The organism is Longimycelium tulufanense (genome assembly GCF_014645795.1).
In the GTDB taxonomy this organism is placed as follows: Bacteria; Actinomycetota; Actinomycetes; order Mycobacteriales; family Pseudonocardiaceae; genus Longimycelium; species Longimycelium tulufanense.
On the sequence record NZ_BMMK01000043.1, the window covers coordinates 1 to 42994 of the forward strand.

A 42994-nucleotide genomic window follows, 5' to 3' on the forward strand; every position below is an offset into this window, starting at 1 on the left:
CTTTCTGACCTTGGCCGCCGCCCTCACCTGCTACAAGAGACTCACCAAGTGAGACACGCTCTTAGCGGTCGATGCTTGTCCAGAAGTCGCACTTGTGCTCGGCACCGAAGTCGACCTGCTTCATCCCGTCAGTTCCCGGTGCCAGCGACTGGACTTCCGGGAACCGTGGCCACGCGGGAAGGCCGGCCCCATTCGGATCGCCCGTGGCGGCGAATTGGCTCCCGCGGGACCCACCGGGAGTCCTGTGGGGAGCGGGTGGGCGCTGTCCATCGACTCAGGACCAGGGGTGGAGGTTCGGGGCGGCGGGGACGCTGAAGCCGCGGGTCATCGCGGCACCCCAGTCGCGCCAGGGCGGGCACGGTGGTGGTGGCCGGCCGTCGAGAAACCGGTTCACCTCCTCTCGAATCGCGTCCGATTTCGGCAACTCCGTGTGCGCGACACGCAGCGGGCACGCGTTGTGCTCGACGGGCAGCCGCCACCCGGACGGCTGCAGCGGCAGGTCCGCCGCCGCATGCAGGGCGATCGCCCGCACACCGGGCGGCAGCGGGCGAGCGAAGATCGCCGGCGGTGTGCCGGGATCCCCCAGCGTCGCCCGGGTGGCGGGAGCGTCCGGCTCGACCAGGGCGCCGAAGTGGTTGGCAGCCCACATGAACACCCGAAGCAGATCCCCGGCCACCTTGCCCGGGGCGTTTTCCCCCGGTGGCGGGTAGCCCTGGATGCTCTCTTGGAACGGCCCGTTGAGGATCAGCACGTCGACCTCGGGCGCCATGCCGTCCGCCACCGCCATCCACACCACCCAGGCCGAATGGGAGTGCGCCATCACCCGCAGCGGCCGCGGAAGTCCACGAACCTGCTCGGCGAAGACCGCCGCCTGCTCCTCCATCGGCCGCCGCGTGTGGTGGGCCTCGAACGGCGCCCCGGTCCGGATCGGACACTTCGCGAACCCGCGCGGCTGCCCGTCCCCCGGGCCCTTGTACGAGTAGTAGTACATCTGCTCGCAGGTCAGCCCGAAGTGCTCCGGCCGTGTGTGGAAGACGGCACCGTGGCCAGACGATGAGCTGATCCCCGACATGACCATCAGCGAACCCTCCCGCGCCGAAGGCGGGGGAGGGGGCTCGTGCTGACGGGTAGCCACGAACGCGCTACCCGCGGCCAGGAACGCAACCCCCGCCACGGCGAGACGAAGAAGCGCCCCGGATCGCGGTGGCCGGCTCAACAGCCAGATGGTCACCCCGGTAGCCAGTGCCGAGATCGGCACCAAAATCACCGTGGAGCCCGGCCAGACGTCGGTGGCCACACCGAGCAACACGACCACAGCGCCGTACGGCAGCAGGATCCCCACACGGAGGCCCCCTCGCCAGGTCCGCGTCAACGCTGTACGCATCCGCGTGCTGCCCTGCCAAGGGACCGGACCGGCGAGTAGAACGAGTATCGCTACCGAGGCCACCACTATCCAGAACGGCCGGGCGTACAGCACCGCGAACGCGATGTAGTCGACCTCGGCGGCGATCAACATCGGCAGCAGCAGAACGCCGTAGAACGACGCGGCCAACCGCACCCTTCGCCAGCTGAGCCCACCGAGCATCACAGCCATCACCAGCACCCGCAGCGTGAGCACAAGCGCCAGAAACAGCACGAAGGCCGGCACGGAAGTCGCCCGCGTCAGCAGCACCCGCAGGTCCGCGAACAGGTCCAGCGGTGGCAGCGCAACCAGGTGCGGCAGCCCGGGCCACCGCGGCAGGACGTTCGCCCACGCGAGCACGGTGACCACGACGGCAATGGCGGCCAGCGGCAGCAGCTGACGCACGGCGACGCCCTGGGCCGGCTCAGCGGAAGGCGGCCTCAGCCGGTGCCTGCCCACACACCACTCCTTCCCGACTCCGAAACCGGCAACGGGCCGCTCACCCACTCAGGGGTATCCGGGCGCGCAACGAGTACACGCGACCCGCGTGGCAACCCGTCTCTGCCGTACCCGATCGCCATCCCCGCGCCCAGCCTGTGAAGCCCCTACGTCGTCGAGCATGTGGTCACGGGTGGTTCTCGCGCCAGAACAGCTCCAGCTGGATCCCATCCGGGTCCCGCAGGCACAGCACGGCGCCGTAGGAGCGATCCACGACCGGCCAGTGTCGCACCCCCTGCCCGGCCAGGAACGCCTGCCACGCGTCCAACGCCTCCCGTGTGCCGGCCCGGAAAGCCAGGTGGTCCCCGCCGGTGCGCACCGGGTCGAACTCCTCACTCCGGTTGGCGTCGTGTGCCTGGAGACAGCGCACCCTCCCCGCGGCTCGGTGCAGCATGACCACCTCGGACCAGCCCGCACCGGGCGGCCGCTCGAAGGTGTCGAACCCGGGCACGTCGCGATACCAGCGTTCACTCCTCGCAAGGTCGCGCACACTCAGCGAGACGTGGGAGATCCCCAGGTGCGCCGGCATGGCGCGAGTATTCCGCCCCCAGGAGCTGGAATGCGGTCCCTGCCACGATCTTCCCCTGAACAGGGCGTCCCACCAGGTTCCCCTTGTCCAGGAACCTGTGCTGCAGGTATGGGGGCGGTGGTCGTGGCCGCGCGGGCCGGTTGCCGATGCGGCGATCGCGGTTCTGGCCAGCGTGTTCGTGGTCACGGCGGCGCTTCTCCAGATGCGCGCCACCGGCACCTCGTGGCGGACGCACCAGCTCTGCTGGCTCCCGATCGCCGTCGCGTCGGGTGCGTTGTATCTCCGGCGTCGAGGCCGCGCGGCAGACCATGGAGTCCGTCGCCGTCCTGCTGGACAAACAGCTGCTCGCGCACCTCGCGGGCGCCTCCGCGTTCACGGGCCTGATGCTGTCCGCCCTGACCCCCTGGGGTTACTTCCGCTACTGGTGGGTGTTCGCCAGGTTCGCCCCCACGTTGTCCAGCTCTATCTCGGAATCTTTCTGCTCGATCCGAGAGTTCCGCTCCGTGGTGGGCTCGCCGGGTTGCTGATGGCGTCGGCGATCGCCTTCCGAGCTTGGCTGTCCATCGCGAAACCATGGAAACGCATCCCCTGGGCGAACCGCGGCGAAAAACCGGGAAAGCTGCCGAGCGGGTCGAACCCATGTTTGCCTTCTGCTTTGGTGGTGCCGATGATCGACTATGCGTTCGGTGCCGTCGTGTCCGGTGTGCTCTCCCCGATGTTGTCGCTGGTGACCGCGGTCACATATCCGTTCGTGTGGGTACGACGACTGTGCGCCACCACCGCGAAGGACGCCCGAACTCCCGCTCGGGCGGGCTAACGGGACTGCCGGTACGGTTTCCCGCCGGGCCCGCTACCTTCCCGCGCATGCGCGTGTGTGCCTGTTTTGCGTGTTATGGTCGATCGTTATGGGGCAACGCGTTGACTCCCCCGAGATCGGCTGAATAGGGTCCGTTGTCGGATGATTCGCGTCGAATCTTCCACTGCCGCCGCACGTATTTGTCCGTTTCGAGTGCCATCGCTGGTGGCTCGCGGGGGAGATCAATCGTGTTCGTGCGGAAGTTTGCGCGCCTCATCGTGGGCGCTCTGGTCATGATGCTCGCCATGGTGGGGGCGCAGGTTGCCGCCGCCAATGCCGCCCCGGAGGTCCCGGCGGACGACACCGTCGCGGCCCGCACCCTCTACTACGACGCAAGCCGCGCCGCCGAGTTCGTCGACGTCGTGCACAGGGCCGCGGAGATCTGGAACAACAGCGTCCGCAACGTCCAGCTGCAGCGCGCGCAACCGGGCCGTCCCGTCAACATCGTCGTCTACGCCGACAACGGCTGGCCGCGTGCCCAACCGACCAGCCTCGGCAACGGCCGGATCTGGATGGGCCGGCAGGCGGTGAACCAGGGGCACGACCCGACCCGGATCGCCGCCCACGAGCTGGGCCACATCCTGGGCCTGCCGGACAACCGCACCGGCCGCTGCTCCGACCTGATGTCCGGATCCAGCGCGCCGGCCTCCTGCAAGAACGCCCAGCCGAGCCCGCAGGAGCGGGCCCAGGTCGAGCGGAACTTCAGCCGCGGTGCCGTGGCACCCGCGATGGCCGCCCGGTACGCCGAGGACCGCGACTACACCGCGCTGGCGAACACCGCCCACGCGGCCTGAGCACATCGAGTGGAAGCCTCGACGGCCGGTACGCCGTCGAGGCTTCCACTTGTCACGTCAGGAATTCTCGGCCGCGGCCTTCAACCGCGCCACGGTCCGTCGGATCCCTTCCTGCAGCATCTCCCTACGTCGCTGCAGGACCTCAGGAGCGCGTTCCGGCCCGGCCTTCTCGAGCGTGGCCCGCAACGGCGGCGGCACCGACCGCATGCGGTGCCGCTGGGTGAGACGGCTGGAAGCTCCGTTCGACTCGATCTCGAAGGACCAGGTCAGGATCTCCCGGTCCGCAGGACTGGCCAGCACCACCCAGGTGAACCGGTGCGGGTGTTCGGCCGACACCACCTCGCACTCGGTGGTCCAGGTTTGCTCCCCCACCTTGTTGTGGCCGTGGAAGCGGGAGCCCACGCGTCCCGGCTCCCCGCTGATCCACTCCCCGCCGGTGCACTCCGGGCTCCACTCGCCCATGCGCGTAACGTCGCTGACGAGTGTGTAGAGCCGCTCGGCAGGCGCAAGGACCTCGGCCGACGCGCTCAGTTCCCAGCTCGTCGAGAACAGCGTCGAGAGGTTGGTTTCCCCAGTCATACCGGCGATCCTGCCAGACCGCAGCGACAAGGTCGGGTCACCGAACAGCGTCGTGCGGATCACGGGCGGCAGAGAAGGGAATGCGCGGCACACCGCAAACCCACCCCGGACGCTGCGCTACCGCGGTGAAGGACGGGGTGCCTCGCGGCGCCGAATCGAGCCAGTTGCCAGGAGTTGAGGGCGATGCAGGGCACCATGTGTTGCGCTGGATGGATGAGATCCATCCAGCCCCGCATGGACCCGGTCCGGGGCACCCGTTTCGCTGGTTCGCGGGGCTGGATCAGCTGACGGCCTGGGAGGCGGATCGGCCGGCTGGGCTGCGGCTTGACGGAGTGGGCCGATGACCGGATTGACACCGTGTCTATATCACTCGGTCGAGCTGTTTCCGGCCAGACGGGTTAATGCTGGACCGCCGGACCGGCGATGGCATCTCTGGCGGCTCACGCCCCGTCATCGCACACCGGCGGTGCGTGTCCGGCAAGGAGGGAACGTGCTTCGACTGCCCAGGTTGCCGAGACCAAGCCTGTCCGCGGGCGCCGCGCTCTCCGTGGCGCTGGGCTTGGTCGTCGGGCTCGCCATCGGTCAGCGGGCCTGGCGGGACAACTCCGACCAACTTGAGGGCCTGCCCCCGCCGTCGGCCGGGCCGAGCGTCGCCGACGCCGACGGCCCGCCGATGGACTATCCACCGGTTCCGCGGCCCGGGGAGCCCCGCAGGTCCCCCTCGACCATCGGTGTGACCCCGACGCCCGGCCGGTCCGCCGCAACCGACGAGGACACGGCCGCCCGCGGGTCCGGGCACGTCGACCCGGTCGAGCACCGGACCCCGCAGGACCGGGCCGGCAGCCGTTCGCCGTCGGGGTCGGCCGTGCCCACGGCCCCGTCGCGGCCGTCGACGAGCAAGCCGGCACCGAGCCCGTCCTCGAGTGCCGACCCCTCGGCCAGCAAGAAGACCTGACACCGGCTGGCCGGGCGGTAGGCCGGCGGAGCGGTCCCACACGGCCGCCGGCACAGCCGTGCGGCAAGTGGGCGCCGCGCGCCCAACAAGCGCGAGCCCGCGCCACGAGGCGCCGAAGAGCGCCCCGGAGTTCCTCCGGCGACTCTCGGCCGTCAGCGCGGGTCACCCGAGGCGGCCGTCACCCGGCCGCCAGCTCGACCAGCGTGACGTCCGGTGGCGCCCCGACCCGCACCGGCGGCCCCCAGAAGCCCACACCCCGCGTCACGTACAACCAGGTGTCGTCGATCCGCCCCAGTCCGGCGACCACGGGTTGCTGCAACGGCACCGCCAGGTTGAACGGCACCATCTGCCCGCCGTGGGTGTGCCCGGACAACTGGAGGTCCACGCCGTGCCGGACCGCCTCGGCGACCTGGACGGGCTGGTGCGCGAGCAGGACGACGGGACGGTCGTCCGGCCGCCCGCCGAGCGCCAGGTCGAAGTCCGGGCCGTCGTTGACGCTGCGCCCGACCAGGTCGTTGACGCCGGCCAGGTCGATCACGCCGGAGCCGTGCCGGATCTCGGTGCGCTCGTTGCGCAGCGGGTGCACGCCGAGCCGCTCCAACTCCCGCAGCCACGGCTCCGCCCCGGAGAAATAGTCGTGGTTGCCGGTGACGAAGAATGACCCGTGCCGGCTGGCCAGGTCCTGCAGCGGCGCGGCCGCGGGGCCCAGGTTCTCCACCGATCCGTCGACCAGGTCGCCGACGACCGCGACCAGGTCCGGCTCCAGGTCGTTGATCACCCGCACCACGCGCTCGGTGTGCGCTCGCCCCAGCAGAGGACTGAGATGCAGGTCGCTGACCACCGCGATCCGCATCCCCGCCGCTCCGGGGTCGAGCCGTCGCAGCGGCACCGTCACCCGCTCGACACGGGGTGTGCCGAGTGCGGATCGCATGCCGAAACCGACGATCCCGGCGGCGGCGAGCCCGGCCACGGCCGCGGTGGACCGGGCCAGAAACAGCCTCCGACTGGCCTCGCCCGCATCGGGACCGGGCTTCTCGGGCTCGGCGACGGGCCGCTCCGGTTCGGTTGGCTCGAACCCACCGATTGTTCCGGGCCCGCCCGTGCTCACCGGCACCGGCACCGCGGCCGGTTCGCTCGCCATGCTCCGCGACCGGATCCTGCGAAGGAGGAGCCACCGGGGCAGTTCCAGTACCACAAGAATGAGCAGCAGGTAGAAGACGACTGCCAGCCACAGGTAGCCGGGCCACGCCACGAAGCGGCCCACATCGGGCGGCAACCTACGGGTGAGCGCTGCCGCAGCAATGAGTAACACCCACAACACCACGAGTGCGCCAGTGCCGACCCGTCGCCAGCGTCCCGGGGCCATGGTATCGCGGATCAGCCGTTTCCAGAGGTACCAGTGGATTCCGCCGCTGACCAGAGCGACGACGGCGAGAAAAACCAATGACGGGAGCACAGGTACAGTCAACAGGCTTTCCCTGACCTGCCGCACGTCGAGGTTTTGGCGGTAGACCTCGGCCCGTTGCCAGCCCCGGGATGAGCTGCCAACGTCCGAGCCGGATCCTGCTGTGCAACCTGCCACCCGGCCACGCGCGTCACCCGACCGGCAGAATGGATCGAATCCTGTTCGGGTTCTCGGCCAGGTAGTGCCGGCCGCCGTCGCGGCCGTGCCGCGCGCCGATCCGTTTGCCGGGGCCCGCGAGCACGCCGGAGAGGAGTGGCGAGTGACCAGGACTGACCAGGTGCGTTGGGTGCGTGACGACCTCGGCGGTGGCCTGTCGGATCTGTGGCGGATCGACGATGTGTTGTGGGAGGGAAGGACCGAGTTCCAGCACGTCCTGGTGGCCCGAACCGGGCAGGGGACAACCCTGTTCTGCGACGGCAATCCGCAGAGCACGGAACTGGGGCAGCTCGCCTTCCACGAGGCGCTGTCCGTCCCCGCCCTGTTGTTGGCCCGCAACGCCCGCTCGGCGCTGATCGTCGGTTCCAGTGAGGGCGTGATTCCGCAGATCGCCGTGTCTGCCGGCATCGGCCGTGTCGACCATGTTGATATCGACCGCGAGTGCGTCGAGGTGTGTGCCGAACATCTGCCCTTCGGGTTCACGCCGGATGAGCTTGCGGCTGCGGAGAAGCGCGATGGGGCGGTTCGGTTGCACTATGCGGACGGACTTGCCTTCGTCCAGCAGGCCGGTGCCGAGGGCACCCGCTACGACGTGGTCGTACTCGACCTTCCGGAGGAACACGAGGACAACGAGCGGCAGCACAACCGGCTCTACAGCGCGGACTTCCTGGCCGACTGTCGCGGAGTACTCACCGAGGGCGGTGTGCTGGCCGTGCAGATCTGCCGCCCCGCGCTCACCGGCGGCGGACTGGACCTGGTCCGGCCGCTCGCCGCGGTGTGGGAGAGGTTCGACAAGGTCTTCGACACCACGGTGTACTTCCGGCACGACGAGCAACCGTGGGGTGTGATTCTTTTCGGTGTTCGGGATGCCTTGGCCGACCCGGTTTCCCTGATGATCGAACGGCTGCCGCGGCTGGCATATCGGCCGGGGACCCTCGACGCCGACACTCTACGCAAGTGCGCGGTGCCACCGCTGGCGTTTCGCCGGTCCCGTGCGGTAACGCAGTCGGCCCGCTGAGTGACTCAGCGGTCGTCGTCATCGTGCGGGTAGTCCCTCGCCTTCGTCACCTCGACGTCGAACAGGTGCGGATTCCCGGACAGCACCGCAACCATGGCCGCGCGGGTGGAGACCCCGAGCTTGGCGAAGATTCGCCGCAGATGCGTGGACACCGTGTAGAGGCTGATGTCCAGCACCGCCGCGATGGTTCGGTTCGTGTGACCGAGCCCGACGAGCCGGGCGATCTCCAGTTCCCGCGGGCTGAGCAGGGCGGCCAGCCGCTCCGGTGCCGGCTCCGGACGCAGCAGCAGGCATCGCACGCCCAACTCGATGCTGTCGAGCATGGGACGTTCCCGGTCGCTCCGCACCCCACCCAGCTCCACCACGCGGCGCACCAAGGCACGGATCAGGTGCCGAACCATGTCGTCGTCGGCGATGTCCGCCGGACGGTTGCGGCTACATGGTGGGCCGGGCGAGTTTGTCCCGGTGACGGGACGCGTGACATTTGCCGCACCGGCCAGGTGTGCCGGATGACGAGCCATCGACGCGACCGGGGTGACCACCGGCCTACCGGGTGCGGTGTCCCCGTCGTCGGCCGGTGACATCCGGGCTGTTGCTCGATCCGCCATTCCGGCCCCCAGACGCGTGTCCCTACCGATCCCCGAAGCCGGGCCGAGGGTCACCGCCCGGCAGGGAGAACGGAGAGGACGACGACACCGTAGACCAGCTCCGCTACAAGGAAAGAGAAAAATTGGGTGTAGCGCATCGCCAATCTGTGTGACAGGGGTGGCCGTGACAGGTTGCTGCCGGTCTTCCCGGTTACGGAACGCACCTAATGGTTTCCCGGCCACTCGGCCACTCCGGTGTCAGTGGCCCTTCAGGAACACCTCCGAAGCGAGATGTCGCTGAACCACGGTCGGCGCCAACCCTCGCCTATTCACCGGGACGCGACTTGTCCACAGTTCCCGACCGCAACGTTGACCTGCGGATTTCCTGATCACTACGCTCGACCTGGCTCGCGAGACCCAGGGCGGGCGGCCGGGGCGTGCCCACCCACCGGCGCAGAGAGCGAGCGTCATCGCCCGGGCTCAGTCCGGCCGAGCTGGCGGGAACGGCTGCCCGGCAACAGGGCGGACGCCAGAGCTGCCGGGACAAGCCAGCCGTTTGTCGTCGGACGAGCACGATCCCGATTACTCGCACACCTTCCCGTCGTGATCACGGTCGAAGTACCAGTCGTACTCGGGATTGACGCCTTTGTAGTAGGGGCCGTAGCCGTTCGCCTTCGCTTCCTTACAGGTGCGGAACCGCGGATCCAACGCCCGTTCGGCGGCTGTTGGCGCTGGTTTCCGTTGTTCGGCCTCCGGCGTCGGGGGTGCGGGCGGTGGCGGCGGGGGAGGAGCGGGTGGTGGGGATTCGGGTTTCGTGATGGTGGTTGTCGTTGTGGTGGTCCCGGTGGTGGTCCCCGGGGCCACGGTCGTCGTGGTGGTGGATTCGACGTTGGGTCCGGCGGGGGCGGAGCCGTTCCCGCAGCCAGCAATGAGCATCAACAGAGCCAGACCCGTCATGACACGGCCGCCGATGGCGGCGCGGGTTCTTCGACTGGACAAGGCGATGAGGTTCCCTTCCACGACCGGGTTCGGAAACATCCGGTTGAGCGATGGGCAAGATCACACCGCAGTGTAGGCGCGCCCGGGCCACCAACCACCGCCCTGTCAAGGAAGTGGGGACATGGTCGGTGGGACGCACCCCCTGCTGCGGTTGGCAGTGTGGTCCAGTCAGGGAAGTACCGCCTGCGGTGGGAGCTGGAGGGCGGGAATGGGCACCCGGAGCCGCTCGGCCTCGCGGACCGCACCACTGGCCAACTCCACCGCGCGCCCGATGAGCTGCGAGTGGTCGCGCGATTCCGCGTGCTCGAGCGCGATGGCGATGTGCATGTCGGCGTCCTCGGGGTGGCCGTGCATCGCGGCCAGGACGGCGCGCAGGATCGTCCGGTCCGCCGGGGCGGCGCGGTCGACCGGCACCGGGCCGTTCTCGTCGGCCAGGTGGAGCTTCGCGGTGGCCGGATCCCCGTGCGCACTGACGATCCCGTTGAGCAGCCGGCCGGCGTACCGGACCAGGACGGCCAGCAGCAGGCACATGTCCTCCCGCGGGATGTGCCCGTCGGAGTCCCGCAGCCGCAGCAGGGCGCCCACCGCGGCGTCGAGATCGCCGCGCCGGGCCGCGGCCACCATGGCGGCGGCCACCCCCAGCACGGAACGACGGTGTGCCCTGTCGTGGTCCACAGCCGATGCATACCCCTTCGTCAGTGGGTTCATCGTGACAACGCGCCGCGTCTTACTGAGCCGGGTTACCTCAATCGGGTGCTGCTGGGGTTGGTGTGGTCTCAGCGTGGCCGTGTGGTGTCGGGCCATCCCGCTAGCGTCGCCGCGTCGATTGAGGACTCGAACCATTGATCAAGAGAGGCTGTCGTGGCGGATGTGACGAGCAGGTATCCGGTCGGTGCCCCGTGCTGGTTCGACATGACCGTGCCCAACCGGGCAACGGCCGTCGAGTTCTACGGCGCGGTGCTGAGCTGGGACGTCGACACCACCGAACACTACGGATTCTGCCGGGTTCGTGGGCGGGACGTGGCCGCCGTCGCCGAACCCTTCGAGGGGGAAGCACCACCGGCGCAGTCGAACTGGGTGGTCTACCTGGCGACCGACGACTGCGCCGGCACGTTACGGAAGGTCGAGGAGCACGGTGGGCGGGTGATACGGGAGCAACTGGCCGACAACTGGGGCACGATGGCGATCGTCGAGGACCCCACGGGCGGGATCTTCTCGCTGTGGCAGGCAGGTGAACACCTGGGTTCCGGGGCGTTCAACGAGCCGGGGGCACCCTGCTGGAACGAGATCGCGACCCGGGACGTCGCACGCGCCGTCGACTTCTTCACCAAGGTCTTCGGTTACGAGGCCGAGGCACTCCCCGACGGACCGTTCGACTACACGGTCCTCAAGGCCAACGGCGAGCCCGTTGCGGGTGTCTACGGTGGCCAGGGCCGGGTCAGCTCCGGTCACGGGGCCTGGCTCACCTACTTCGCCACGAACGACACCGATGCCGCCTCCCACACCGCGGTGGGGAACGGCGGCCGGGTGCTCGGGGAGCCGGAAGACACCCCGTTCGGACGGCTCGCCATCCTCGCCGACCCGTTCGGTGCGCACTTCGCCGTGATCAAGCTGCCTACCGGCCAGGCGTAACGGCGGAGCGTGGCGGCTCCGGCCCAAGCGGCGAACGGCCCGTCACCCCGGGGAAGCGGTGTCCCGTGGTTGGCCGGGAAACCGCTTGGCGCGCCCAGAGTTCGTCCGTCACCGCCCGAAACCAGTCCGGGCGGTGACGGACGACGTGCCTCCGGCGGCAATTGCCCCCGGTGCGGTCGTTACCAGCGAACCGGGATCTCGCGGAAGCCGATCGCCACGCCGTAGGTGGTCTGCCGCAGGTCCTCGACCGGGATCGCGAGCTCGAGCTTGGGGAAGCGGCGGAGAAGACCGTCGATCGCCGCCCGCAGGGTGTGCCGGGCGAGGGCGTCGGCGAGGCACCGATGCGGGCCGTGGCCGAACGCCAGATGCGGGTTGTGCGTCCGGCGCACGTCGAAAGTCTCCGGTTCGGGGAAGTGCTGCGGGCACATGCTCGCCGCGTGCGTGGACACCAGGACCAGGCTCCCGGCCGGGATCCGGACCCCACCCACCTCGGTGTCGACCTTGGCGAACCGCATCGGGCTCCCCACCGAGGTTACCGGCGGGTAGAACCGCAGGATCTCCTCCACCGCGGTCGGGACCAGCGTGGGCTCCTCCCGGAGAACCGCGAGCTGCTCGGGGTTCCGGAGCAGCGCGACGGCGCCGAAACCCAGCTGCACGCTGGTCGTCCCGTGCCCGGCGCCCAGCACCCGTGCGGCCAGGTCGAGCACGGTGTCGGTGTCCACACCCGACCCGCCGCGGCCGGCCGTGAGCTCGGTGAGCAGGTCAGGACCCGGCTCGGCCAGCTTGCGCTGCAGCTCCTGGCGCAGGTCGCGCAGCATCTCCTGCCACACCCGGACCCCGCGTTCCAAGAAGCCGCGGACGAAGCACCGGGTGGCCTCCTCGGTGGCCGCGGCGAACCGGTCCGCGGCCGCCGGTGCAAGGCCCAGCAACGCGCAGCTCACCCGCACCGGCAGCGGGTGGGCCAGGTGCTCGCACAGGTCAACGGGCAGTGGCTGGTCGGCCACCCGGTCCAGGAGCTGGTCGACGATCCGCTCCAGGGTGGGGGTGAGCACGGCCACCCGGTCGGCGGCGAAGGCCGGCACGAACAACGCCCGCAGCCGGGCGTGCTCGGGACCGTCGAGCACGCTCAGGCCACCGGCCGCGGCGAAGATCGGCGGCAGGCCCAGCGCGCCGAGGTCCACTCGCGCAGCGGGGAGACACCGAACCGCGGGTCGGACAGCACCTGCCGGACCTCGGCGTACCCGGTGACCAGCCAGGCCGTGCGTTGCCCCATCGGCACCTCGACGACCGGCTGCTGGTCGGCCAGCCAGGCCAGCGTCGGCACCGGGTCCATCCCGTACGGGCGCGCCGTCAACAACGTCCGCGCATCCTGCTCGATCATCCCGCGCCCCCGTCCCGCCCCTGTCGCGTCTGGCCCTCACCAGGAGACCGGCAGCTCCCGCACGCTCATCCCGATCAACCCACCGTGCCAGCGGAGATCGTCCAGCCCGACCGCCGGGCGCAGTCCGGGCAGCCGGCCGGCGAGGGCACGGTACGCCTCCTGGAGGTCCACCCGGGAGTGGTGCGCGCCGAGGCAGTGGTGCGGGCCGTGGCCGAAGCCGAGATGGGGACGGGCGTCGCGGGTCACGTCGAACCGTTCCGGGTCGGTGAAGACCGCGGGATCGCGGCCGGCCGCGGCGATCGGGGCGAGCACGGCCTCGCCGGCGGCGATCCGCACCCCGGACAGCTCCACCTCCCTGGTGGCCAACCGGAGCAGGCCGTTGTCGCTCGGCGGCGCGTACCGCAGGACCTCCTCCACCACCCCGGCCACGACGGCGTCCGGGTCGGCCGTGAGCAGCGCCCACTGGTCGGGGTGGCGCAGCAGCGCGAGCATGCCGCGCACCAGGCTGTTGACCGTCGTGTCGTGCCCGTTGAGCAGGAGCCCGAAGCTCAGGGTGAGCAGCTCGCCCTCGCTCAGCAGGTCGTCGACATCCCGCGCGGCGATCATCTGGTCCAGCAGGTCGTGCGGGCGCTCGGGCCGCTCCGCACGCCGAGCCGCGACAAGGTCGGCGATGTAGCTTCGCGCGGCGGCCAACGCGGCGCCGACCTCCTGCGGTGGATAGGCGCCGATCGAGACGATCTTCCGGGCCCAGTCGCGGAAGAGCTCCCGGTCAGCCGGCGGCACGCCGAGTAGTTCGCAGATTCCCCGGAGCGGCAACGGGATCGCGATCGCCTCCACCAGGTCGGCCGGCGACCCACCGGCCACCATGGCATCGACGAGTTCCTCGGCGATCGCACGGGACCGCGGCCGCCAAGCCTCGGCGGCGCGCACGCCGAACACGCCACGCACGATGCGGCGGAGCCGCGTGTGGTCCGGCGGATCCAGGTTGAGCAGCCCGGTGGGATCGTCGGAGATGTCCGGGCCCGGCGCCATGCGGGGTGTGCCCGGGACGGTGAGTGCCCTGCGGCTGAATACCGGGTCGGCGTACACGCGGACCGCGTCCGCGTGCCGGAGCACCAGCCAGGCGGTGTCCCCGCTGGGGAGGCGGACCCGGGACACCGGGGAGCTGGCGCGCAGTTCCGCGTACCGCGGGGTCACGTCACCGTGCTTTCCGGGCGGGAACGGGAACCTCGGTGGGTCCGGCTCGTCAGGCGGCTCGCTCATGGGTTTCCTCGTCTCGGCCGGGCTTCCCGGTCGCCTGCCGACGCGCACGGAGCACAGCGATCAGGTAGATCACGTCATACACGAGGATCGTGACGAAGAGGAAGGGCAACAGAACCGAGTCCTCGTACGAGGGTTTCGGTGGATGAAGCGCGAAAGCCAAGGAGGCCATTCCCGTGCCCATCATCTTGCACAGCGCGATGGACGCCGACTGGCCGCGCAGCGAGCCGCGCGCGTGGAGCATCATGAGGAACGCGCCGGACATCAGAAGGTTCTGGCCAAAGGCCGCACGTGCGCCGAAAGGGTCGTCGAACTCGTCGCTGACGAGCATCACGGTCGCGCAAGCGGTCGCTAGGCCGAGTGCGAACATTCCGTAGAAGACCGAAGCCCGCAGGCGCGGGAACTCCCGCCGTCCGTAGGTCAGTGCCTGCACGACGATCACGACGTCGAAGGTGAACCAGAGCAGGTTGCTGGCGAAGTTCAACTTGTTCAGTCCCGGGTCGTCGTGCGCCGGCGGCCGAACGAAGGTGTAGACGAACTCCCAGGAGATGTTGGCCCACAAGGCGACGAGGGGGATGCCGTAGGTGCGGTCACGGTGTCCCTGCCGGATCGCCAGCAGGTACGTGGCGGTCCAGAACAGGCCGCCCAGGGTCTGCAGCGTGGCGTACACCGTCACCCCCGCCCCGGAAACCGGGCGGGCTCATGTTCCGGGTCACCGCCGCGCACCGCACGTACCGCCTCCCTCGCCAGCGCGAGCAGGAACGCGATGGTCTGGGTGGTGGTCCGCCCCCGCTGGCCCAGGGCGGGAACCTCGTTGGGCTCGCACACCGCGTCAATGAGGCATGGCCGGCCGTGCCCGCGGGCAACCCGCAGGGCCGCGCGCAACTCCGGTTCGGTGGTCACCCGCCACGCCGGGATGCCGAACGCGCGGGCAGCCTCGGCGAGGTCCCCGTTGTACAGCGCGGAGGCGTGCTCCGGCCAGCCCATGATCTCCTGCTCGAACCTGATCGCACCCAGCTTCCCGTTGTTGAACACCACGACGATGACGGTGTGGTCCAGCTCCGCGAGGGTGGCCAGCTCACTCATCGTGATGGCCAGACCCCCGTCCCCCACCGCGGCGATGACCGGGCGATCGTCGGCGATCGGTGCGAGTGCTGCCGCGGCTGGAACGGCAAATCCCATGGTGGCGAAGGAACTGGTCCAGACGAAGGTTTGGTCACCATGGAAGTACCGGTAGATCCAGAAGGTCACCAGGCCGACGTCGACTGTGACGACCGGTGAGCGGCCGCCTACCTCATCCACAATGGACATTGCGATCGCCGATGGTTGCAGCGCGGCCGTCCTCCGGTACGGAAGCGTGGTTGTGCGACGTAACCAGGCCAGATGCTCTGCGCGTCGCTCCCGGACGAACGCCTGTCGCGCACTCGGCAACGAGGACCTACGGTTTCGGAGTCGATCGAGAAGGTGCTTCAGGGTCGCCCGGACGCTGCCGTGCACCGGGAGTAACGGGCGGTCTGTGGCGCTGAACCGGAGCGGATCGTGGTCCACCTGGATCAGCAGGAACCTTCCGGGCAGGTCGAACGCGGAGGAACCCCGGGCTGAGACACCCAGCGCGAGTAGCACGTCGCAGCCACGCAATGTGCTGTCCGCCGAGCGATGTCCGGAAGAGCCGATCCCGCCGGCGACGTGGGGGTGGTTGTCGGAAACCACGCCGCGGCCCGGCATGGTCGTCACGATCGGTGCGCCCAGCAGGGTGGCCAGCTTCGCGACGTCCTCGCCCACCCCGGTCGCCCCGCGACCGACGAGGATGGCGGGGCGACGCGCGCGGGACAGCACCGCACAGACACGGTCGATCGCGGCGGTGGAAGGCAGGACCTCCGCACGGGGCGTCGATCCAGGCCAGCTGGGGCAGCTTGTGCTCTCCTCGTCCAGCAGGTCCGGCGCGACCTCGAGATAGGCCACGCCACCGCCGTCCACGACGGTCCTGACGGCCGCGACCGCGTCCTCCCAGGATTCGGGTGCTTCGGTCAACCTCGCGCAGTGGGCGATTCCACCGAGCAGTGCGGCACCGTCGACATGGTCACCGCGATTGACACCGAGTAGGAGCAGAGGCGCATTGTCGTAGGCGGCGTCGAAGACACCGTTGACCTGGAGCAACAGATCGGCAGGGCCTACCGCGACGGCAAGAGCCGGTTCCCGTGCGAACTTGCCCACGGCCGACGCCATGAGAGCGGCGGACTCCCCATGTCCCGTTTCACACACCCGAAAGCCCGCAGTGTCGAGGTTTCCCAGTAGGAACCGGGCGTCGGTGAAACGGCCGTATGCCCTGCTGATCCCGGCCTTGGCGAGGAACATCGCCAAGGCATGAGCGACCGTGTGCTGCTCCGACCGTTGGACCTCGCTTCGTTGGTGCTCCTCCGGACTCCTGGTGACGACCACACTCGGGCCACGGACCCGCTGCGCGATGCACAACAGATCCGGCAGGTCATCGAGGTTCGCGGCGTTACGCACGTCGACACCGCCCGCGCCGGCCATCCGAGCGATGTCGAGGTGGCCTCCGTCGTCGAGACAGACCAGTAGCAGCGGCATCCGATATCGCTGCGCGGTGAGGAGTTCAGGGATGAAGTCCGGAACGAGGCGGGCGGTGGTGATCCCGACGACGGTCCGGGTCGGTTGGGCGAATGCCGCCCCGATCGCCGCAGGCAAGGCGTACCCCGAAACATCGAGGCCGGAGGAGATCACGGTCCGGCCCTGCGAGGCGAGGACGAAGAGGGTGGGATCAGCATGGAGTTCGGGCTCGACCGCGAGAATCGTGTCCCTCGGCAGCACCCGTTCCATGGCCCACAGCACCGCTGCCGGCACCTGCCTCGGCGTCGGAGCGGGTGGCTCGCTGACGGGGCCGTGCGTGCGGGCGGGCGCCGTCACGGTGGGAGACCGCGGGTACCGGCTGGTCGGTGCTGGTGCGGCCAGGATGGTGGAGGGACAGGCCAGATGGGATGGGGCACGCCCCACCAAGGCCGCGTTCACCGCACGTCGGACCAGGACACGCTGCGCCGGGGAGGTGATGAGCCGGTTGTCCGGGCAGGAGTCGGCGAAGAGCCGGACGCTGTCGATCTCCTGGAACGCCTGGCGGCCCACCTGTTCGAGGGGCACCTGTCCGGAGATCGCCAACAAAGGAACCTGGTCGACAAGCGCGTCGTAGGTGCCGAGTAGCAGGTGGGCCGCGCCTGGCCCGGCCGTGCCGAGGCATACACCGAGCCGACCGGACGCCTTGGCATAGGCGGACGCCATCAACGCGCCGGCGCCCTCGTGCCGCACGGCGACGAACCGCACGCGTTCGTGCTTCCGTAACGCATCAACCAGCGGGTTCACCGACTCCGCCGGCATACCGAACACGACGTCGGTGCCGACCTGGTCGAGCTCGTCCACCACGTCGTCGGCGAACCGCCGTCGGCCCAGCAGCTCTGCGTAGACGTGCTTGTTCACCTGCATGCCGCCTCCCCCGGACACTCGGCGACGTGCAGCACCGCGATCCCGCCGGTCAGTGCATGCCGGCGGTAGGCACGGAAACCGGAGTCGACCAACAAGGACCGAACTGCGTTCGCCCCCCGATAGCCGAGGATCTCGACACGGAGGTGCCTGTAGGCGTCGAACCTCCGGGCCCGGCCCAGCGCCGCCATGATCGTGAGTAACCCCTTGTAGAAACGCCGGAGGAACGGTTGTTCCGGGACGGCCAGCTCCAGCACGGCAAGCTGCCCACCGGGCCGGAGGACCCTCCGGATCTCCGCGGCCACCAGGGACCGATCGGCCATGTCGTCGATGGCGAACGCGACGCACACGGCGTCGAAGGACTGGCCCGCCAGTGGGAGTGCCGCGGCATCCGCCCGCAGCAACCGCACTCTGCCGGCCAGACCCAGCCGGTGGATACGCCGCCGCCCGACGGCCAACATCGCGGAGTTGAGATCGCATCCGACGACACGCATGTCGGTTCGGCGCCGGGCCAACGACACGGCGAGGCTGCCGGTCCCGGTCGCCAGGTCGAGTACGCAGGCACCGGGCGGAAGTCGTAGCGCATGGGCGGTGAAGGCACGCCATCGGCGATCCTGACCGAGGCTGAGCAGCGAGTTGAGCGTGTCGTAGTAGCGGGCGACCCGGTCGAAGAGTCGCTGCGGTGTGCGTGGCCGTTCCGGCAGCTCGGCATCCACCGCGCGTCGCGAGTCCATGTTCGTCATGTCGCTGGTCACCAGGATGATCGCGGAGAGCAGGACGGCTGCAGCGCTGGTGATGGTGGGGAAGGTCAGGACCAGCACCGTGGCCAGGAAGGCGCTCGACAGCACCATGTCCACGCGCAGGACCTCGTTGCCGTGCGGACCATCGCCGGCGCGCACGAGCCGGACACACTGCACGAGCACGACCGGAACCCAGAGCATGGCCAGCAGCGAGCGCATCGGGACGGCGCCGGTGAGCGCCAGGAGCGGGTAGCAGAGGTAGGACGCCACGGTCGCGGCGGACGCGGCCAGCGCCGCACTCCCCCAGGAAGGGAAGAACGTGGCCGAGGTCCGCAGACCCGCCTCGCGGTCGCCGTAGTAGTCCGGCACGTTCTTGAACAATCCTTTCGCGACGAACCACGCGAGCAGGAACAGCAGGACTGACCAGATTTGGGCGTCCGGCCAGCGCGGCCCGGGTGGAACCGCGAACCAGCCGATCAGGAATGGGCCGACCACCGCTTGGGCGAAGACGTAGAGGCCGAGTACCGGACGGGCCTTCATCCGCAGCGGCCGGAAGGAGTATTGGTGCAGTCCGATCAGGCCGATCACCACGAAGAGAAAGAAATCGATTCCGTAACATAGCGCGGAGCCCGCCATGAGCACGTTCAACGCGACGAGCACGCCGCGCAGCGTCGGCAGGCCCAGTCGGTAGAGGAGGAAAACCCGACCGGGCAGGTTGCGGCTGTCCTCCGCCACATCGGTGTAAACATTGTGCAGGTTGCCGGAAAAACCGACCAGGAAGGCCAGTACCGCGCCCCACACGGTGCCCGGGGTCAGCTCGCCACCGACCTGGCCGAGGGCCAGGGTGTAGGCGAGCAGGCCCGGGATACAGGTCCGGGGGCGGCCCAGCATGACCAGGACGCGCGCGGCCTCGCCCAGTGCTGGCCGCACCCGGCGGGCGTGCAGCAGCTCGGCCTGGCGGGCCGGGGACAGTGCCGTGAACGCCGCGAGGGTGAGCTGGTCGGCGGCCAGCTCGTCGTGAGCGGTCACCGGGCCCGCAACCCGGCCGGCGGCGGGGGGACGACCCGCGTTGGCCGGCGGTTGCCCCCGGGCGGGTACTGCTCGCCCGGCCTGGTGCGTGCGGCGCCCAACAATTCCGCCGAATGGTCCATGGCTCCCCCTCCAGATTTCCTGGAATTTCGACGACGCCAACCGGGCGAGCTGCGTCGTCACCCGGGGGTAAAAACGAGGGCGGGCGGCAGGGATTCTTACGTCAAGATCCTCGAAACGGGTGAGTGCGACGGCAATCCTCCATTGGGATGTGAGTCCGATCACATTGAGGGGCGGCCGGGTGAAACGTAATATCGCCCCTCGCTCGGTGGGTAATATGCAGGGGGCGGTGAATACGCCGGATGGCGCAGGATCATGGCGCGGGTCAGGGTAACAATGGTGTGTTCACGCCGGAGTTCGAGGCGAACCCGCATCCGATATATGCGGTGCTGCGGGACAAAGACGCGGTCCACGCCATCGGGCTACCTTCGGGAAAACATGCCTGGCTGGTGACGCGGTACGCGGACGCGCGAAAGGCCCTGGCCGACCCGCGACTTTCCACCGACGTGCGGCGGTTCGGCCACCTGGACGCCTTCGCGCTCGTGCCCGCCGACCTCCGCCGTGCGATGACCAGCCACATGCTCAACGCGGACCCGCCGCACCACGCCCGGCTGCGGCGCCTGGTGGCCGACGTCTTCACCCCGCGGCGGATCGAGGCGATGCGCCCGCTGGTCGAGCGCCTCGCGGCCGACCTGCTGGAGGGCATCGACCCCGATCGGGCGGACCTCGTGCGCGACTTCGCGGCACCCCTGCCCGCCGGGGTGCTGTGCGAGCTGCTCGGCATTCCGGCCGCCGACCAGGACCGGTTCCGGGAGTGGTCCACCGTCATCGTGGCCGGCCGGCTCGCCGCCGACCGGTTCCCCGCGGCCGCAACGGCCATGTACCACTACCTGCGCCAGCTGCTGGCCGCCAAACGGCGGCAGCCCGCCGACGACCTGTTGTCCGAGCTGGTCGCCGCGCGGGTCGAGAACGACCGGCTGAGCGAGGACGAGCTGTCCTCCATGGTCTTCCTCTTCCTCGTCGCCGGCCAGGAGACGGCCGCCAACCTCATCGGTACCGCCCTCTACCTGTTCCTGCGGCATCCCGACCAGCTCGCGCTGCTCCGCCAGCGACCCGAGTTGCTGCCCGAGGCCATCGAGGAGGTGCTGCGCTACGAGAGCCCGGTGGAGATGGCCACCCACCGGTTCGTCGCCGCCGACCTCGAACTGGGTGGGCAGGCCATTCCGGCCGGCGACGTCGTCCTCGTCGCGCTCAACTCGGCCAACCGCGACGGCGACCGGTTCGACGACGCCGACCGACTGGACCTCGCCCGGCGGGACAACCCCCACCTGGCCTTCGGCCACGGCGTGCACTTCTGCCTCGGGGCCCAGCTGGCCCGGCTGGAGGCGCGGGTCGCGCTCGCGGCTGCGCTCGACCGGTTCGCCGAGCTCAGGCTGGCCGTTGCCGACGCCGAACTGGTGTGGCGACCGGGCGTGCTGCGGGGGCTGGTCGCGTTACCGGTCCGGCTGTGCCCCCGCGACCTGGTCGACTGAGCGCAGCCTTACCACCTGCAGCGCTCCTGACCTGCGATTAGTGTGTCGGGAACGGGGTGCTTCCGGGTGATCCAGGTCATTGCCGGCAGCTTGGTTACCGGTGAGTAATATGGCGTAGTCTCGCCCAGCAGAACGTTCCCGGACAGGAGGCCGCGAGCATGGGTGCCCTTCAGGTCGCACTGGGGCTGACCGGCGTCGCCCTGAGCGTCGTCGCCTGGGGCCTGTTCTTCTCAGGCGTGGTCCGCATGGTCCGGATCATCCGGCTGGGCCAGCCCGACCCCACGCGCAACGGACCGTTCCTCCCGCGCATGGCGACCCTGATCAAGGAGTTCGCGGCGCACACCAGGATGAACAAGTGGCGGCACGTCGGGCCGTGGCACTGGTTCGTGATGTGGGGCTTCATCATCGGCTCGGCGGTGCTGTTCGAGGCCTACGGCGAGATCTTCGTGCCCTCGTTCCACTGGCCCATCATCGGCGGCTGGTCGGTGTGGGCCTTCGTCGCCGAGGTACTCGGCGTCGGCACGGTGGTCGGCGGCACCGCGTTGATCATCGTCCGCCAGCTCAACCACCCGCGGCGGTCCGACCGCCAGTCCCGGTTCGCCGGCTCGAGCTTCTGGCAGGCGTACTTCGTCGAGGCCGTCGTCGTCATCGAGGGCCTGGGCATCCTGGGCGTCAAGGCGTTCAAGGTCGCCAGCGGCCTGGAGACCATGCCGTTGTGGGCGAATTTCGTGACCAACCCCGTCGGCCACATGCTCCCCTCGAGCACCAACTGGGTGTCGGTCATGGCGTTCATCAAGCTGGTGTCCGGCATGGTGTGGCTCATCGTGGTCAGCCGCGTGCTGACCATGGGCGTGGCCTGGCACCGGTTCAGCGCGTTCTTCAACATCTACTTCAAGCGTGAGAACGACGGCGACGTCGCCCTGGGCGCGGTCAAGCCGATGATGAGCGGTGGCAAGCCGCTGGACTTCGAGGAAGCCGACCCCGACAAGGACGTCTTCGGTGCCGGCAAGGTCGAGGACTTCTCCTGGAAGGGCTGGCTGGACTTCACCACCTGCACCGAGTGCGGCCGCTGCCAGTCGCAGTGCCCGGCGTGGAACACCGGTAAGCCGCTGTCGCCGAAGCTGCTCATCACCTCGCTGCGGGACCACGGCTACGCCAAGGCGCCCTACCTGCTGGCCGGTGGCCGCAAGGACATGGCCGGCGACGAGGTCGGCATCACCGGCGAGGGCGCCGAGGCGCGGCTGGCCAAGATCGACGCGCTGGCGCTGGCCGAGGCGGAACGGCCGCTGGTGGGCGGGCCGGACGAGCTGGGCGTCATCGATCCCGAGGTGTTGTGGTCCTGCACCACCTGCGGCGCCTGTGTGGAGCAGTGCCCGGTGGACATCGAGCACGTCGACCACATTGTCGACATGCGGCGCTACCAGGTCCTCATCGAGTCGGACTTCCCGACCGAGCTGGGCGGGATGTTCAAGAACCTGGAGAACAAGGGCAACCCGTGGGGCCAGAACGCCCGCGACCGGCTGGCCTGGACCGAGGGCCTGCCGTTCGAGGTGCCGGTGTTCGACGGCGAACTGGCCGACGACGTCGAGTACCTGTTCTGGGTCGGCTGCGCCGGTGCCTTCGAGGACCGCGCCAAGAAGACCACCCGCGCGGTGGCCGAGCTGCTGCACATCGCCGACGTCGAATACGTGGTTCTGGGCCCGGAGGAGACCTGCACCGGCGACCCGGCGCGGCGGGCCGGCAACGAGTTCCTCTTCCAGATGCTGGCGCAGCAGAACGTCGAGGTGCTCAACTCGGTGTTCGAGGGCCGGGAGCGCGCCAAGCGCAAGATCGTCGTCACCTGCCCGCACTGCTTCAACACCCTGTCCAACGAGTACCCGCAACTGGGCGGCGAGTTCGACGTCGTCCACCACACCCAGCTGCTCAACCGGCTGGTGCGGGAGCGGCGGCTGGTGCCGGTGTCGTCGACGGCCGAGGACGTCACCTACCACGACCCCTGCTACCTGGGCCGGCACAACAAGGTCTACTCGCCGCCACGCGAGCTGGTCGGCGCGACCGGTGCCCAGCTGCGGGAGATGCCGCGGCACGCCGACCGGGCGCTGTGCTGTGGCGCCGGCGGCGCCCGGATGTGGATGGAGGAGCGCGTCGGCAAGCGGATCAACCTGGAGCGGGTCGACGAGGCCCTGGGCACCGCGCCCACCAAGATCGCGACCGGCTGCCCGTTCTGCCGCGTGATGATGACCGACGGCGTGACCGCACGACAGAACGAGGGCGTGGCGCCGGGCGGCACCGAGGTCCTCGACGTTGCCCAGCTGCTGCTGACCGCGGTCAAGCGTGGCCAGGACGGCCAGGTGACCACGACCGACGCCGCATCCGGGGACGGTACCGGCGACGAGCCCGGTGACGGAGCGGGCAAGGTCGCCCAACCAGCCACCAGCGAGTAAGCAGATTCGGGCTGAAGGGGCCCGGTCGTGCGCCCGCACGACCGGGCCCCTTCGTCATCTTCGATGCCGTGCAGTGGGAATCTCGCCGTGGCCGTGGCCGTTGTGGCTGTCAGGATTCCGGATCGGGACCGGGGTGGACGCGCGCTGCCAACAGGCACCCGGGTACGACCACACGAGCGAGGGGTGCGAGACGGATGGCCTTTGTCCAGCTGATCGACTACCGCACGACCGAGCCGGACGAGGTTTCCCGCCTTCTGGACGAGTGGATCGCGGCAAGCAAGGGGAAGCGCACCGCAAGCCGGACCACGGTGTGCCGCGACCGCGACGACGCCACCAGGTACATCGAGATCCTGGTCTTCCCTTCCTACGAGGAAGCCATGGCGAACTCGAACCTGCCGGAAACCAACAACATTCACGATAGGTTCGTCGAGCTGTGTACCGAGCCCCCGACGTTCGTCAACCTGGACGTCCTGCGCGAAGAGTGGCTCTGACCGGCCCGCGTGTCGACCGGGTCCGATTTGCGGCGACCGGGACGGATGAGATCCCGTCGCGGTAAGGAGAAACGCCCCAGCAGGTAGGCTCGGGGAAACCAGTTGTGTTTCGCTGTGCTGCCCCCAGGTGGACGGCACGTGCCCGGGCTGGCGCCGGGGACTTCGGGGAGGACCGCGTGACCCATTCGGACAAAGAGGACAACCCGCCTGGCGGGGCCGCCGACGGGTCGATGTGGGGACTCCGGGCCGCCCGGTTGTTCGACGGTGTGACGCTCCGTCCGGGCCGCCCGCTGGTGGTGATCCGTGCCGGACGGATCGTCGATGTCGACTTGTCGGGCATCCGTCCGTCCGCGGACCTGCACGTGGTCGACCTCGGCGACGTGACCCTGTTGCCGGGCTTGGTGGACTCGCACGTCCACCTGGCATTCGACCCCCACGGTCACCCGTTCGAGCAGCTTCGGCAGGAGGACGACGCCACGGTGCTCGACCGGATGCGTACGCATGCGCGGCAGGCGTTGCGGGCCGGGATCACGACTGTCCGAGACCTGGGCGACCGCAACTACCTCGGGCTGAGCCTGCGCGCGGAGTACGAGTCCGGCGCTGATGTTGGTCCCGAGCTTCTCCTGGCCGGGCCGCCGATCACCCGTACCGGCGGGCACTGTTGGTTCCTCGGCGGTGAGGCCGACGGGGTCGACGGGGTCCGTGCGGCGGTGGCCGAACGGGTCGCCCGCGGCATGGACGCGATCAAGGTGATGGCCACCGGCGGTGTCCTCACCCCGGGGTGGTCACCGTTCGAGTCGCAGTACGGCCTGGCAGAACTGCGGGCGGTGGTGGAGACCGCCCACGAGGCGGGCAGGCCGGTGTGCGCGCACGCACACAGCGGCGGCGGTATCGCCGATGCGGTGGCAGCCGGGGTTGATGTCATCGAACACGGTTTCTTCCTTCGCCTGCACGACGGGCAGGGTGACGCGGAGCCCGACTGGAGGACGGTAGCGGCCATGGTCGAGGCTGGCGTGCTGGTCAGTACGACAACCGCGCGCCGCCCCGAGGAGAAGATGCCTGCGCTCGTCGCCAAGGTGCGCGACAACTTCGGCAAGATGCAGCGAGAGGGCCTGCGCCTGGTGTGCTCGTCGGATGCCGGGGTCGGTCCGCTCAAGACCCACGACTGCCTCCCGTACGGCGTCATCGACTTCGGCGCGCTGCTCGGCTTCGCCCATGCCGAGGCGATTGCCGCAGCCACCAGCGTGGCCGCCCAGGCGTGCGGTGTGGCCGACCGCAAGGGCAGGGTTGCTCCTGGCTATGACGCTGATGTCCTTGCGGTAGCCGGGAATCCGCTCGAGCGTCTCGAGGCGTTGCTCGAGGTGCGCGCAGTGTTCCGGGCGGGTCGGCGCGTCCGCTAGCCCGCGTGCGCCGAACAGTCTCGGTGTGTCCGCGGTCGGTAGACCTCACGATCCCAGAACGGGGACTGGCGGTCGCTCGGCGTTGATGGCCTCGGCACACCGCAAGACGATCGGGGAACGCCACTCCTTGGCCACCGCACGCAGCCAGCGAAGTTCGCTGTCGGCGTCGGATCCCCCGTGGCGGGCGAGGTCGAGCGGCTCTGTCGCGATGCGCGGGTTCCCGACCTGCTTCGCGTGTATGGCCACCTGAAGCCAGCAGGCGGTCCTCGCGGATTCCGCCCCGTCGCCGTTGAGCCCCGCGCCGGTGACCGCCGCGTCGATGCGTTCGAGATCAGCGGGCGTAACCCAGTCGCGCAACACCAACAAGCCATCCCTGATCTCGATGAGCCGCCGGTGAAGACGCAGCTGCCCGTTCCGTACCGCGAGCACGTCGAGGAACCACCCTCGAGGCTTCTGCAGCGCGACGTGGGGCACGGCGTGACACAGGTTGCGCCACAACGGATAGAGCTTCGTGCAGTGCCACCAGCTCACCGCGCCCTGGGCAAGAGGCTCGATGGCGGCGACGGAACACCCCAACGCCACGAGCACGAAGTACGTCGACGACAGCAGCAGGCCGAGCCTGATCAGCTCGGGCGTCGTGGAGAACACCGCTGCGACACGGGTTCCGGAGTAGACCACGATCACGGTGGTGGCCAGGGCCAGCAGGAGCACGGCCGTGCGGACCAGCCAGGAACGCACCCGGGGAAGTTCCCGCCAGAACAGCACGGTAGCCCACACGTTGACCACGAACATGTAGGACAGGTACGTCAGCCAGTAGACGGTCAGCGCGTTGAAAGTCCCCACCGGGGGGAGAAAACGGTCGCGTGCTGGAACATCGTGCATGACCGTGAACGCGAACGACACGGACATCACGACCGCTGTCGCCAGGGCGTAGCCCATACGGAGACGTTGCCATGGTGCCGGGCCGGTGTCGGTCCCCTGCCAGACGCGGACCGCGAACGCGAGCAACGCGGTGACGAGGCTGACCGCGAGCAGGCCCGAGACCAGGCTGGACAGCGGGATCCCGGTCAACCGGTTGAGGGCACGACTCAAACCGCTCTGCAACATGGTGACGCCAAGTCCGAGCGTGAGCAGGGTGAACCAGACCGGGCGCTGACGGGGCGACCGCAACGCCGAGATGCGCACGACGACGACCGTCCAGCACAGGACGAGCAGGCCGAGCCGGATGACCTGCTCAATCATCGACTACCCCGAGCACGGAGCCGAGCCACCGGTCGTGCTCGTCGCTGGGCAGGCCGCGCAACTTCGTCACCTGCTCCAGGATGAGGCTGGCCACCATCTCCGCTTCCTTCTCCTGCCGGGTGGTGTAGCTGGTGCGACGCAGGATGTGCTGGGCCAGCCTGGTGTCCACCTGATCGTCGGGTGGCGAGGTGAGCTGCTCCGGAAGCGCCGGGACGGTGTGGTCGCACAACATGTGCCCGATCTCGTGCAGGATGATGTGGTCCCGGTGGAACGCGCTCGTGCGTTCCTCGTAGAAGATGTGATCGGCCCGCTCGGTGGCGATCCACATCCCGCACGGCCATTCCTCGTTGGCCTCGGCCGGCAGGGGATGGAGGTAGAGCGGGCGTCGGCGTTGTTCGGCGATGACGTCGCAGAGCGCCCGCACCGAGAACGGGCGGGGGAGCGGGATCTCCCGCACGATCGCCCGGCAGTGTCTACGTAGTCGGCGCTGATCCATGTCCTGCGGTTCCCGTGGAAGCCGAAGTGGGCACCGGTAGAAGTCGGTGACGGGCTTCCGCGTGGTCCATGTCGGCCTCATCAATGGGTCACATTCCCGGTTCCGTGCGCTCGAGCAGGGAGTGTAGTGACCGCTTGCCGGAGTCACCAGGACCGCGGGTCGTCACCCGGACCGACCAGCGGTACGGCCGATTTGTCGGATTGCGGCGCGGGCCAGGGCGTTGACCTGCCGAATATTGGGGAGCGGGTGCCGTGCGCGGTCGATTGAAAATGTCTTTTGCGACACTCGTGACCTTGCTCTCAATGGAGCACAATACTGGCCTATTGGGACGTTTGTTCCGGTCATGGAACGCCACTGCCGTGCGGGCGGTGGCGGCTGCCACCCCGGCCGGGGGCGTTCTCGTCGAGGAGACGGTGTCGAGCCGGCCGCCGGGCCGTTCGTTCAGGGCAGGGTGGCCAGGGGCCAACGCTCCCCGGTCGCGCTGTTGATGAGCGCGGCTCGGGTGACCTGGACGGTGAGCGGGAGCACGTCGTAGACCAGTGCGGCGACGTCCGCGAGCTGGGTGAGCTGGGCGCGGGGGGCAAGCGCGCAGTGCGGGAGCCAGCGCCCGATCTCGTAGTGCTGGTGGACCAGGGCTCCGGTCGCGCGGACCGCCTCCACCACCGCCTGCTGGCGGACCACGAGATCGGCCGGGCCGGCGGGCACCAGAGAAATCCGTCCGCGCCGGAACGCCCCGACCGCGTCGAAGGCCAGTTCGAACGGGCCCCGGTCCGGCAGGGCCGCAACGGCGGCGCGCACCTTGTCGAGGTCCCAGTCGATCAACACCACGTAGGACATGTGTGGGTGGTGCAGGCCGTGGGTGTGGGAACGCAGGGTGGGCACGCCGCGTGCCTCGAGCCTGTCCCACAGCGCCCGCAGGGCACGCTCGCTTCGCCGGTCGAACAGCAGGCAGACCGCGAGGGCCATGCATCGACCGTAGCGTCTCCGCCCGGCGTAAACGGGACGAACCCGAACGTTCCGCCCACATCGGCGAATATCAGGCGGCACTGGTTAACACGCGAATTGCTCCGGCGGCAACCCTACGAACTTCGGATTTTCTCCCGGTCGCGTGACCGATGCGGCAGGTAATTCCTTTCCACCAGCCTGGTCACGGAGTGACAGACCGAGCCGGAGGTGCATGTGACAAGGGTGGGAACGAGGTCGGTGACCCGAGCCGCGGCGACAGTCGTCGCGGCGGTGGTTCCGCTGGCCGGAACGGTCCTGTTCGCCCCCGCCGCCACGGCGAGCCCAGCGCCGACAGGAACGTTTTCCTGGGAGTCCTGCGCGAAGGTGGCCAAGGACTGGGCATTGTTCACCAACGGTGACACCAAGGCCGAATGCGCGATGCTGAGCGTTCCGCTGGACTACTCCCAGCCCGATGGCCGAAAGATCGAGATCGCGGTGAGCAGGCTGAAGACCGCCAACCCGGCGAAGCGCCGGGGCGCGATCGTGGTGAACCCCGGCGGCCCCGGGGGTAGCGGTATCGGGTTGCCGATGGCAGTTGCCCAGAGCGAGCTCAAGGATGTGGCCGACGAGTACGACATCGTGGGATTCGACCCGCGCGGCGTCGGCTACAGCGACAAGCTCACCTGCCGCAGGCAGCCCGGGGACTACGAGGAGGCACCCTCGTCGTTCACCGAGAAACAGAAGGCGAAGTTCTACTCGGACCAGCAGGCCCGCTACTTCAAGCGCTGCGCGGAGACGGACCTCGACTTCACCCGGCAGCTCACGACCGCGTCCATCGCCCGGGACGTGGACAGTATCCGGGCCGCGCTGGGGGAGAAGAAGATCAGCTACTTCGGAATCTCCTGGGGAACCGCGCTCGGCGCCACCTACCGCAGCCTGTTCGGTGCGAACCTGGACCGGATGCTGCTCGACTCGGTGATGCCGGCGAAGTTCGACCTGGAGGCTATCGACGAGGACACCGAGGCCGCCTCCGAGAACCGGTTCAACGACTTCGCCTCCTGGATCGCCCGCTACGACAGCGTCTATCACTTCGGGCGCACCCAGCCCGCGGTGCGCAAGGCACTGTTCGAGCTGCGGGACCAACTCGCCAGCACGCCGCGGTCGATCGGCTCGGGCCAGTCGAGGATCACCATCGACGGTGACACGGTCACCAGGCTCCTGCTCGCTCCACGCTCCTACTGGGCCAACTGGGCCAAGGACCTCGTCACCATCCGGGACGGTGGAATTCCGGGCTTCGCCCGCAGCGTCGAGGCCCGGGCCGCCGAGGCGGTCGCCAAGGCCGGCAGGGACCCCAAGTTCGGTTTCGACGAGCAGTTCGAGATGTTCAGCGAGTTCCAGAACCGTGCCGTGATCTGCAACGAGTCGACCAGCAGTCGCGACTTCGAGGTCATCTGGAAGAAGAAGCAGGACCGGAAACGCCGTTACCCGGCCGCCGGTGGCAGCTCGTCCTTTGCCGGTTACTGCCCGGGTTGGCCGCTGCCCGCCCAGCCCTGGCAACTGAAGCAGGACAACAGCTCGCTGCAGCTCGTCGGCCACACCTACGAGTCGGTCACGCCGCTGCCCTGGGCGTTGTCAATGCAGCGCACGGTGGGTGGTTCGCTGTTGACGATCGAGGACGACGTGCACGGCTCGCTGATGGACCTTCCGTGCGCCGCCAAGGGAGTGACCTACTTCCGGGAGGGCACCACGTTCAGCGACTCCTGCGCCGGCGAGCCGATCCCGACGCCGGACACGACCCGCAAGCCCGGCGCCGCCGAGCGCGTCACCGGTAACCCCCTTCCCGCAGAGGCGGCGATCCGGCCCTACCAGCCCGCCGGACTCCCCGCCTTCCGCATCTGACCACCTGCCGGGCCGGCTCCCGACCATCCCTTCGGTCAGGAGCCGGCCCGAACCGGTGAGAGCACGTTCCGGCACAATGCAGGAGCGGTCGGGCACGCGATCGAAAGGGGCGTAGTGACCAGCTCGGTCTCGGCCATCCTGCGCGACATGCGAGAACGGGCTGCGCGCCTCCCGGGCGGCATCGTCAGCTGGAGCTTGCTGGATCTCGCTCGGTGGGCGATCGGCGTGGGGGAGGGCAAAGACGAGTTTCGGCAGCGATGGATCAGAGACAACCAGGCGGCCATCACGGCGGCGGCTCAAGGGCACGGCCTGCCGGCTGACCTCCTCGCCGGAATCGCCTTCAAAGAGGTCGGAAACAAGCCGAAGTTCCTGGACGACGTCGCCGACTGGCTGCGTCGGATCCTGCCGGAACTGATGCGCCCCGGACCCCTGCGTGGGGGACCGGACCGGACATCGTTCGGTCCGATGGCCATCCAGGTGCGTCGGGCGGCTGTGACGCTTGGTTACGAACCGGCGCACCTGTCAGTACGCCAGCGTAAGGAGATCATCGCGGCGCTGAAGGATCCGAGGCAGAGCATCTTCGTCGCTGCTCGGCACCTCGCCGAGTTGAAGCAGTCCACGGACTTCGCGCACACGGAGCCCGACCACATGACCGTCGAGCAACGGCGCGAGCTGGCGGCCCGCTACAACGGTGGGCCGTACTGGCAACGCTGGAAGGCGCAGCGGTACGCGGACGACTTCCCGGGCATCCTGCCCATAGCTCGGGAAGCACTCAGGGCACGCCGAACCGACCTGCCCTGAGCTGAGCAATGGCTGGGACCGGTGCCGGCCACCGCGGCGGGTGAGTGTGTTACCGGTCCTCGGTCCTTCCCACCATCTCGGCTTGCGTGGGCACGCCGGTCTGTCGGTTCGGTTCATCAGTAAAAAGCGCGGAATCTCCCTCGGGTCGGACCTGGAATCGGACCTGCTCGATGCGTCCCAGGACGGGAAAGTACATGACGAAGCCGATGAGCAGCACGGCGGAGGCGAGCAGGAAGGCTCCGGAGAAGGTTCCGGTCAGGTCGACGACGAACCCGGTGAGAACCACGGCGACGAGGCTGACCGCGGTGTTGAAGAAGTTCATCAGCCCGCTGACCAGCCCCACGGTTCCTGCCGGGGCGACAATGCCCGGAAGGCTCCACGCCACGGGTGCGGCAACACTGAGACCGGTGATCGCCACGGTCATCCAGACAACCGCGGCCATGGGGTCGTCGGAGACGTTGATCAGCGCTACCGCGAGCCCGAGGAGAAGACCCGCCCCCAATGTCACGCGACGGACCGCGCTGGGATCGCGACCGGAGCGGATGAGTCGATCCACCAGCCAGCCCCCGATGGCGAAGTCGGCGATCGTGGCGGCGATCCACGGGATCGTGGCGTAGAGCCCGCTCCGCAGCGGCGACACGTGATACCGGGTCTCCAGATAGGCTGGCACCCACGCCACCAGCAGGTTGATGACATATCCGTAGCAGGCGAACCCAAGTACGAGGGCCCACACCTTCCGCGAGCGGAGAGCCGTCCGTGCCGATACCCGACGTCCAACCGCAGCGGAGCGGGAGGGCTGCGCACCCCCTTGCCTGATGTAGGTCAGCTCGGCAGCGGACAACCGAGGGTGCTCGCCCGGCTCCCGGTAAAGCACCCACCAGGCAATCGCGAACAGCAGGCTGAGCACCGCGGAGAAGACGAACGCCGCGCGCCAGCCCCACAGCGACGTGACTGCGGCAAGGGTCGGTAGGGCGAGAACGTTGGACAACTTCGTCGCCGCCTCGAAAAGTGCGGTGGCACGTCCTCGTTCCTGTAACGGGAACCACGACGAGGTGGCCTTGGCGGCGCCGACCATCGCCGGGCCCTCGCCGATCCCGAGGATGATCCGGGCGATCATGATCAGCCCGAGTCCGCTGGCGATCGCCGTCAGTGCGCTGGCAACCGTCCAGAGGACGGTGCCGACGCGGTTGAGCCACTTGACGCCGATCATGTCCGCGAGCACACCGGCCGGGAGCTGCATGAGGCAGTACGACCAGGTGAACGCGGAGAGTACGATGCCCAGCTGACCCATGCTCAGCCCGTACTCGTCGGCGATCTGTTTCGCCGTAACGGAAAGCGCCGTGCGGTCAGCAAAGTTGACGATGATGCCGATGCCGATCAGGCTGCCGATCGCCCACCGGGTGCGGCCGACCCGTGTCGTCGTCACCTGTGATTACAACCCCTCACGAATTCCAGCACTCCAAGCAGCCGTCACACCGGGGTGAACGGCTCGACACACGACCTGTTCCACACCTCAGCCAGGCCACTCCGGTTCCGGCTCGGGAAGAGGATCGATCTCCGGAGTCAGTACGACCCCGGTAGCCGCTCGCACCCGCCGGACCACGTCCCGCGTGGCCAGGGCGAAGTTTGCGGCGCTCGCCCCGTCCTCGGCCACGAGCGTGTAGTGCTGGCGGGAGATGCGGACACCTGTGGCGAGCCGCTGACCCCGCCGGAGCCCAGCCTCCTTGATGAGCCAGCTCGCACTGACCCTGGTGCTCCCGTCCGAGAAGTCGTGGACCGGTGCGCCCTGCCGACGAAGCCGGTCGGCGGCTTCCCGATCCACTGCGGGGCTGAGGAAAACACTGCCCACCGAGCGATTGTCCGGGCTGGTGGGGTCGAGGATCATGCCCTTGCGGGACCGCACGGCGCGCACCGCCACGGCTGCCTCGTCCAGCGCCACCTGGGTGCCCAGGGGAACGTCCAGCTCTTCGGCCACCTGCCGGTACCGCACCGGTGCGCTCAACACCGAGCGCCGGAGCACCAGTTCGACCCGCAGCAGCGTCCACCGCCGGGATCTCTTGAAACGACTGGTCCGGTGCCCGAAACCGCAGTCGGCTCTCGTGAGCCGGAGTTCGCGCCGCTGCACCCAGTCCCAGACATCGACACCGACCAGAACGTCGGCGATCTCCTGGCCGTACGCACCCACGTTCTGGATGGGGGCCGCGCCGACGGTGCCCGGAATGCCGATCATCATCTCCAGGCCGGTCAACCCCTCCGCGATCGTGAGATCGACCAGGTCCTGCAACGGATGCCCTGCCTCGACGACCAGGACGACCAGGTCGGGGTCGGAGTGGTTCCGGAAGGTGACGCCCTGGTTCGACAGGCGCAGCACCGGATTCGGGCAGCCGCCGTCGTTGACCAGCACGTTGCTGCCGTGCCCGAGACACACCGGAGCGATGCCCACGTCCCGGACCAGCGCGACAACGTCGCGGAACTCGGCGCTGTCCGTCACATCCACCAGCAGCTTGGCCACGCCACCAATTCCCAGGGTGGTCAAGGGGGCGAGCCGGACGCCGCGCTCAACAAGCATGCGGTCTTCCCATGTCGATAGTTGCTGACCTCGGGCCAAGGACGTCCTCGATCCTCGTGCGCGCCGCGCGCGAGGAGGCGGAGTCAAGCCGCGCGAGCGCGGCATGCACCTTGGCCAGACGATCACGTACCCGTTTCGAGCTCAGGTGCGAGGTGAGTTCGAGTGCGGCATGCACCGCTTCGGCGGCACCGTCGAGTTCACCCAGATCCAGCCGCGCCTCCGCGAGCGAGATCGTGTGCAGCAGGCGATTGCGGGGCTGCTCGTCCCCGAACAGCGTGAGCCCCCGGACCAACTCGGGCTCGGCGCGCTGGGGTTGGCCCATGTCGAGCCAGGATCGGCCCTCGTCGGCGGCGAGTACCGCCGGAACCACCCAGGAGGCCCACGAGGGATCGACGACGGAGCCCGCCGACGCGTAGGACTCGGCCGCCTCGGCCGCGGCCCGCTGGAACGCGGCGACATCCATCAGGTTGGCGTGGGCGCGCGCTTCCCGGGTCGCCAGCAGGGCGCTGAGCCGGCCGCGCAACGGGTCCACCACTCCCTTGCGGGCCAGCCGAACCAGACGGAGTGCGTCCTTTCCCAGCCCGTTCCACGCGGCCTGGTAGCTGAGGCAGGACAGGATGTGGGCGCCCAGTTGTCGGTCTCCTGCCTTGCTCGCCGCCCTTAAACCCACCAGGAGGTACCGCTGGGCGTTGCCGTGCCGGCCGAGGTCGGCGGCCAGCCAGCCGGCCAGCTGGGCGAGTTCCGCCATGTGTTGGTGCAGGCGGACGGCCTGGAAGCGGTCATAGGAACAATTGCGCAGCAGCCCGGACACCCATCGCAGGTCGTGACGGATCCAGTCGAGTACCAGCGGCCCACCCTGCGTGTCGTCGAGATGCCGTAACTGTGCGATGCGGTTGTCTATGAGCTCCAGCGCCTCCGAGGTGAGCTCGACACCGGAAGGCTGGGGCCGCGGCGGTGGGAGCGGTTCGGTGAGCCAGTCCACCGCGGCGGAGATCAGGTGCGCGCCCGGAAGGGGAGCGGTCTCGCTGGGCGCGGATTCGTCCATCCATGTGTCGAGATGGTCAGTGTCGAGTCGGCTGCTCCGCTCATTACCGGTGGTTGAGGCGAGAGCGCCGTGGGGGGAGTCGATCTGGCCGGACCGCCTGGTGGGCCAGACCTGGTTCACCGTCACGTCCTCGTGGAGCTGGATGCTCAGGATCTCGGCCACGATGTCCGGTACGTTGCCCCGCGGATAGGCGCCTTTCAGCCAGCCGTACGGAGCCTTCGGACTGATGGTGCCGGCACCGGCCACGCGGTTGATCTCGCGGGCCAGGCGTTCCGGCGACCAACACAGCCGTCTGAGGTAAACGCTCAGCGACACGTTTCCCCTCTCAACGACGTCCGACGTTACTCCGGTTCCGTCCCCGTGACGGGGGAAGGCATTGCCCACCGTCATCGGCCTGCGCATCGGATTGACGCAGCTCCGAGAAGTCCTCGTTTCGAGGACCCGTCGCTGATCATCACCTTCTCCCGATCGACGATGACTAGGGGTGTCCAAGCGATCACCTCATGCTTAGCACGGGCAAAGGCTCAGCAGCCAGTTGTTGTCAGCGGTAACACTGCTCATTCGCACGCCGGCCGTTGTTGACCTGTGCGTTGAGAACTTCGCGACAAGGAGGTGTGCGAATATCGGGCGAATCCGGTGGCGGCTGGTCCGTGCCTGGACGACTCGGCGCGCGGCCGCAGGGAGAAATCGGAAGCAGCATGGTGACCGGCTGACCGGGTCGCCAGTCATGCTGACCAAGCTGACCCGGTCCTGACCAACGTGACCACCGTCAACGCTTCCCTGTCCCAGGCGGCGAAGGTCGAATAAGGGTGGTGCTCCAACCGCAGCACACCGACCCGCGCGGTGGGGGTCGCAGCACTGTCGCCGGCCCGGTCACGTCATGTTATTGGGGGTATGACGTGACCGGGTGCGCCTCCGTCGGACCCGGCCGGCCAGGTCAGCGTTCGGCCGTCGGCAGGGCGTGCAGGGCGCGGACGAGCGGGGCGAGCTCGGGCAGCGACTCGGCCTCCTCGAGGGCGGCGTACAGCGTGCGGTCGTGCGTGGGCCGCGCGGCCGAGAGCAGCTTCTGCCCGGCCGGGGTGAGTTCGCTGTAGATGCCGCGCCGGTCGTCGGTGCACAGGTCGCGCGTCAGAAGGCCGCGCGTCTCCAGGCGGTTGACCAGCCGGGTGGTCGCGCTGTGGCTGAGCGCTGCGGCGCGGGCGAGCTGCTGCATGCGCATGTGCAGGCCGGCTTGCCGGCTCAGGGTGTCCAGGACGGTGTACTCGACCACGGACAGGCCATGTTCCCGCTGCAGTGCCTTCTCCAGGGCGTCCTCGATGCGGGCGTGGAGGGAGGCGAGTGTGCGCCAGCCCTGCGCCCGGGTCTCCATGGCGTCGTCGGCGTAGTAGATGGCGACCTCCCTCGACGGCCGGCCGGCCCGTCCACCCGGAGTCTAGCCGTCGCCGTCTTCGCACTCACCCGGCCCGAGCTGGGAGAACGCTCCTCGTCCGAAGCCGGCCGAGCGATCTGTGGTACGTCGCTGCCGGCCTTCGGTGCGGCCGCGGGAAAGGGGTGAACCCAGGGCGCGCAGTCGAATTGGTCGCGATGGCATTTCGGCAGTCGTTGTTCCTGCGTCGCCTCCGGTGGCAGCTGACCAGGTCGGTGCGGTCTCGCGAACGACGTGCCGGCCTTGTCTCGTATGCCTTTCTGGCTCTCGGAACCTTCCTCCCAGCGACCCGGATAATGCTGACAGCGGTCTCGATTCCACTCTTTGTTCTGGTCGCCGGCGCAGCCATCGTCAACGCCGCTTACTGGTACCGAAGGGCACTGGGAGACGAAACCGGCCCTCGCCGCGGTCCCCCGATCCACGGCACGAACGAAACTCCCACCCATGCCGTTGCGCCGGATACCAGGGTCTCCCGCCCACGCCAGGGTGAGTTCAACGCGGAGCGTCGTAGATCGTTGTGCCCTGGCCGGGATGGAAAGTTGTGCCTGGTGAGCGTCGATAAAGAAGCCGTCTGGCTGTGTTTGGTCGCCTGTTGGGCGGTAGTGAGCAGGTGGTGGGGCTGGGCACGATGCGATCGACAGGCACAGCGAGGTGGTGCGAGCCATGGTGGGCGGGCAGACACACGCGGTCGTCATGGGAGCGAGCGTCGCCGGGTTGCTGGCGGCGTCGGCCTTGGTCCGGCATGTCGACGCAGTAACGGTGGTGGAGAGGGATCGCCTGCCGTCGGGCCCGCAGCCGCGGCGGGGTGTGCCTCAGGCATGTCATACACATTTGCTGTTGTCCAGCGGCTTGCGGTCGTTCGAGGCGTTGGTTCCAAGTATCTGGGACCGGTTGCGGGAGGCTGGCGCGAACCGGGCGCCCTTGTCGACCGGGGCGGTGCTGTTGTCGTCACAGGGATGGCTTCGCCGGTTTCCCGGTGACCAGTTCTTGGTGACGTGCAGCCGGAACCTGCTGGAGTACGTGCTGCGGGCGGAGATCCTGCGTCAGGACCGAATCACGGTGGCGCAGGGCTGTCTGGCCGAGGGACTGCGGGGCGGTAACGCTCGAGTGGATGCGGTGGTGGTGCGCGACGAGGCCACGGGTGAGCGGCGTGAACTGGAGGCGGACTTCGTTGTGGACGCCACCGGGCGAGCGTCGCGCGCCGGTGCCTGGCTCGACAGGTTGGGGTATCCGAAGGCACGCGAGGACGTGCTGGATCCGGGCCTGGCCTACGTCACCCGTGTCTTTCGAGCCCCACCTGGTGCGGCCACGAGCTTCCCCGTGGTGAACGTGATGGCGGACCCCTCATCGGGGGAGCCAGGGCGCGCGGTGACACTCGCGCCGATTGAACATGGGCGGTGGATGGTGACCTTGGGCGGGACCCGTGGGGCGGAGCCACCCACCACCGAGGATGGCTTTGCCCGCTTCGCGCGGACGGCGGTGCGGCATCCGATCGTGGCGGATCTGATCGAGCATGCCGAACCACTGGGCCCAGTTCGGAGTTCCCGCAGCACGGTCAATCGGAGGTATCGCTTCGACCGGTTGCCCCGGTGGCCGGCAAACCTCGTGGTGATGGGCGATGCGCTCGCAGCATTCAACCCGGTTTACGGACAGGGCATGACCGTCGCAGCGCGTGCCGCCCTCGTGCTGAACGCGGGACTCAGCCATGATGGGCTGGGTGCGAACGCGGCGCACCGGATCCAACGCGTGATCGGCCGGGCCACCGACGATGCCTGGAACCTTGCCTGCGGGCAGGACATGTGGTTCCCCGGGGCGCTTGAGCGACGGCCGTCCCAATGGGCCCGGCTGCAACAGCGCTACATAGACCGGGTGATGAAGACGGCGACGAGTGAGCCGGACGTGGCAGAGATCGTCTTTGATGTTTTTTCCTTGTCGCGACCGGTCACCGCGTTCGCCAACCCCAAGGTTGCGCTCGCTGCGCTACGGGGCCCTGGCCAGCCACCGCTGGACGAACCACCGCTGACACCGGAGGAGTGGTCGCGTGTCGTGAGTGGGCCCGAAGATTCCGTCGTGCCAAAAGAGCGACGGTGAACGCGACGACCACCCGCTGGGCGGCACGGCTCCGCCATCCGAGCAGGCCGAATCCCTACGTGACCACGTCTTCTCGTGCTGGCACTGCACACCCGTACAACCGGACCAGATTTGGTGGCGGGGAACTACGCGCCGAACCCGGTCACGTCATACCCCCAAAGATGACGTGACCGGGCCAGCGACAACGGTGGGCGACATGCTCCCGAGAGTGGGTTCTGCGGCCGTCATATCCGGTTGATGACTCGCGAGACAGCGGGGACGGGAACAGGACGACATCAACTCCCGTTGGTCCGGTCGCACGCGAGTTGCCTACTACGCACCGCACCACTAGATCCACCCTCGTTGCTCCGAAAGGGCTAGATGGGGCGTGTGTCGCATCACGATTACCAAGCTTGACGCGGCGAACTACGGATCTTCTGTATGGCGTCTGGATGTCTTCTGGGTGTAGCTTGCCGCTGGCCAGTCTGGCCGTCCGTGAGCGGTCTTTGGGGCCCGGTGGTTGGTTGCGTCCTTGGTGGAGGGGGAGAGCACATAGTGCAGGCCGGGGAGGGCTTGTTATATGTCAAGTTGCTCGGGCCACCATATGCTTGGCGAGGTGAACAGGAGTTGCCGCTGGGTCCGCCGCGGCAGCGTGCGGTGCTTGGCATCCTGGCGGCCAGGGCGAACCAGGTGGTGACCCGGGACGAGCTCATCGACGGCGTTTGGGGTGAGGAGCGCCCAGCCACGGCCGAGAACGGGGTGCACACCTATGTGGCTGGTCTCCGGCAGATACTGGAACCACATCGTGCCCGCCGTGCACCGGGCCAGCTGCTGGTCTCCAGCACAGCGGGATATGTACTGCGTTTGGGGACCGACCAGCTGGATGTCGACGTGTTCAAGCAACGGGTCCGGCAGGCCCACCGGCAACACGATGCCGGCGATCTGGTGCGGGCACTCGAATCGTTCGACGCGGCGCTGGGCCTGTGGCAAGGCATCGCGTTTGGTGGCGTCCCGGGTCCTTTCGCCGAAGCCGAACGAAACCGCCTGGACGAGATGCGGCTGGCCGCGACCGAACAGCGCGCCGAGGTGATGCTCGGGCTCGGTCGCGATACCGAGGTGGCGGCCGAACTCGCCGGGCTGGTCATCGATCATCCACTGCGTGAGCGGCTTCGTGGTCTCCTCATGATGGCGCTGTACCGCTCGGGCCGACAGGCCGAGGCCCTCAAGGTCTTCCAGGACGCGAGGCAACTTCTGGTCGAGGAACTCGGCATCGAACCGGGCCGGGACCTCAGGCGCGTCCACGAGCAGGTGCTCAGGGGCGATCCGCTGCTCGAAACGGCGGGCAGGTCCCCGGTGTGGTCCATGCCCAGCCAGCGGAACCAGCCGGTCGAGCTACCCGGGGCGATAGCGCTGAAGAACGGCGAAGCCGCAGGAAGGGCGTCTCTGGGCAGGGCGGGGGCCCACGTGCTCTCGGTTCCACAGCTCCAACGCAGGCTCCTCCATTCACTCGACGGTTCCCTGGGAACCCTCGAGGCGGAGTTCCTCCCCTTCCAGATCAATGCGGTTGAGAGCACCATCGCAGACTTTTGTGAGCAAGTCCTGCTGGCGTTGATCAAACAGGACAACCCCGGGGAGGTCGTCCGCCTGCTCGGAAACTCCATCCGGGTCGGGGAACATGTGCTGATCACAAAGGTCCGTCCTGATCTACAGCGTGAGTGGGCACTTCACGTTGCTGTTCAGGACGCGCGCTGCCCCGATCTCGACTCCACGCGACACTACTCGCATGCGGACGTGCTGCTCGACGACGCGGTTGGTCGCTACAAGATCGTCCACATCACGGTGCCGAAGTCCCTGGGGCCGAGGTTCCCGGACAACGTGCATGAACGTGTGTCCAGTATGTTCCGGGCTGCTTATTCTTGGCTGGGTGAGCAGGTACGGCACGCACTCGTATCACTCGAGAGCACCTTTGAGCGAAACGCCCTGCAGCTGTTTCGACGCGAGTTCGCAGCCTACGGCCGCAACTCGGTCGCCGAGCAGGTATGGCTGGTTCTGGTCACGCACCAACGTGTCTCCTACGCGGTCGACAACGACGTGGTGGCACGGGCACTCCGGTCGGCGCGGGACTTTCCGGGTCTGCAGCAAGCTCCCGCATCGATAGCGTCCGCGCTGCTGGCGAACTCGATCCCCTTCGAGAAAAGTTACTCGTACGAGGCGATCAGCAGCCGTCAGACGATCGAGATGAGTCTTTCCGCGGCCCCGTACGAGGACGTCGGCCAGGACTTCCTGCTCGGCCAAGGCGCCATCTACGCCGATCAGATGCTACTCACGCCGCTCGCCACCGATCGCCGCGCCTCGATCCTGGCCGCCTATCCGCTGGCGCTGCGAACCGAGCTCTCGGACTTGCTCAAAGCGAGCAAGGAGAGGCTGCGAGACTGCTTGCGTTCGACCCCGGAACCGATGCGTCCCCCGGTCGTACCCGCTCCGGCCGAAGGGGACCGGGGACTGCGAAGACTCGACGTGCACGACGTGCAATGACCCACCGTAACTACCTGCAACAGAACAGAACCGAGTTCCTAGCCGAGGATGGTTGACACGTGGTTGATTTCGAGATGGTCCGTAAGCACGTCCGAGAGGTAGACACGCCCGCGGTCTGTGATGCCGACAAGAAGACCCGTGTCATGTCCGAGGCGATCCGGTGCCGGTCGAAGAACCCTTCGCTGTGCGGGCCCGCCTTCACGGTCCAGTGTCGGGGCGACCTGTTCCCGGTCATCCGAGCACTCGAGGAAGCAGCACCCGGTGACGTGGTCGTGGTCGATGGCGGCGGCAGGGAGCTTGCGCTCGGCGGTGAGATATTCGCACGGGCAGCTCTGGCGAGGAAGCTCGCGGGGATCATCGTGGACGGCGGCTATCGCGACGTGAGCTATGTCAACACGTGCGATCTGCCCGTGTTCAGCCGGCACGTGACGCCCATGGCTGCGGTCGCGAACAGCCTCGGTGACCTCCAGGTCCCCGTGAGTTGCGGCGGAGTGGTCGTCTCCCCCGGGGACGTCATCATTGCCGATCAAGAGGGGATCGTCGTTCTCGATCCAGCAAGCGCCATACCGGTACTGGAGGCGGCGCGCGAGGTGAAAGCTACAGAAGCCGCCGTGATCAACAAGGTGAACGAGGGCGCTACGCTCGTCGACTGCCTCAACGTGGCCGAGCACTACGACCGTTTGGCACAGGGGTCCCCCTCAACTTTGCGCTTCACGCCCTGACCTCCGTTCCCGCAGAGCCGTGCTGACGTTACGTGCGCCGGATCGGAGTGGCGCAGCTGATATACGAGCCGGAAGGCTGCAATGACCGAGGTTGAGATGCCGGAGAGTGTGCCGCCGAGGGCACGGAAAGCTCCGATACTTCAGAAGATCGCTGCGTTCGCTGGTCGTTGGTTCGCGGTGCTGGTGCTGCTCGGCGGGGCCGCTGGACTGTTGGTCCCCGCTCAGGCGGGTGCGCTGTCCGGGCAGGTTCCGCTGCTGCTGGGCGTCATCATGTTCGGCATGGGCCTGACGTTGCGGCCCGCGGATTTCCTGCTGGTGTTGCGGCGACCGCTGGTTGTGCTGCTCGGATTATTCGCCCAGTACCTCGTGATGCCGCTGGCGGCTTGGGGCATCGGAACCCTGCTGGGCTTGCCGCCGTTGCTGCTGGTGGGCCTGATCCTCGTCGGTTCGGCCCCGGGTGGCACCGCCTCCAACGTGATCGTCTACCTCGCTCGGGGTGATGTTGCGCTCTCGGTCACGCTGACCTCGGTCTCCACCCTGCTCGCGCCGCTGCTCACCCCATTGCTGGTGTTGTGGTTGGGCGGATCGACCCTGCCGGTGGATGCCCTGGCGTTGTTGCGTTCCATCCTGTCGGTGGTGCTGGTGCCGATCGTTGCCGGTGTGCTGATCCGCACGCTGGCCGGCACTCTGGTCGACCGAGTCCTGCCCTACCTTCCGCTGGTCTCGGTCACCGGGATCGTGTTGGTGGTCGCAGCCGTCGTTGCGGTGAACGCGGATGTCGTGATGACCAGCGGTCTGCTGCTGGTGACGGCGGTGATACTGCACAACACCGTCGGGCTGTTGCTGGGCTATCTGGCCGGGTTAACCGCGGGTCTGGACGAGACAGCGAGGCGCGCGATCAGCATCGAGGTCGGCATGCAGAACTCCGGCCTCGCCGCGAGCCTGGCCACCGTGCACTTCGCCCCGCTGGCGGCACTACCAGGAGCGTTGTTCTCCGTGTGGCACAACATCTCTGGTTCTGCCCTGGCCACCTTCTGGGCACGAAAAAATCAACCGCCCGCCAACAGATGCCGGTCCCGTAACGTCCCAACCGAATGACCGGAGACATCACCGACAGAACCAGAACGCGCGCGTCGACTCCCAGCATTCGGCTGTGCACCCGCGACGTGCCCACGGCAGATGCCCTATCCAGCCCAGCATCGGGATCTGGGTCACAACGGACGGTGCAACGGGATCGAAGAAATGCGAGCAACTGCACGATAAGCGCGCGGAGGACGTCCAGGAAGGACCTGGCGAATCACGTCCGGCCCAGCAACGCCTGAGGCCGGCGCGTTGCCGTCGAACAGGCGGGTCTTGATGGCGTGGAGTGGCAGGGGGAGATCGTCCCACTCCTCCAACACGCTACGCGCTGCCCGAACCAGCCCCGGGACTACCACCATGGGCACGTCATGCCAGAACAGCACGATCGCTGGTCCAACTTGACCGATCGAAGTGCATGGGAGACGCCCGCGCACTCCACCGGCTCCTGGTCGACGGTGACTGGAGCCTGCCCCAAGGTGACAGGTGAGAAGTCCGAGACCGAGGTTGTGGTGCCCGGAACTGGAGAAGGCGAGCGGAGAGGGGGTCCGAGAGCGTGCCCCCGGGTAGGGGGTGTGGGGGCTTCGCCCCCACAAAACACAACGAGCGAACCATGGCTCGCGCTCTCCGCAAGCATGATCCGCCCGTCCGCGAGTGCGCCGCCAGGGACTCGAACCCCGAACCCGCTGATTAAGGTTCCGTCTCAGTGGTTGTTCGTCGTTGACTGTCGATCTCCCGTGTATTCTGCTGGAATCACGATTGCAAACGGTTGGTGTCTGTGGTTGTTCGGCACGGTTTTTCGTGTATTGAGGTTTTCTCAGTGAAATTTGCCGTGTTCGGCGTGGGTGAGGACGAGTGCGGCGCGGGTGAT

36 protein-coding genes are annotated in these 42994 nt (G+C 68.4%); 16 read left to right on the forward strand and 20 right to left on the reverse strand.

Translation table 11 applies throughout. The annotated features are described in order from the left end of the window. Positions 1-274: 274 nt before the first annotated feature. Entirely contained in the window at positions 275-1861 is a 1587-nt protein-coding gene (locus IEY55_RS27715; RefSeq protein ID WP_229686818.1) for a hypothetical protein, read from the reverse strand. A gap of 166 nt (positions 1862-2027) precedes the next feature. Next, entirely contained in the window at positions 2028-2429 is a 402-nt protein-coding gene (locus IEY55_RS27720) for a VOC family protein (RefSeq protein ID WP_189061518.1), read from the reverse strand. A gap of 269 nt (positions 2430-2698) precedes the next feature. On the opposite strand from IEY55_RS27720, the gene IEY55_RS27725 reads away from it, so the two are divergent. The 3 genes from IEY55_RS27725 (at position 2699) to IEY55_RS27735 (ending at position 4079) form a co-directional block, all read left to right on the forward strand. After that, entirely contained in the window at positions 2699-2956 is a 258-nt protein-coding gene (locus tag IEY55_RS27725; RefSeq protein ID WP_189061519.1) for a hypothetical protein, read from the forward strand. Between the two features lie 140 nt (positions 2957-3096). Beyond that, positions 3097-3246, forward strand: a complete 150-nt coding sequence (locus IEY55_RS27730) for a hypothetical protein (RefSeq protein WP_189061520.1) — start codon at positions 3097-3099, stop codon at positions 3244-3246. A 227-nt stretch (positions 3247-3473) separates the two neighbouring features. Beyond that, on the forward strand, positions 3474-4079 hold the full coding sequence (locus IEY55_RS27735; protein ID WP_229686819.1) for a snapalysin family zinc-dependent metalloprotease: 606 nt from the start codon (positions 3474-3476) through the stop codon (positions 4077-4079). Positions 4080-4136: 57 nt separating this feature from the next. Here the strand turns inward: IEY55_RS27735 and IEY55_RS27740 are convergent, their stop codons facing one another. After that, the gene (locus IEY55_RS27740) at positions 4137-4658 is read right to left on the reverse strand and encodes an SRPBCC family protein (RefSeq protein WP_189061521.1); all 522 of its coding nucleotides are present in this window, start codon (positions 4656-4658) and stop codon (positions 4137-4139) included. 490 nt (positions 4659-5148) lie between these two features. Between IEY55_RS27740 and IEY55_RS27745 the strand changes: the two genes are divergently transcribed. Further along, positions 5149-5613 (forward strand): hypothetical protein, encoded by a 465-nt coding sequence (locus tag IEY55_RS27745; protein ID WP_189061522.1) that lies wholly within the window; start codon positions 5149-5151, stop codon positions 5611-5613. Positions 5614-5791: 178 nt separating this feature from the next. Here IEY55_RS27745 and IEY55_RS27750 read toward each other — a convergent pair whose 3' ends face one another. Next, complete coding sequence (locus IEY55_RS27750) at positions 5792-7081, reverse strand: metallophosphoesterase (RefSeq protein WP_229686820.1); 1290 nt, start codon at positions 7079-7081, stop codon at positions 5792-5794. Between the two features lie 256 nt (positions 7082-7337). On the opposite strand from IEY55_RS27750, the gene IEY55_RS27755 reads away from it, so the two are divergent. Then, positions 7338-8252: a spermidine synthase gene (locus IEY55_RS27755; protein WP_229686821.1), complete on the forward strand. Its 915-nt coding sequence runs from the start codon at positions 7338-7340 to the stop codon at positions 8250-8252. A 5-nt stretch (positions 8253-8257) separates the two neighbouring features. Here IEY55_RS27755 and IEY55_RS27760 read toward each other — a convergent pair whose 3' ends face one another. The 3 genes from IEY55_RS27760 to IEY55_RS27770 form a co-directional block, all read right to left on the reverse strand. After that, a complete protein-coding gene (locus IEY55_RS27760; RefSeq protein WP_229686822.1) occupies positions 8258-8836 on the reverse strand; it encodes a response regulator transcription factor in 579 nt (192 codons plus the stop codon). 585 nt (positions 8837-9421) lie between these two features. Beyond that, positions 9422-9796 (reverse strand): excalibur calcium-binding domain-containing protein, encoded by a 375-nt coding sequence (locus IEY55_RS27765; protein ID WP_229686823.1) that lies wholly within the window; start codon positions 9794-9796, stop codon positions 9422-9424. A 210-nt stretch (positions 9797-10006) separates the two neighbouring features. Then, the gene (locus IEY55_RS27770) at positions 10007-10483 is read right to left on the reverse strand and encodes a hypothetical protein (RefSeq protein WP_189061523.1); all 477 of its coding nucleotides are present in this window, start codon (positions 10481-10483) and stop codon (positions 10007-10009) included. 216 nt (positions 10484-10699) lie between these two features. On the opposite strand from IEY55_RS27770, the gene IEY55_RS27775 reads away from it, so the two are divergent. Next, a complete protein-coding gene (locus IEY55_RS27775) occupies positions 10700-11470 on the forward strand; it encodes a VOC family protein (RefSeq protein WP_189061524.1) in 771 nt (256 codons plus the stop codon). Positions 11471-11649: 179 nt separating this feature from the next. Here the strand turns inward: IEY55_RS27775 and IEY55_RS27780 are convergent, their stop codons facing one another. Genes IEY55_RS27780 through IEY55_RS27805 form a run of 6 tightly spaced genes read right to left on the reverse strand, consistent with a single transcriptional unit; the run spans position 11650 to position 19369 of the window. Then, positions 11650-12651 (reverse strand): cytochrome P450, encoded by a 1002-nt coding sequence (locus tag IEY55_RS27780; RefSeq protein ID WP_189061525.1) that lies wholly within the window; start codon positions 12649-12651, stop codon positions 11650-11652. Continuing rightward, entirely contained in the window at positions 12597-12851 is a 255-nt protein-coding gene (locus tag IEY55_RS27785; RefSeq protein ID WP_189061526.1) for a hypothetical protein, read from the reverse strand. The genes IEY55_RS27780 and IEY55_RS27785 overlap by 55 nt, the downstream gene beginning before the upstream one ends. Positions 12852-12887: 36 nt before the next feature. Beyond that, the gene (locus IEY55_RS27790) at positions 12888-14114 is read right to left on the reverse strand and encodes a cytochrome P450 (RefSeq protein ID WP_189061527.1); all 1227 of its coding nucleotides are present in this window, start codon (positions 14112-14114) and stop codon (positions 12888-12890) included. Further along, positions 14098-14781 (reverse strand): transmembrane-type terpene cyclase, encoded by a 684-nt coding sequence (locus IEY55_RS27795; protein ID WP_189061528.1) that lies wholly within the window; start codon positions 14779-14781, stop codon positions 14098-14100. Before IEY55_RS27795 ends, IEY55_RS27790 begins: the two co-directional genes overlap by 17 nt. Positions 14782-14783: 2 nt before the next feature. Next, the gene (locus tag IEY55_RS27800; protein WP_189061529.1) at positions 14784-17603 is read right to left on the reverse strand and encodes a thiamine pyrophosphate-dependent enzyme; all 2820 of its coding nucleotides are present in this window, start codon (positions 17601-17603) and stop codon (positions 14784-14786) included. Further along, a complete protein-coding gene (locus IEY55_RS27805) occupies positions 17594-19369 on the reverse strand; it encodes a ubiquinone/menaquinone biosynthesis methyltransferase (protein ID WP_189061530.1) in 1776 nt (591 codons plus the stop codon). The genes IEY55_RS27800 and IEY55_RS27805 overlap by 10 nt, the downstream gene beginning before the upstream one ends. Before the next feature lie 401 nt (positions 19370-19770). Here IEY55_RS27805 and IEY55_RS27810 point away from each other — a divergent pair, with 401 nt between their 5' ends. The 4 genes from IEY55_RS27810 to IEY55_RS27825 all read left to right on the forward strand — a co-directional run bounded on the left by IEY55_RS27810 (position 19771) and on the right by IEY55_RS27825 (position 25296). Next, positions 19771-20961 (forward strand): cytochrome P450 family protein, encoded by a 1191-nt coding sequence (locus IEY55_RS27810; protein ID WP_229686824.1) that lies wholly within the window; start codon positions 19771-19773, stop codon positions 20959-20961. A 158-nt stretch (positions 20962-21119) separates the two neighbouring features. Beyond that, positions 21120-23405, forward strand: coding sequence for a (Fe-S)-binding protein (locus tag IEY55_RS27815; RefSeq protein ID WP_189061532.1), 2286 nt, complete (start codon positions 21120-21122; stop codon positions 23403-23405). A 194-nt stretch (positions 23406-23599) separates the two neighbouring features. Further along, positions 23600-23896, forward strand: a complete 297-nt coding sequence (locus IEY55_RS27820) for a hypothetical protein (RefSeq protein WP_189061533.1) — start codon at positions 23600-23602, stop codon at positions 23894-23896. 176 nt (positions 23897-24072) lie between these two features. Beyond that, positions 24073-25296, forward strand: a complete 1224-nt coding sequence (locus IEY55_RS27825) for an amidohydrolase family protein (RefSeq protein WP_229686825.1) — start codon at positions 24073-24075, stop codon at positions 25294-25296. 45 nt (positions 25297-25341) lie between these two features. Here the strand turns inward: IEY55_RS27825 and IEY55_RS27830 are convergent, their stop codons facing one another. The 3 genes from IEY55_RS27830 to IEY55_RS27840 all read right to left on the reverse strand — a co-directional run bounded on the left by IEY55_RS27830 (position 25342) and on the right by IEY55_RS27840 (position 28000). Further along, positions 25342-26538, reverse strand: coding sequence for an MAB_1171c family putative transporter (locus IEY55_RS27830; protein WP_189061534.1), 1197 nt, complete (start codon positions 26536-26538; stop codon positions 25342-25344). Continuing rightward, positions 26531-27115 (reverse strand): M78 family metallopeptidase domain-containing protein, encoded by a 585-nt coding sequence (locus IEY55_RS27835; RefSeq protein ID WP_189061535.1) that lies wholly within the window; start codon positions 27113-27115, stop codon positions 26531-26533. Before IEY55_RS27835 ends, IEY55_RS27830 begins: the two co-directional genes overlap by 8 nt. A 360-nt stretch (positions 27116-27475) precedes the next feature. Continuing rightward, entirely contained in the window at positions 27476-28000 is a 525-nt protein-coding gene (locus IEY55_RS27840; RefSeq protein ID WP_189061536.1) for a 2'-5' RNA ligase family protein, read from the reverse strand. 237 nt (positions 28001-28237) lie between these two features. Between IEY55_RS27840 and IEY55_RS27845 the strand changes: the two genes are divergently transcribed. Beyond that, a complete protein-coding gene (locus IEY55_RS27845) occupies positions 28238-29878 on the forward strand; it encodes an alpha/beta fold hydrolase (protein ID WP_189061537.1) in 1641 nt (546 codons plus the stop codon). 114 nt (positions 29879-29992) lie between these two features. Continuing rightward, positions 29993-30679 carry a hypothetical protein gene (locus IEY55_RS27850; RefSeq protein ID WP_189061538.1) on the forward strand — a complete coding sequence of 229 codons (687 nt, stop codon included), beginning with the start codon at positions 29993-29995 and terminating at the stop codon, positions 30677-30679. Positions 30680-30728: 49 nt separating this feature from the next. Here the strand turns inward: IEY55_RS27850 and IEY55_RS27855 are convergent, their stop codons facing one another. The 4 genes from IEY55_RS27855 to IEY55_RS27870 form a co-directional block, all read right to left on the reverse strand. Further along, positions 30729-32105: an MFS transporter gene (locus tag IEY55_RS27855; RefSeq protein ID WP_189061539.1), complete on the reverse strand. Its 1377-nt coding sequence runs from the start codon at positions 32103-32105 to the stop codon at positions 30729-30731. 87 nt (positions 32106-32192) lie between these two features. Then, entirely contained in the window at positions 32193-33248 is a 1056-nt protein-coding gene (locus IEY55_RS27860) for a UDP-N-acetylmuramate dehydrogenase (protein ID WP_189061540.1), read from the reverse strand. Beyond that, on the reverse strand, positions 33238-34608 hold the full coding sequence (locus tag IEY55_RS27865) for an NsdA family TPR-like regulatory protein (protein WP_189061541.1): 1371 nt from the start codon (positions 34606-34608) through the stop codon (positions 33238-33240). The genes IEY55_RS27860 and IEY55_RS27865 overlap by 11 nt, the downstream gene beginning before the upstream one ends. Before the next feature lie 622 nt (positions 34609-35230). Then, positions 35231-35683: a MarR family winged helix-turn-helix transcriptional regulator gene (locus IEY55_RS27870; protein ID WP_189061551.1), complete on the reverse strand. Its 453-nt coding sequence runs from the start codon at positions 35681-35683 to the stop codon at positions 35231-35233. A 699-nt stretch (positions 35684-36382) separates the two neighbouring features. Here IEY55_RS27870 and IEY55_RS27875 point away from each other — a divergent pair. The 4 genes from IEY55_RS27875 (at position 36383) to IEY55_RS27890 (ending at position 42144) form a co-directional block, all read left to right on the forward strand. Next, the gene (locus IEY55_RS27875) at positions 36383-37810 is read left to right on the forward strand and encodes an FAD-dependent oxidoreductase (protein WP_189061542.1); all 1428 of its coding nucleotides are present in this window, start codon (positions 36383-36385) and stop codon (positions 37808-37810) included. 606 nt (positions 37811-38416) lie between these two features. Next, positions 38417-40324, forward strand: coding sequence for an AfsR/SARP family transcriptional regulator (locus IEY55_RS27880; RefSeq protein WP_189061543.1), 1908 nt, complete (start codon positions 38417-38419; stop codon positions 40322-40324). 59 nt (positions 40325-40383) lie between these two features. Next, the gene (locus IEY55_RS27885; protein ID WP_229686826.1) at positions 40384-41046 is read left to right on the forward strand and encodes an RraA family protein; all 663 of its coding nucleotides are present in this window, start codon (positions 40384-40386) and stop codon (positions 41044-41046) included. A gap of 81 nt (positions 41047-41127) precedes the next feature. Further along, positions 41128-42144, forward strand: a complete 1017-nt coding sequence (locus IEY55_RS27890) for a bile acid:sodium symporter family protein (protein WP_229686827.1) — start codon at positions 41128-41130, stop codon at positions 42142-42144. The last annotated feature ends 850 nt before the right edge of the window (positions 42145-42994 follow it).

Bases quoted from the DNA above. Each gene is read 5' to 3' on its own strand.
- IEY55_RS27890 (WP_229686827.1), top strand. From the start codon at position 41,128: ATGACCGAGGTTGAGATGCCGGAGAGTGTGCCGCCGAGGGCACGGAAA.
- IEY55_RS27790 (WP_189061527.1), bottom strand. From the start codon at position 14,114: ATGAGCGAGCCGCCTGACGAGCCGGACCCACCGAGGTTCCCGTTCCCG.
- IEY55_RS27760 (WP_229686822.1), bottom strand. From the start codon at position 8,836: ATGTCACCGGCCGACGACGGGGACACCGCACCCGGTAGGCCGGTGGTC.
- IEY55_RS27840 (WP_189061536.1), bottom strand. From the start codon at position 28,000: ATGGCCCTCGCGGTCTGCCTGCTGTTCGACCGGCGAAGCGAGCGTGCC.
- IEY55_RS27730 (WP_189061520.1), top strand. From the start codon at position 3,097: ATGATCGACTATGCGTTCGGTGCCGTCGTGTCCGGTGTGCTCTCCCCG.
- IEY55_RS27740 (WP_189061521.1), bottom strand. From the start codon at position 4,658: ATGACTGGGGAAACCAACCTCTCGACGCTGTTCTCGACGAGCTGGGAA.
- IEY55_RS27720 (WP_189061518.1), bottom strand. From the start codon at position 2,429: ATGCCGGCGCACCTGGGGATCTCCCACGTCTCGCTGAGTGTGCGCGAC.
- IEY55_RS27800 (WP_189061529.1), bottom strand. From the start codon at position 17,603: ATGCAGGTGAACAAGCACGTCTACGCAGAGCTGCTGGGCCGACGGCGG.
- IEY55_RS27835 (WP_189061535.1), bottom strand. From the start codon at position 27,115: ATGAGGCCGACATGGACCACGCGGAAGCCCGTCACCGACTTCTACCGG.
- IEY55_RS27830 (WP_189061534.1), bottom strand. From the start codon at position 26,538: ATGATTGAGCAGGTCATCCGGCTCGGCCTGCTCGTCCTGTGCTGGACG.
- IEY55_RS27820 (WP_189061533.1), top strand. From the start codon at position 23,600: ATGGCCTTTGTCCAGCTGATCGACTACCGCACGACCGAGCCGGACGAG.
- IEY55_RS27785 (WP_189061526.1), bottom strand. From the start codon at position 12,851: ATGATCGAGCAGGATGCGCGGACGTTGTTGACGGCGCGCCCGTACGGG.
- IEY55_RS27765 (WP_229686823.1), bottom strand. From the start codon at position 9,796: ATGACGGGTCTGGCTCTGTTGATGCTCATTGCTGGCTGCGGGAACGGC.
- IEY55_RS27815 (WP_189061532.1), top strand. From the start codon at position 21,120: ATGGGTGCCCTTCAGGTCGCACTGGGGCTGACCGGCGTCGCCCTGAGC.
- IEY55_RS27875 (WP_189061542.1), top strand. From the start codon at position 36,383: ATGGTGGGCGGGCAGACACACGCGGTCGTCATGGGAGCGAGCGTCGCC.
- IEY55_RS27860 (WP_189061540.1), bottom strand. From the start codon at position 33,248: ATGCTTGTTGAGCGCGGCGTCCGGCTCGCCCCCTTGACCACCCTGGGA.